48 protein-coding genes (1 of these 48 cut by a window edge) are annotated in these 57,133 nt (G+C 72.3%); 18 read left to right on the top strand and 30 right to left on the bottom strand.

What is annotated here, in order from left to right; translation table 11 throughout:
- The 18 genes from EU555_RS03505 to EU555_RS03420 all read right to left on the bottom strand — a co-directional run.
- Positions 1 to 675, bottom strand: the 5' portion of a protein-coding gene (locus EU555_RS03505) for a hypothetical protein (protein WP_135413065.1). The gene continues 300 nt to the left of window position 1, outside the view; the window shows 675 of its 975 coding nt (coding positions 1-675); its start codon is at positions 673 to 675; its stop codon lies beyond the left edge, outside the window.
- Between the two features lie 17 nt (positions 676 to 692).
- Positions 693 to 1,634 (bottom strand): hypothetical protein, encoded by a 942-nt coding sequence (locus EU555_RS03500; RefSeq protein ID WP_135413064.1) that lies wholly within the window; start codon positions 1,632 to 1,634, stop codon positions 693 to 695.
- A 53-nt stretch (positions 1,635 to 1,687) separates the two neighbouring features.
- Positions 1,688 to 2,527: an OmpA family protein gene (locus EU555_RS03495; protein ID WP_245524123.1), complete on the bottom strand. Its 840-nt coding sequence runs from the start codon at positions 2,525 to 2,527 to the stop codon at positions 1,688 to 1,690.
- Positions 2,528 to 2,633: 106 nt separating this feature from the next.
- On the bottom strand, positions 2,634 to 3,485 hold the full coding sequence (locus EU555_RS03490; RefSeq protein WP_245524122.1) for a trypsin-like serine peptidase: 852 nt from the start codon (positions 3,483 to 3,485) through the stop codon (positions 2,634 to 2,636).
- 231 nt (positions 3,486 to 3,716) lie between these two features.
- Positions 3,717 to 4,865: a hypothetical protein gene (locus EU555_RS03485; RefSeq protein ID WP_135413062.1), complete on the bottom strand. Its 1,149-nt coding sequence runs from the start codon at positions 4,863 to 4,865 to the stop codon at positions 3,717 to 3,719.
- Positions 4,866 to 5,307: 442 nt separating this feature from the next.
- A complete protein-coding gene (locus EU555_RS03480; RefSeq protein ID WP_135413061.1) occupies positions 5,308 to 5,826 on the bottom strand; it encodes a hypothetical protein in 519 nt (172 codons plus the stop codon).
- A complete protein-coding gene (locus tag EU555_RS03475) occupies positions 5,823 to 7,229 on the bottom strand; it encodes a hypothetical protein (RefSeq protein ID WP_135413060.1) in 1,407 nt (468 codons plus the stop codon). Before EU555_RS03475 ends, EU555_RS03480 begins: the two co-directional genes overlap by 4 nt.
- A gap of 80 nt (positions 7,230 to 7,309) precedes the next feature.
- Positions 7,310 to 8,662, bottom strand: a complete 1,353-nt coding sequence (locus EU555_RS03470; RefSeq protein WP_135413059.1) for a hypothetical protein — start codon at positions 8,660 to 8,662, stop codon at positions 7,310 to 7,312.
- Entirely contained in the window at positions 8,659 to 10,749 is a 2,091-nt protein-coding gene (locus EU555_RS03465) for a caspase family protein (protein ID WP_135413058.1), read from the bottom strand. The genes EU555_RS03470 and EU555_RS03465 overlap by 4 nt, the downstream gene beginning before the upstream one ends.
- A gap of 208 nt (positions 10,750 to 10,957) precedes the next feature.
- Positions 10,958 to 11,230: a hypothetical protein gene (locus tag EU555_RS03460; protein WP_245524121.1), complete on the bottom strand. Its 273-nt coding sequence runs from the start codon at positions 11,228 to 11,230 to the stop codon at positions 10,958 to 10,960.
- Positions 11,231 to 11,540: 310 nt separating this feature from the next.
- A complete protein-coding gene (locus EU555_RS03455; RefSeq protein WP_135413057.1) occupies positions 11,541 to 12,341 on the bottom strand; it encodes a helix-turn-helix domain-containing protein in 801 nt (266 codons plus the stop codon).
- A 90-nt stretch (positions 12,342 to 12,431) separates the two neighbouring features.
- Positions 12,432 to 13,004 carry a class GN sortase gene (locus EU555_RS03450; RefSeq protein ID WP_135413056.1) on the bottom strand — a complete coding sequence of 191 codons (573 nt, stop codon included), beginning with the start codon at positions 13,002 to 13,004 and terminating at the stop codon, positions 12,432 to 12,434.
- Positions 13,001 to 15,187 carry a marine proteobacterial sortase target protein gene (locus EU555_RS03445; RefSeq protein WP_245524120.1) on the bottom strand — a complete coding sequence of 729 codons (2,187 nt, stop codon included), beginning with the start codon at positions 15,185 to 15,187 and terminating at the stop codon, positions 13,001 to 13,003. The genes EU555_RS03450 and EU555_RS03445 overlap by 4 nt, the downstream gene beginning before the upstream one ends.
- A 375-nt stretch (positions 15,188 to 15,562) precedes the next feature.
- The gene (locus EU555_RS03440) at positions 15,563 to 17,728 is read right to left on the bottom strand and encodes a CHASE domain-containing protein (RefSeq protein WP_342636462.1); all 2,166 of its coding nucleotides are present in this window, start codon (positions 17,726 to 17,728) and stop codon (positions 15,563 to 15,565) included.
- Positions 17,729 to 18,169: 441 nt separating this feature from the next.
- Positions 18,170 to 21,268: an efflux RND transporter permease subunit gene (locus tag EU555_RS03435; protein ID WP_135413054.1), complete on the bottom strand. Its 3,099-nt coding sequence runs from the start codon at positions 21,266 to 21,268 to the stop codon at positions 18,170 to 18,172.
- 75 nt (positions 21,269 to 21,343) lie between these two features.
- Positions 21,344 to 22,426, bottom strand: a complete 1,083-nt coding sequence (locus EU555_RS03430) for an efflux RND transporter periplasmic adaptor subunit (protein WP_135413053.1) — start codon at positions 22,424 to 22,426, stop codon at positions 21,344 to 21,346.
- Complete coding sequence (locus EU555_RS03425) at positions 22,423 to 23,547, bottom strand: efflux RND transporter periplasmic adaptor subunit (protein WP_135413052.1); 1,125 nt, start codon at positions 23,545 to 23,547, stop codon at positions 22,423 to 22,425. Before EU555_RS03425 ends, EU555_RS03430 begins: the two co-directional genes overlap by 4 nt.
- A gap of 178 nt (positions 23,548 to 23,725) precedes the next feature.
- Positions 23,726 to 24,010 (bottom strand): hypothetical protein, encoded by a 285-nt coding sequence (locus tag EU555_RS03420; RefSeq protein ID WP_135413051.1) that lies wholly within the window; start codon positions 24,008 to 24,010, stop codon positions 23,726 to 23,728.
- Positions 24,011 to 24,078: 68 nt separating this feature from the next.
- Here EU555_RS03420 and EU555_RS03415 point away from each other — a divergent pair, with 68 nt between their 5' ends.
- On the top strand, positions 24,079 to 24,726 hold the full coding sequence (locus tag EU555_RS03415; RefSeq protein ID WP_135413050.1) for a TetR/AcrR family transcriptional regulator: 648 nt from the start codon (positions 24,079 to 24,081) through the stop codon (positions 24,724 to 24,726).
- Positions 24,727 to 24,772: 46 nt separating this feature from the next.
- Here the strand turns inward: EU555_RS03415 and EU555_RS03410 are convergent, their stop codons facing one another.
- The 3 genes from EU555_RS03410 to ubiG form a co-directional block, all read right to left on the bottom strand.
- Positions 24,773 to 25,747 (bottom strand): NADPH:quinone oxidoreductase family protein, encoded by a 975-nt coding sequence (locus tag EU555_RS03410; protein ID WP_135413049.1) that lies wholly within the window; start codon positions 25,745 to 25,747, stop codon positions 24,773 to 24,775.
- A gap of 111 nt (positions 25,748 to 25,858) precedes the next feature.
- The gene (locus EU555_RS03405; protein ID WP_135413048.1) at positions 25,859 to 26,431 is read right to left on the bottom strand and encodes a YbhB/YbcL family Raf kinase inhibitor-like protein; all 573 of its coding nucleotides are present in this window, start codon (positions 26,429 to 26,431) and stop codon (positions 25,859 to 25,861) included.
- A 79-nt stretch (positions 26,432 to 26,510) separates the two neighbouring features.
- Positions 26,511 to 27,260, bottom strand: coding sequence for a bifunctional 2-polyprenyl-6-hydroxyphenol methylase/3-demethylubiquinol 3-O-methyltransferase UbiG (gene ubiG, locus EU555_RS03400; RefSeq protein WP_135413047.1), 750 nt, complete (start codon positions 27,258 to 27,260; stop codon positions 26,511 to 26,513).
- A gap of 175 nt (positions 27,261 to 27,435) precedes the next feature.
- On the opposite strand from ubiG, the gene EU555_RS03395 reads away from it, so the two are divergent.
- The 6 genes from EU555_RS03395 (at position 27,436) to solA (ending at position 36,165) form a co-directional block, all read left to right on the top strand.
- On the top strand, positions 27,436 to 28,671 hold the full coding sequence (locus EU555_RS03395) for an aspartate kinase (RefSeq protein ID WP_135413046.1): 1,236 nt from the start codon (positions 27,436 to 27,438) through the stop codon (positions 28,669 to 28,671).
- 162 nt (positions 28,672 to 28,833) lie between these two features.
- Positions 28,834 to 31,095: a phosphoenolpyruvate--protein phosphotransferase gene (gene ptsP, locus EU555_RS03390; protein ID WP_135413045.1), complete on the top strand. Its 2,262-nt coding sequence runs from the start codon at positions 28,834 to 28,836 to the stop codon at positions 31,093 to 31,095.
- 489 nt (positions 31,096 to 31,584) lie between these two features.
- Positions 31,585 to 32,664 carry a peptide chain release factor 1 gene (gene prfA, locus EU555_RS03385; RefSeq protein ID WP_135413044.1) on the top strand — a complete coding sequence of 360 codons (1,080 nt, stop codon included), beginning with the start codon at positions 31,585 to 31,587 and terminating at the stop codon, positions 32,662 to 32,664.
- Complete coding sequence (gene prmC / locus EU555_RS03380; RefSeq protein WP_135413043.1) at positions 32,661 to 33,527, top strand: peptide chain release factor N(5)-glutamine methyltransferase; 867 nt, start codon at positions 32,661 to 32,663, stop codon at positions 33,525 to 33,527. The genes prfA and prmC overlap by 4 nt, the downstream gene beginning before the upstream one ends.
- Before the next feature lie 433 nt (positions 33,528 to 33,960).
- The gene (locus EU555_RS03375) at positions 33,961 to 34,980 is read left to right on the top strand and encodes a DUF4167 domain-containing protein (protein WP_135413042.1); all 1,020 of its coding nucleotides are present in this window, start codon (positions 33,961 to 33,963) and stop codon (positions 34,978 to 34,980) included.
- A 57-nt stretch (positions 34,981 to 35,037) separates the two neighbouring features.
- Entirely contained in the window at positions 35,038 to 36,165 is a 1,128-nt protein-coding gene (gene solA / locus EU555_RS03370) for an N-methyl-L-tryptophan oxidase (protein WP_135413041.1), read from the top strand.
- 374 nt (positions 36,166 to 36,539) lie between these two features.
- Here the strand turns inward: solA and EU555_RS03365 are convergent, their stop codons facing one another.
- From EU555_RS03365 to EU555_RS03345, 5 genes are all read right to left on the bottom strand, one after another.
- On the bottom strand, positions 36,540 to 37,172 hold the full coding sequence (locus EU555_RS03365) for a DUF2272 domain-containing protein (protein WP_135413040.1): 633 nt from the start codon (positions 37,170 to 37,172) through the stop codon (positions 36,540 to 36,542).
- 27 nt (positions 37,173 to 37,199) lie between these two features.
- Positions 37,200 to 38,030, bottom strand: coding sequence for a hypothetical protein (locus tag EU555_RS03360; protein ID WP_135413039.1), 831 nt, complete (start codon positions 38,028 to 38,030; stop codon positions 37,200 to 37,202).
- 366 nt (positions 38,031 to 38,396) lie between these two features.
- Positions 38,397 to 39,287: a sulfurtransferase gene (locus EU555_RS03355; RefSeq protein ID WP_135413038.1), complete on the bottom strand. Its 891-nt coding sequence runs from the start codon at positions 39,285 to 39,287 to the stop codon at positions 38,397 to 38,399.
- Positions 39,288 to 39,446: 159 nt separating this feature from the next.
- Positions 39,447 to 40,586: an acyl-CoA dehydrogenase family protein gene (locus tag EU555_RS03350; RefSeq protein ID WP_135413037.1), complete on the bottom strand. Its 1,140-nt coding sequence runs from the start codon at positions 40,584 to 40,586 to the stop codon at positions 39,447 to 39,449.
- Positions 40,587 to 40,622: 36 nt separating this feature from the next.
- On the bottom strand, positions 40,623 to 41,180 hold the full coding sequence (locus EU555_RS03345; protein ID WP_135413036.1) for an OsmC family protein: 558 nt from the start codon (positions 41,178 to 41,180) through the stop codon (positions 40,623 to 40,625).
- A gap of 289 nt (positions 41,181 to 41,469) precedes the next feature.
- Between EU555_RS03345 and EU555_RS03340 the strand changes: the two genes are divergently transcribed.
- The 5 genes from EU555_RS03340 to EU555_RS03320 all read left to right on the top strand — a co-directional run bounded on the left by EU555_RS03340 (position 41,470) and on the right by EU555_RS03320 (position 45,979).
- Positions 41,470 to 42,138, top strand: coding sequence for a TetR/AcrR family transcriptional regulator (locus tag EU555_RS03340; RefSeq protein ID WP_245524118.1), 669 nt, complete (start codon positions 41,470 to 41,472; stop codon positions 42,136 to 42,138).
- Positions 42,139 to 42,230: 92 nt separating this feature from the next.
- Positions 42,231 to 43,148, top strand: a complete 918-nt coding sequence (locus EU555_RS03335) for an SDR family NAD(P)-dependent oxidoreductase (protein ID WP_135413034.1) — start codon at positions 42,231 to 42,233, stop codon at positions 43,146 to 43,148.
- Positions 43,149 to 43,312: 164 nt separating this feature from the next.
- On the top strand, positions 43,313 to 44,788 hold the full coding sequence (gene zwf, locus EU555_RS03330) for a glucose-6-phosphate dehydrogenase (protein WP_135413033.1): 1,476 nt from the start codon (positions 43,313 to 43,315) through the stop codon (positions 44,786 to 44,788).
- 257 nt (positions 44,789 to 45,045) lie between these two features.
- A complete protein-coding gene (locus EU555_RS03325) occupies positions 45,046 to 45,723 on the top strand; it encodes an invasion associated locus B family protein (protein WP_135413032.1) in 678 nt (225 codons plus the stop codon).
- 61 nt (positions 45,724 to 45,784) lie between these two features.
- Positions 45,785 to 45,979, top strand: a complete 195-nt coding sequence (locus EU555_RS03320) for a hypothetical protein (RefSeq protein WP_135413031.1) — start codon at positions 45,785 to 45,787, stop codon at positions 45,977 to 45,979.
- A gap of 226 nt (positions 45,980 to 46,205) precedes the next feature.
- On the opposite strand, the gene purH is transcribed toward EU555_RS03320, so the two are convergent.
- The gene (gene purH, locus EU555_RS03315; RefSeq protein ID WP_135413030.1) at positions 46,206 to 47,807 is read right to left on the bottom strand and encodes a bifunctional phosphoribosylaminoimidazolecarboxamide formyltransferase/IMP cyclohydrolase; all 1,602 of its coding nucleotides are present in this window, start codon (positions 47,805 to 47,807) and stop codon (positions 46,206 to 46,208) included.
- Between the two features lie 267 nt (positions 47,808 to 48,074).
- Between purH and EU555_RS03310 the strand changes: the two genes are divergently transcribed.
- On the top strand, positions 48,075 to 49,397 hold the full coding sequence (locus EU555_RS03310) for a hemolysin family protein (protein ID WP_135413029.1): 1,323 nt from the start codon (positions 48,075 to 48,077) through the stop codon (positions 49,395 to 49,397).
- A 140-nt stretch (positions 49,398 to 49,537) separates the two neighbouring features.
- The gene (lanM, locus tag EU555_RS03305; protein WP_135413028.1) at positions 49,538 to 49,960 is read left to right on the top strand and encodes a lanmodulin LanM; all 423 of its coding nucleotides are present in this window, start codon (positions 49,538 to 49,540) and stop codon (positions 49,958 to 49,960) included.
- Between the two features lie 65 nt (positions 49,961 to 50,025).
- Here lanM and EU555_RS03300 read toward each other — a convergent pair whose 3' ends face one another.
- Entirely contained in the window at positions 50,026 to 50,259 is a 234-nt protein-coding gene (locus EU555_RS03300) for a hypothetical protein (RefSeq protein WP_135413027.1), read from the bottom strand.
- 363 nt (positions 50,260 to 50,622) lie between these two features.
- Between EU555_RS03300 and EU555_RS03295 the strand changes: the two genes are divergently transcribed.
- The gene (locus tag EU555_RS03295; protein WP_205820771.1) at positions 50,623 to 51,663 is read left to right on the top strand and encodes an adenylate/guanylate cyclase domain-containing protein; all 1,041 of its coding nucleotides are present in this window, start codon (positions 50,623 to 50,625) and stop codon (positions 51,661 to 51,663) included.
- A 662-nt stretch (positions 51,664 to 52,325) separates the two neighbouring features.
- Positions 52,326 to 52,757, top strand: a complete 432-nt coding sequence (locus tag EU555_RS03290) for a Ros/MucR family transcriptional regulator (protein ID WP_135413026.1) — start codon at positions 52,326 to 52,328, stop codon at positions 52,755 to 52,757.
- A gap of 87 nt (positions 52,758 to 52,844) precedes the next feature.
- On the opposite strand, the gene EU555_RS03285 is transcribed toward EU555_RS03290, so the two are convergent.
- Positions 52,845 to 53,639 (bottom strand): DUF1194 domain-containing protein, encoded by a 795-nt coding sequence (locus tag EU555_RS03285; RefSeq protein WP_135413025.1) that lies wholly within the window; start codon positions 53,637 to 53,639, stop codon positions 52,845 to 52,847.
- Between the two features lie 240 nt (positions 53,640 to 53,879).
- On the opposite strand from EU555_RS03285, the gene EU555_RS03280 reads away from it, so the two are divergent.
- Together EU555_RS03280 and EU555_RS03275 are read left to right on the top strand one after the other, a co-directional pair.
- Complete coding sequence (locus EU555_RS03280) at positions 53,880 to 54,644, top strand: restriction endonuclease (RefSeq protein ID WP_135413024.1); 765 nt, start codon at positions 53,880 to 53,882, stop codon at positions 54,642 to 54,644.
- A 65-nt stretch (positions 54,645 to 54,709) separates the two neighbouring features.
- Complete coding sequence (locus tag EU555_RS03275; RefSeq protein WP_135413023.1) at positions 54,710 to 55,528, top strand: ComF family protein; 819 nt, start codon at positions 54,710 to 54,712, stop codon at positions 55,526 to 55,528.
- Between the two features lie 5 nt (positions 55,529 to 55,533).
- On the opposite strand, the gene EU555_RS03270 is transcribed toward EU555_RS03275, so the two are convergent.
- The gene (locus tag EU555_RS03270; protein WP_135413022.1) at positions 55,534 to 56,793 is read right to left on the bottom strand and encodes an MFS transporter; all 1,260 of its coding nucleotides are present in this window, start codon (positions 56,791 to 56,793) and stop codon (positions 55,534 to 55,536) included.
- Between the last annotated feature and the right edge of the window lie 340 nt (positions 56,794 to 57,133).

The raw sequence follows: 57,133 nt of genomic DNA, 5'->3' as shown, positions 1-57,133 counted from the left end.
CATCGAGGGCGCGACGACGACCATCGGCTGCGTGCCGTCCGGATCGACATCCTTGGGGCCGTCGGTGAGCATCAGGGCGTTGCCCATCAGCGTGCGCACCGGGCGGAAGCCCGCGAGGTCGCCCACCGTGTAGGGCAGGGCCGCGAGCTGGTCGGCGAGGCTGCCGGGGGCCCGGAAAGCGATCGTGGCGAGCGCCGCCTCGACCGCCGCGTCCGGCACCTGGCCGCGCGCCGTCTCCGGCACCTGCACGGTGACGAGGCCGGTGCCGGTCCCGCCCCGCACCACCGCCACCCACTTGGCGTAGGTGACGCCGTTCGCCGCCTGGCTGCCGCGCAGCACCCGTCCCTCGCCGCCGGCAACTGCCAGCGCCTCGCCGGCGCGCTGCGCCGAGAAACCCGACGCGCGCAGGGCCTCGGGGGTGAATTTTTCGACCAGCAGGCCGTAGGCCTCGGCCGGCATCTCGGTGATGAGGATCGAGGCGCCGGAGCGGTGCTCGAACCCGGCAAACGCCTTCGACGGGGTCATGCCGGCGGGCGGCACGAGGCCGACCGAGCCGGCCGGCGGGAAGACCGCGTCGGCCGCGAGCGCCGGGGCGGAGAACAGGCCGAGGACGGCCACCACGCGGCCCACGGCGCGGAGGGAGAGGCCGGCGGGGCGGCGGAGGAGGTGAGGCATCGGGGATCTCCGGGAGGTCAGCGCGTGGCGACGCGGCTCAGCACGAAGGTGTTGCCGGAGAACTGGACCTGGCCCGGCGCGCTCATGTGCTCGAGCATCAGCCGCAGGTTGCGCCCGAGCCGGCCGGAATCGGCGCGGGTCTCGTACCAGTACTCGGCGGCGGAAGCCCCCGTCCGGACCGGGCGGTGGTGCTCGTAGCAACGGAACGCCGCCATGTACTCCTCGACCGCCTGGACCTCCTGGGCCGAGAAGCCGTTCAGCCGCACCACGTAGGCGGTGGGGAAGCCGCCGCAGGCCTCCCCGCCGGGCGCCGCGGCGCCCGAGGCCGCCCCTGCGCCGGCCGCCGTCGCGCCGGGCTCGCGGCGCGGCGCCATCACGCCGTCGAGCTTCGCCGTCAGCGCCGCCGCGACGTCGCCGGCGATCGTCCTCGCCTCGGCCCCGACCCGCTCGAGCAGGCATTCGCGGTCGCACCCCTGCGGCAGCGGCGGCAGCTGCACGCCCGTCACCTCGAACGACCCGAGGGACTGGCCGGTGCGTACGTTGAGGAGCCGGCCCGGGATGCGCACCTCGGGCCGCACGATGTCCGAATAGGCCGATTTGGAGGCCGAGGCGTAGATCTGGAACACCGCCACGACGTCGAGGGGCGGGTTCTGCACCGCGCGGGCGACCTCGATCAGCTCGGCGTCGCGCCGGCGCACCCGGTTGGGTTGGGTAAAGCCCATCGCCACCGCGGTCTCGTCGTAGACGTTGTAGCCGCGCAGGTTCATCGTCTCGGACAGCTCGGCGATCACCCGCTGGAAGATGCGGTTGCCGCGCGGCACCGAATCCTCGTCGGCATCCTCGCCCATCACCACGATGGTGGGCTTCGGCTGGGCGAGCGCCGGGCCCGCGAGGAGCGCGAGGCCGAGCGAGACGACGGCGAGGGCGGCGCCGCGCGCGGCGGCACGAAGGGGCAGCATCGTGTTCTCCTTGCTGGGAGTCTCGGGGGCGTTGTCCCGGGCCGGGGCCCGGTTCACTCGGCGCAGGGGCGCAGGCTCGGCGCCGCCGCGAAGTCGTCGAGGTCGAGGGCGACGCGCAGGCGCGGATCGGCCAGCGGTTCGCCGAGGGCGTCGTCGCAGGCCGCCTCGGCCGCCGGCGCGAGGAAGCGGAGCGCGCCCTGGCGGGCGGGGGCGATGAGGCTGACCTCGACCCGGCGGTTGACCCGCGACAGGGGCGCGGCCGGGTCCCTCGGGCGGCTCGGGCCCCAGCCGTGCACGCGCAAGCGGTCCGGGTCGATGCCGTAGGCCTCGACGAGGTGGGCCCGCACCGCCCGGGCGCGGGCCAGCGACAGGCGCCGGTTATGGGCGGGCGCTCCTGCCGCATCGGTGTGGCCGGCGATGAGGAAGCCGTGGCCGGCAAGGGCGCGGGAGGCGAGGGCCTGGCCGAGCGGCGCGAGCTGGATGCGCGCCTCCGGCGTGAGGCGGGCGCTGTCATAGGCGAAGAAGACCGTGAGATCGACCGAGCGGGCCGGATCGATGCGGAGCGCCGGCCCGCCATCGTCGGGGGACAGCGCCCGGGCCGGGGCGCCCGGATGACCGTCCGCGAAGGGGGCGAGCGAGCGGATGATCGCGGTGGCGGAGGGGCTGCGGATGTCGGCCTCCGCCGGGCCGGCCTCGTCCGGCCGCTCTCCGGCACCCGGCACGGCGGTCAGCGGGTTCGCGCGCGCCGCGCCCGTGAGGGCGACCACGAGGCCGACCGCCACGGCGAGGCAGGAGCGGCCGAGACGTCGCCGCGCCGTGCGCCGGATGGCGGCTGATGGCGTGACGGCTGGCCGCGCGGGCGCGCCGTCGATCCGCATGGATCGGCTCTCCATGGGTCCGCTCTCCTCTCTCGCGGGCCTTGCTTCGGCCCCCACACCCCGTGCCTGGACAGGCCAGAGCGGCTTTCGCCGCGCCGGCAGGAGATTTTCTTCGATGCGGTCAGCGCCCGCGCAGGATCGCGTTCATCCGGGCCGGATCGAGGGGGCCGCCGGGCGCGGGCGCCGCGGGTCCGGATGGCGACGCGGCCGGTGGCGGCGCCGGGTCCGCCGCCGCCGTAGCGGCGGGCGGGCGGCCCTGGCGCGCGGCGATCTCGGACAGCACGCGGCTGCGGCCGAGGATCGCCGAGAGGCGCGTCGCGCTGTTGAAGCTCGACGGATCCTTCGGGTCGAGGCCGCCCTCCTTGTGCAGGGCGACGCCGGCCACCGAGGCGTCGAACATCAGCGAGCCGGAGGAGCCGCCGAGCGTGTCGCAGCGATGGCGCAGGTCCGGCCCCTCGCCCTGCTCCTTGAGGGCGAAGCAGCGGAACCGGCTCATCACCTTCGGCCGCCCGAGGGGGTGGTGGATGACGAGCATCGAGCGGTTGCCCGGCACCGCCTCGCCGGAGAGCCGGGCCGCGCCGTAGGTGGCGGTCGGGCTGCCGGCGGCGCGGGCGAGCGCGTAGTCGAGGCGCGCGTCGAACTCGACCGGCTTGGGGTCGATCTCGAACCGCCGCGCGCCCTGCCCGTCGAGGGTCAGGTAATCCATCAGGATCGAGGCCTTGACCGGTGTCAGGTCGCCCGATTGCGGCAGGCAATGGTGGTTGGTGAGCACGTAGTCGCCGGGCAGGAGCGCGCCGGTGCAGGAGGCGCCGACCATCTGGCCGGTGCGGGCGTTCCTCAGGACGATGTCGACCCGGCCGATCGGGCGGGCGAGAGCGGCGAGGCCGTCCCGCGGGTCGAGCTCGGCGATGGGCTCGAACGCGCCCTTGTTGCGGTCGATGACGGCAGCCGCGTCGCCGGTGGTCTGACGCAACGGCAGCTGCGCGCGACCGTAATCGGCCGGGTCGAAGCCGACGCTCTGGGCGCGCGCAGCGTCAGCGGCCCCGAGTCCCAGGATCAGGCAAGATATTCGCCAGGTCCCCCCTGTGGTCGAGCGGCGTGTCCGGTGGCTTATGGCCATCGCTGTCCTCCTCTCGGCGGCGGCGTTATGCCGTCTGCTGCGTCGCAAGTCAAAGAAAGTCGTTTCCGGTCCGGACCAAGTCCTTCAGGGGGTGAGGGCGTGGGTGAGCCGCTCGCCGGCAGGGGATGCATCCGCCTCCGGCTTGGCGGGGTCCGGAATGGCCTGGACCGCGTAGACGAGGTGTCGCCGGCCGTTCTCGCGCAGGAAGTAGGCCTCGGCGCCGTCGGGCAGCCGCGTCGGCGGCAGGGCGGCTCCGGTCAGTTCGGGACCGACCGCGATGCGGGGGCCCGGCGAGGCGGGGCGGATGGCAACGCCGCACAGGTCCGGGGCGAGGCGGCTTGCCCGCAGCCGGCCCTGCGCCTCACGCGGCACCAGGCGCCGCACGGGCGCCTCGGCCCCGAAGGCGACCCGCCGGCAGGACGAGCCGGCCGGGGCGATCAGTTCCTCGACCACGACGGCGCTCGCCGGGGCGGGCGCGACGGCCGGACGGGGCTCGACCGACGCGGTGCCCGCGTCGTCGACGGCCGGCCGCTCCGCCTCCGGGCGTGGGCGGAGCGCCGCGGCTCCCCCGGCGAGGATCGACGCGGCGGCGAGCACGGCGAGGCCAGCGAGCATGCGGGGGTGCCGTCGGGCCGTCGGGACGGCGGGAGGCACCGGCCGCAGCAGCGTCGCGAGCGCGCCCGGCACGTCCGCGCCCGGCAGCAGGACCGGCGGGCGCGCCCGCCCGAGGGCGCCGAAGGCCCGCTCGGCCTCTTCCGTCTCCGGTCCCTCCGGCAGCAGCACCGCGAGGTCCGCCCGCTCCGCCGTCGCCAGGAGGTCGCGGGAGCGCGCGACCTTGTCGAGGAGCGCGTAATCGCCCGGCAGCACCGCGAGGTCGAGGTCGACCGCGCCGGTCGCCCACAGGACGAGGTCGGCCGCCTCGGGCTCGGTCGTGAGCGCGTACCCGCGCGCCACGAGGCCGTGGGCGAGGCAGACCGGCACCTCCCACGAGCGCCCGGCATCGAAGGAGCCGGAGAGGCGCAATTCGTAAGGTCCCGCGTCGACATCCGCGAGGCGCGACAGCGGCCCGCCGGCGGCGGCGAGCCGCGCGTAATCGCCCGACCAGGGCAGGGGCCGATAATCGCCCGCCGCGAAGGCGGCGGAGGCCGGCAGCCCGGGGCGGGATCTCAGGCTGCGCAGCACCACCGGCCCGCCGGTCGTCGGCACCACGACCAGGACCGAGGTCGGGGTCATGCGGCGTCCGGGCGGTGCATGCCAGGAACAGCCCCGCCACGCGACGTGGCGGAATACCGTCCCCTGCATGGATCACCACATCCCCACATTGCCGGATGACGCGCGGGGGATGAAGCCAGCGCAGGCTCAGCCGGAGCGGGGGTGAGGGGGTGTCCAGGGATGTGGCTCTTCCGGCACCACCCCCTCACCCTCGCGGCGAACCTGCGGTTCGCCGCTCCTTTCGTCCCCCACGAGGGGAACGAGAGCCGCTGCCCGCCCGCCCGGAGAGGAGGAAACCGCGCCTCGTCTTTCCCCATACGGATCTGCCTCTTGCGGGGACTGGCGATCGGCACGGCAGGACGTGAAACCACCTGGACAGGCGGAGGATCCTTCGATCCATGGAAGACGCCGCACGAGCCGGTTCGCGCGCGATCAACCACCGGCGAAGGCCAGACACCCCTCATCACAGCAGGAACACCGCGCAAGCCGGCTCCCGCAGCATCGCGCCCAGCCGCGCCGCCTCCGGCACCGCCGGGTCCAAGGCGACGAGGATCGCGTCGTCGAGCGCCGGCGGGAGCGCCAGCCGCACGGTCTCGTCGCCGAGACTCGCCTCGATCGACCGTGGCGCCCGCGCCCCGACGCCGCGCAGGACCAGGAGCGGCGGCGCGTCCTCGGTCGCCGGCAGGATCTCCAGGGTGAAGGCGCCGACGCGCCGCGCCGTGACCTGGCCGTCGGAGGCCGCGACCGCATGGGGGGCGTGCGCGATCGCCTGCCCGGCGAGCAGCGCGCGGTAGCGCCGCGCCGTCTCGGGATCGTCGCGGATCGCCCGCATCATCGCGAGGTCGACCGGCGCGCCCGGCGCGCGGGTGGCGTGGGCCCAGAGCGCTCCGACGCCCGGACGCCGGACGGCGTCGCGCGTGCCCGCCCGCATCAGGGTGCGGGCCGCGTGGATTTCCGCGAGCAGGCGGGCCTCGTCGCTCACGCGGTCGCTTCCGCCGCGTAGGCCTGCGCGAAGGTCTGGGCGAAGACCTGCCGGTCCGCCGCGAAGGCTGCCTCCAGCGGCCGGTGCCGGGCGAGGCCGGCGATCGCGCGGGCGAGCCGGCCGGTCTCCTCGGCGAGACGGAGCAGCGCGGCATCCGCCGCGGCGAAGCCCGCCGCGAGCCGGTCGGGATCGTCGAAGCCGGCACGCCGCACCCGCCGGATGTCGGCGAGCGCCGCCGCGAGGGCGCGGCCTACCTCCGGGGACAGGCCCTCGGCCTCAGCCGGCACCCGCAGGGCGGCGGCGATCCGCAGCATCCGGTCGAGATGGGCGCTCAGGGCCGCCGCCCGCTCGGCGAGCGCCGGGTAGGGCTCGGCCTCGGCGCAGGCGCTGCGCTCGGCGATGCCCGCGCCGCCGCCGCCGCGGCGCAGCCGGTTGGCGAGGCCGGATTGCACCCGCCCGAAGCTCGCGGCCCGCAGCGTCGTGAGCGGGCGGGTGCGGTGGAACGGCTCGAGACGGAAGAACTCGGCGAGCTCGTCGCGCTCCGCGCCGGTGAGGATCTTGGGCCCGTCCGGCAGGCCGGCGAGCAGGTCCGCCAGGGGTTCGGCCGGCTCGGCCGCCGCGAGGTCCGCCAGCGAGGCGTCGAGGCGATCCTCCCAGCCGTCCTGCGCGTCGAGGGAGGCCGGGGCGGCGAGTTCCAGAAGGCCGCCGAGCAGCGCGGACGCGACCTCGAAGGTCACGAAATGCTCGGCCACCGTGCGGAAGCCCGGCCGGTCGTCGTGGCGCATCTGCCCGCGCCAGAAATCGAGGATGTCGTCGTCCGTGAAGGTGCGGCGCCCGCCCAGGAAGGCGAGGATCGCCCGGAAGCGCCGCTCCAGCGGCGCCAGCGGCAGGTGCGCCTGACGGTAGGCGCCGAGATGGCGCGCCAGCCGCCGGCTCAAGGCGGCGGCGCCCTCCCGGTCGGGCGAGGCGGCGAGAGCGTCGAGCCAGCCGGTGACGGTGGCGAACTGCGCCAGCTCCTCCGCCGTCAGCACGAACTCGGCGAGCGCCAGGAGCCGTGCGAGGCCGGACCAAGTCGTGCGCCAGCTCCGCTCCCCGTCCGGCAGGACGAGGCCGCGGGCATCGACGGCGCCACCCGAGCCGGAGAAGCTGGCTTCGAGCCGGTCGGCCCGCGCCAGTCCCGGATCGAGGGCGAGGGTGACGAGGTCGCGCCCGTCGCGGGCGCCGGTGAGCGCCGCCAGGGCGGCCAGCGCGTGGGCGAGGTCCCAGAGCGGCTTGTCGCGGTTCGGCCGCACCGCGCCGGCGACGACCCGGGCGAGCCAGGCGCGGTCCTCGCGGGAGAGGCCGCGGCCCTCGGCCACCGCGGCGAGATCGGCCGCGCAACGCTCGTCGTACCCGCCGGTCATGCGCCTGCCTTGGTCCCGCGCTCGTCCGTCATCGGTCGATACCCCTGTCCTGCAGGCCCGTCATCCCCGGACCGTCGGCGTCATCGCACCACGATCCTGGCCGTCGCCTCGGTCACGCCCGGCACCGCCCGGATCCTCTCCACGAGGTCGAGCACCTCGGGCGGCCGCAGCAGCCGCGCCTCGCCCTCGGTGCCGGGCGCGGCGGAAAGCCAGCGCTCGGAGAGGTCCGGCGGCAGGCCGCCGGCGACGCCGAAGCAGGCAAACAGGTTCTCGAAGGCGGCGCCGGCCACGACCTCCTCGAGCCCGTAACCCCCGGGGTAGCGTCGCACGTCGCCGGGAGCGAGCGGCTGCAGCGAGGCGGGGTTGCCGCGCACCGGCAGCGCCACGAAGGCGGTCTCGTCCGGGGCGACCACCCAGCAATACAGGCTCTGGCGCGCCTTCGCGTCGATGCGCAGCTCGATCCGCTGGCCGGGGGCGAACGGCGTGGCGGTGGCGGCGACGGCGAGGCGGCCGCCATCGGTACGCGCCGTCGCCGCCAGGTGGTCGAGGAAGGGGCGGGGTGTCGGGTCGCAGCCCAGGCCCTCGATGCCGATGCGCCGCCGCCCGGTCGGCGCCAGCACCGCGCCGTCGCGCTGGAACTCCACCTCCATCCAGGAGCGGCGCTCGCGGTCGGTGAGGAAGCGGCCCCGCGCCGTGACCGGTCCGGTGCAGGCCGTGCCGGGCGGGCGGCGGCGCACCTCGAACCGCGCGCCCTTGAGGATGCGGTTGGCGGACCGCGCCTCCGCGTCGAGGGCGATCAGCAGACGGTCGGTCAGCACCCCGGCGCAGGTCGAGTGCCCGCCCTCGGCCTCGAACGGGCAGACCTCGACCGCGGACACGGCCGGCGCCGCCTGCCCGAAGGCCTTGACCGCCCGCTCCATCTCGGCATCGACGTCGGCGACGCCGGCGCCGACGCGGATCGGCACCGTCACGGGCTCGCTCGTCGCCTTGCAGGAGGCAGCACGGGTGATCGCCTGGAGCCGGAACGCCGCGGTCTCGCCGGCGCGGCGCGGCTCGACCAGGAAGACGCTGGCGTCGCCCGAGAAGGCCGCCCGGATCTGCGCCTCGGCTTCCGGTCCGGACAGACCGGTCGTGCCCTCGCGCAGGGCCTTGACCCGCACCACGTCGGCGGCCGCGGCGAGCCGCACCCGGCCGGTTCCCTGCAGCCGGCTCTCGACCGCGAGGCGCACCTCCTCGGCCTGCTCGCGCGACCATGCGGTCTGACCGGGCTCGGGCCCGATCACCGCGAGCGACAAGTCGGCCCGCCCGGCGCAGGCCGCGACCGCGTCGAGGAAGGGCGCGAGGGCGTCGGTGCCGGGATCGGCGCGGGCAGGCCGAGGGACGGGGAGCGCCGCGACGAGCCCGGCGAGCGATGCGGCGAGGAGGCGTCTCATTCCGCCTCGTTCGCCTTGGCGTATTGGTCGAGGGCACGCACGAAGACCGGGTTGAAGCGCCCGTCGAGCGCCCCCGGATAGTAGTCCGCCTGCTTGATCGCGCGCTGCACGGTGCGGATCGTCTCGGGCTTGAGCTTCTGGGCCGCGGTGTCGGTGGCCGAGACCGAGGCCGCGCCGAGCTCGCCGCGCTTGAGCGCCTGCAGCACCATGTCGGCGGCGCTCACCCCCGGGAAGTAGCGGGAGAAGCCGTTGTCGATCAGGGTCGCCATGGTCGCCATCGCGACGGGGTCGCCCCTCTCGGCCGCCTTGCGGAAGAGGTCGAAGCCCTGGCGCAGGTCCTTCGGGAAGCCGTAGGCCCCGGTGGCGTAGTGCGGCACCAGCTTGCTGATCGAGGGCACGTCGCCGCCCTCCGCGGCGCGTTTATAGAGCTCCGCCGCCTCGGCCTCGTTCTTCGGGATGCCGTTGCCGTATTCGAGCATGCGCGCGGCGTTGGCGAGGGCCACCACGTTGCCGGCCTCGCCGGCCTGGCGGTAGAGGCGGAAAGCCTCGGCTTGCGAGCGCTTCACGCCCTGGCCGTTCTCGTAGAGCGTGGCGAGGTTGTTCATCGCCGCCACGCTGCCGGCCTTGGCGGCCCTGTCGTAGGCCGCGAAGGCGTCCCTCGACCGGTCGGCCCGGTCGTAGGCGCGGCCGAGCTGGTAGGCGAGGCGGCGCAGGGACGGATAGGCGGCCGACGCCCCGCGGCAGGCCTCGATCGCGGTCCCGGCCTCGATCCGCCCGAACTTCACCCCCGCGACCCCCTTGGGCCGGTCGGGATCGTCGCTGCCGGCGGCGAGCGCGTCGCACGCTCTCACCCGCGGGTCGCCGTTCGGGTCCGAGCCGCCGAGATAGCCCTCCGCCAGGCTTCGGTAGGCGCAAGGCCCGGTGCAGGAATCGAGATAGGCCTGGTACTGCCGCGCCGCGCCGAACTTCGCCCAGTTCTCCTGGTCGATCGCCGCCGCGTCGCGCTGCCGGCCGGCGAGCAGCCGGTCCATCGCCCGGGGACGGTAGGCGCAGACCTCGCCGCAGGTGCCGATATAGGCCTCGAACGCCTCCCGCGTCCCGAGCCCTTCCGCCCGCCGCCACGCCGCCTCGTCGCGCAGGGCCGCGACGCCCCTCGCCACCGCCGCGACGGGCAGCGAGGCCTTGAGCACGATCGGCGCGTCGTCGATCTCCGGCACCTGCTCGCGGCCGGAGGCGCGGCGGGCCGCCTCCTCGACCTCGCGCCGCAGGTAGCGCTTCAGTTCCGCCCAGGCGACCTGCCCGTCGCCGTCCCCCTGCTGCTCCCTGGCGTCGGCGAGGCCCGAGACGCCCATCAGGAAGCGGCTGGTGAGGAGGCCGAGGCGGTTCACCTCGTCCCAGTTCGCCGGTGTCGCGCCCGAGGTCGCCACGACGCGCACGATCCCGCTCTCGGCCTTCGGCCGGGACGGGGCGAAGCCGGGAGCCGAGACCGCGAGCAGGCTCTCCCCTTTTCGCCCGGTCTCGCCGGTGAAGCAGGCATCGACCATCACCACGAGCTGGCGCTCGGGCCCGATCTTGCGCTTCACGAGGTCGAGGTTGCGGTAGAGCGTCTCGAGGGCGTAGCCGCTCTCGCCCTGGTTGGGGTTGCCGTCCTCCGGCAGCAGGAAAGGCTGGCGGCTGGCGAGGTCCGGCACGCCGTGCCCCGAGTAGTAGACGAAGACGTTCGAGCGCCCCTCGCGCACGCTGCGCCACAGGCGGCCGGATTGCGGGTTCTTCTCGGTGCCGAAGACCTGGTTGAACTCGTTGAGCGTCGCGTCCTTGAGGACGAAGACGTTGGCGTCGCGGTAGCCGAGCCGCTCCACCAGGTAGGCGCGCATCGCCTCGGCGTCGTTGTGGGCGTAATCGACCGGCACCGTCTGCTTGTAGCGGCCGTTGCCGATCACCACGGCGACCGAGTCGCCGTTGTCGGAGAAGGCCGGCGCCTCGGGCGCGGCCCGGGCCGCGCCGCAACAGAGGATCGCGGCGGCCTGTACCAGGAGCGCGAGCCCGACGCGGGCGGCGCGGCCCCGCAACGTCATGCCTGTCGTCATGCGCGGTCTCCCTTCCCCGAGGCGGGGGAGCGCCCCCCGATGACCGGTCGATCCGGTCCGAGCGGCCGGAGCCTGGACACGAAAACCGGCCGTTGCATGGCGTAGCGATTTTCTACCCGGCGATGAGCGCCAAGTTGAGACCTAGGAGGGCGAGGCTGAGGAGGGCGAGGCGGAGCGGCGAGAGGCGGGAGATCATCCGGCGCTCCCTTCAGCGCAGGGTGAGGCCGCGGCCGCACCGGCGCACCCGCCGCGGCTCGATGACGCCGGTGAGGCGGTTGAACACCTCGATCGTGCGGTAGAGGCAGTAGTGCCCGGAATCCCGGCCGTCGTAATAGATGCCGCCGGTGTCGAGATCGATGCCGATGAATTCCTGGTCGCCGCGGCGCTCGTTGCCGCCGTCCTGCTGCGCGAGGGCCGGGGCCGTGCCGCAGAGCAGGCCGAGAAGGGTGAGGAGCGAGATCGGTCGCGAATTCATTGCCATGGCGCATCTCCGGTCGGGCGCTGTCCGCCCTCGCCGGGGCCCTGGGACGACCAGACCGGTTTTTGCGGGATCGGGAATGGCTGGTCGTGCGATGGCCGGCGTTTTTCTCGGTCGCGTGCCGGCGGCGTGCGGAGCGGGCCATCCGCGGCGCCTCCCGCTCGGCGACGGGACGAAAGGCGCACGAGACCTCGCCATTCGTCACCCTGGCTGCCCGACCGGCCCCCGTCTCAGGCGTGGCGGCGCCAGGCCGAAGGGCGGCCGGCCGTCGCCGTGACGGAGGCGACGTGATCGGGGAGGGCGGTCGTCACCCTCACGCCCCCGGGAGCGCGCCGGGCGGCAGGCAGCCGGGAAAGACCGCGAAGCCGTCCCGCACCCGGTCGAGGATCGCCCGGTAGGCCGGCTCGCAGGGCGCACCGGCGGTGACGCGTCCGTAGCACGCGCCGTCCGGGGCGCTGCGTTCCGGCACCAGGGCGAGGGGCGTGGCGGCGGGCGTGAGCTGCGCGCCTCGTCCTGACACCAGCGTCGTCAGGATGCCGAACAGCTCGCCCTGGATGGTCGGAAGGCCGAGCATGGCGAGCCGGTACTGCCCCTGGAACTCGGTGACGAGGTAGATGTGGCCCGACTGGTTCGGCACCGAGACGGTCCCGGTCTGGGCGAAGGGCGCGTCCAGCCGCTCGGCCTCGCGGAAGACCAGCCGGGCGCTCTCGACGTCCCAGGCGATCTCGGTCCGGTAGGCGAAGATCGCCCCGGGCTGCCCGAAGGACGGCCGGAGCGTGAGGAAGCGCCCTTCGAGGAAGGCCACCGCCGCGCGGGTGTAGGAGCCGAAGGCCGCAGGCGCCTGGCGGGGCGCCGCCTCCCGGCGCGGCGGCGGCTGCCGGAGCGGCAGCCCCAGCGCCTCCTCGAGACGGATCGTCGTGGCCAGCGTGAACGGCCGGCGGCCCGACAGGGCCTTCTCGAGCGTCGAGATGCTGATGCGCGCGGCATCCGCCAGCGCCTGGCGCGACATGCGGCGCCGGGCGAGCGCCTCGCGCACCGCGTCGGCGACCGCCCGGCTCTGCCCCTCGGGCAGGTCGGCCTCGTCGGGCTCGGGCGCGGTTTCGAAGGGCGGCATCCTGCGGGTCCCAAGGGGACCCGTGCGGGTCCCGGTCGGACCCGTGCGGGCCCGGACGGATCCGCACGAAACCGCACAGCTCACCGGGCGTCAAGGCTCGGCCGTGGGCGGCGCCTCGGCGACCGCCTCCACCAGCAGGCGCTCGGGCCCCGGAGCGAGGGCGTCGAGGGGCCAGCAGGTGGCGAGGACGAGGTGCCGCCCCGGCGCATCCGGATCGAGCCCGGACCGGTCCCAGCGCACGACCCGGGATCCGGTGACGCGGAAGCGCACGAGCCGCCCGTCCCGGCGCCGCACCTCCACGGGGTCGCCGGGGCGGAGCCGGCCGAGGCTGCGGAACTGGGTGTCGCGGTGGGCCGCAAAGACCGCCGTTCCGGGCTCCCCCGCCTCCCGCGTGCCCTCGACCTGGCCCGGCCCGAAGGCCAGTGCCTGCCCGCTCGCGCCCGAGAGGACCAGGTACGCCTCCCCGAGGCTCGGGAAGGCGATGCGGGCGACCGGCACGGTGTCGGCCCAGGGCCAGGGGCGGACGGGGCCGCCCTCCGCGAGGGTGCGGGCGAAGGCGCGGGCGAGGAGCGCCTGCGCCAGGGCGGCCTTGGCGGGAACCCACGCCCCCTGCGCCGCGAGGCCGAGGCCGCAGGCGGCCAGGAGGGCGGGGAGCGCCCTCACGGCGCCACCCGGCGACTGGCGGCCCGCATGAGCAGGGCGAGGCCGATCAGCGCCGCCCCGATGAGCAGCCGAAGCTCCGAATCCGTGCCGGTCTGCGGCAGGGCGATAGTGCCGGTCGTGGCCGGGATCAGCTCGGCCCGGCGTCCGGGCTCTGCCGGACGTCCGGGCTCGGCCGGACGCCCGGGCGCAGCCCGGCCTGGGACGTGCGGGAGATCCTGGCCGAACACCGCCTCGAAGTCCCAGCCGGCCGGCAGGTTGAGGGGCAGGTCGGTCCGCGCGAGGCGGGCGGCCTTGGGCCGGCGCGGCGTGGCGTCGACGGCGACGAGGGAGGTCAGGCGCGTCGTCAGCCCGTGGTCGAGGGCGAGCCGCAGGATCGCGGCGTCGGCGGCCTCGGGGGTCATCCGCCCGGTGATCCGCGCGGTCTCGGCCTCGCCGATCCGGGCCCGGGCCCAGACCTTGCCGATGCCGGCGCCGTCCTGTGCCTCGTCGAGGCGCAGCACCGTGCGCCAGGGCGCGCCGCCGATCCGGCCGGTGAGGGTCAGGGTCCCCTTGGCCTCCCGCATCCGCGCCGCGATCGTCACCGGCTCGCCGCGGTAGAGGTCCGGGAGCAGCGACGGGGTCGCCTCGGCCTCCTCCGAGAAGGTCGCGGCGAGATCCGTGACGACCGGGCTCTCGAGCTTGACCAGGAGCTCGCGCATGCGGTCGGCGACCTCGCCGACCGTGCTGATCTGCGTGAAGGTGCCGCGGCCGAGTTCGGCGGCGTGGCGCATCAGGTGGCCGTTCGGGGCCGAGCCGATCCCGACCATGAACAGCCGCGTGCGCCCACGCGCCTCCGCGATGGCCGAGAAGATCCGCGCCTCGTCGCCGATCGCGCCGTCGGTCAGGAACACGACCTGGCGCACCCGCCCGATCTCCTCGGGGCGGGCGTCCCTCAGGGCCGCCTGGAGCGGGGCCAGCATCTCGGTGCCGCCGCGCGCCTCGAGCCCGGCGACGAAGCGCCGGGCCGCGTCGAGATGCGTCGCGTCCGCCGCCACGAGGTCGGGGAAGACGGTCTCCATCGTGTCGTCGAAGCGGATCACGTTGAAGCGGTCGCCCGGGCGCAGCCGGTCGAGGCCGACGAGGAGGCTCGCCTTGGCCTGGCGGATCGAGGTGCCGCCCATCGAGCCGGAATTGTCGATGACGAAGATCACGTCCCGGGGCATCGGGGCGGCGGGGAGCGCCGTCGCGGGCGGGGTCACGACGGCGAGCACGGCCTCCGCGCCTGCGACCCGCTCGCGAAACAGGCCGACCCCGGGGCTCGCCCCGGGAGCGGGCGTCCAGGTCAGCTCGAAATCCCGGTCGGCCGCCGTGGCGCCGTCGCGCAGGCCGATGCGGCGCTCACGATCGGACGGGGCCTCGACGGTGATCGCGTGGGTGGCGCTCGCGACCGAGCCGAGGGCGAACCCGGCCTTGAGGTCGACCGAGAGCGTCAGCGGGTTGACCGGTCCGTGGCGGGCCGGATCGAGCACGGGTGCCGCGATCGCGTGGCGGTCGGGCACGGGGTCGGGTGCCTCGCGGCCCTCCGCGGCCTGCTGCACCGCCGGCGGGGCCGGGCTGTAGCGCGGGGCCGCGACGGTCGGCAGGCGCAGGGAGTAGGTGTCGCCGGAGCGCCGCACGCTCTGCTGGTACTGGATCTGGACCAGCACGGTCTCGCCCGGGGCGATGTTGGCGACCGCGTTGGTGAACAGGTTGGGCCGCTGCTGCTCGGTCAGGGCGGCGGCCTTGCCCTCGGCCCGGGCGGCCTCGTAGTCGCGCCGCGCCGCCTGCCGCTCGCGGATGTCGGCGACGATCACCCGGTCGCCGACCACGAGCCGCATCGCATCGACGGCGGCGTCCTCCGGCAGGGGGAACAGGTAGGTGCCCTCGACCCACTCCGCGGTGGTGTTGCGGAAGGCCTGGGTGATCGTCGCCCGGGCGGTCGGCCCGCTCACCGCGATGGCGGCGTCGGCGGCCAGTCGCGGCGCCGCGACCGGCGCGGCCCCCCCGTGGCGCAGGAGAAGGGTGCCGCCGCCCGCCTCGGCCGCGGCGGCGCCCGCCGGCTGGGCCCGGGCCGGCGGCCCGCCGAAGGCCGCCAGTAGGGCCGCGACGAGCGGGCCGATGAGGAGGTTGCGGGGCAGCGGTTCGGCGATGGCGCGTCGGGTCACGGGAAGCCTCCGGAAGGTCTGCACCGGCAGGGGCCGGTCGATCGAAGGCTCGCGCGGGCCGGGACGCGCCGCCACGGGACGCTTCGCCAACCTTCCGGCCGCGCCCGGACCGGCCTGTCCGCAGGACGGCCGAACGCGGCGCGGGCGCGGCGGTGCGGTGCGGAACGGTGCGGGTCCGTCAGCCGCCGGATGGCGGTCCGGGACACGGGGAGGCGGCGCAGGCCGCCGCCTCTCGCGCACGGGCCGGCGTCGGCACGCACCGCGTTGGCGGGCGCGCGGGACCGCCCCGGCTCCGGGGTCGCGCCCTGTGAGAAGGCGACGGCGAAGCCGGCGCGGGCTGCCCGCGAGGGGCCGCCGCCACGGCATCGAGGCCGGTCAGGAAACGATCATCTCACGGATGCGGGACGCCAGGGCGTCGACGGCGAACGGCTTGGTCATCACCGCCATGCCGGGTTCGAGCTGGCCGTTGCCGAGCAGGGCCGTCTCCGCGTAGCCGGTGATGAACAGGACCTTCAGGCCCGGACGGCCGACCCGGGCGGCGTCCGCCAGCTGGCGCCCGTTCATGCCGCCGGGCAGGCCCACATCCGTCACCAGCAGGTCGATGCGCGCGTCCGACTGCAGCACCCGCAAGCCCCCGGCTCCGTCCGCGGCCTCGACCGCGGTGTAGCCGAGGTCGCTCAGCACGTCGGTCACGAGCATGCGCACGGTCGGCTCGTCGTCCACGACCAGCACGGTCTCGCCGGCCCCGGCATGGGCCATCGGACGCCTCTCGGGGTCCGGCACCTCCGCGTCCACCGCGCCCCGATGTCGCGGCAGATACAGGCACACCGTCGTGCCCACGCCCACTTCGGAGGTGATCCGCACCTGCCCGCCCGACTGCTTGGCGAAGCCGTAGATCATCGACAGGCCGAGGCCCGTGCCCGCGCCCATCGGCTTGGTGGTGAAGAACGGGTCGAACGCCCGGGCGACGACCTCGGGCGGCATCCCGCTGCCGGTATCGGTCACGCACAGCGACAGGTACTGGCCCTCCGGCATGTCCTGCGCCTCCGCCTGCCGGCGGTCGAGCCAGCGATTGCCCGTCTCGATGACGATCCGGCCGCCGTCCGGCATCGCGTCCCGCGCGTTGATGCACAGGTTCAGGAGCGAGTTCTCGAGCTGCGAGGGATCGACCAGCGCGGGCCAGAGATCGTCGGCACCGACGTGCTGCACGTCGATGGCCGGGCCGACGGTGCGCTGGATCAGGTCGAGCATCCCCTCGACCAGCCTGTTCGTGTCGAGGGCCCGGGGTGCCAGCGTCTGGCGCCGCGAGAAGGCGAGAAGGCGGTGCGTCAGCGCCGCGGCCCGCTTCGACGCGCCCTGGGCCGCGACGATGTACTTCGCGACGTCCTTGGACCGGCCCTGGCCGATGCGGGCCTCGATCAGCTCCAGCGACCCGGAGATGCCTGCGAGCAGGTTGTTGAAATCATGCGCCAGGCCGCCGGTGAGCTGGCCCACCGCCTCCATCTTCTGCGACTGGCGCAGCACCTCTTCCATGCGGGCGCGGTCCTCACCGGCCTGCCGCAGGCGGTCGGCCGCATCCCGCAAGGCGCGCGTCCGTTCCTCGACCCGGGCTTCCAGGGAGGCGTTGAGCCGGCGGATCTCGTCCTGCGTGCGACGCTGCCGGAACGCGGCAAAGCCCAGCAAGGCCGTGGCGAGAAGGCCTCCGCCGCAGACGAGCCCGACCTCCAGCAGCGCCGAGCCGCGCCGCGGGGAGACGCGTTGCTCGAACCGCACGGTCCAGATGCGGCCACCCAGTTCGAGCGTCGTCTCGCGGGTGAGCCGGCCGGCGGCGGCGCTCGAACCCCGCGCGGACCGGTGCAGCAGCGTCGCCTCGCTGGGGAGCCCGTCGTAGATCGCGAAGGCGGCGTCCTCCTCGGCTTCGGCCGCCACGATGCTGTTGAACAGGTCGTCGGCCCGGAAGGCGCCGAAGATGAAGCCCAGGAACCGCCGTCGCCGCTCGTCGAGGTCGGGGGGTACGGGGCCGCCGGCATAGATCGGCATGGCGACGAGGAAGCCGGCCTGCTTGTTCGCGTCGATCTCCTGCACCAGCTGGATGCGCGCCGAGGCGGCCGGCAGGCCGGTGTCGCGCGCGCGCTCGACCATGTCGCGCCGGACCGGGTCGGACATCACGTCGTAGCCGATCGCGGCCTGGTTGCGCGGGTTGGGCGGCTCGGCGAACAGGACCGGACTGATCAGGGGATTGTCGGTCGCCGGGCGCACGCGGAAGCCGGGCACGCCCAGCGCCTCGGCCCGCGCGGCGAACCGCTCGCGTTCCGCGGCCGGCATGGTCGGCGTGAAGCCGATGCCGAGGAAGCCGGGATAGAGGCTCTGGAACTCGATGCGCTCCACGTAGGCCCGGAACTCCGCCAGCGTGACGGCATCGTCGTTGGCCGCGAACAGGCCGGCGGCCCCGCGCAGGAGGGCCGTGTAGGTGCGGAACTGGTCCTCGACCGTGCGCAGCTCGATCTCGGTGGCGTGGAGGAAGACCAGCCGGTCGCGCATCTCGGCCGAGCGCCAGATCAGGGCGGTGCTCAGCCCCGTCGCGAGCAGTCCCGCGATCAGGATCGCGCGTGGGATCCATCGCGCCGCCCGCGGCGCCGGGGGGATCGGGGTGGCCGTGGTCTCGAGCCGGGCCTGCGGCGGGGGAGGGTCGAGCAAGGGGAGACCGGACGGAGTGGCGGCGCGTCGTGCCGGACGGGCGGTGGCATGCCCGCCCATGATGGCGTCATCGGCGCGGTTTAGCGAGCCGTCGCGGACGGCCCCCCGGGTTCACCGACGAGCGCGCCCGGCCGGCGACCCGCACGCATCGCTCTCCGCGAACGGCTCTGCCGGCACCTCGCCTCCCCGCACCGACGCGATCGATCCGGACGCCCTCGCCTGGTCCGTCCGCGCCGTGGCGCGGCGCGGTGCGCGCCGGCCTCGCCGCGAGCGGGCGGCGGTCCCTCACGCCTCCGCCGGAGCGTGGGCCCGCGCGACCGGATGCCCGTCCGTCCGATGCCCGTCCTTCTTCTGCGGCCGGATCCGGTACCAGCCGACATAGAGCGCCGGCAGGAAGAACAGCGTCAGGAAGGTCGCCGCGATGATGCCGCCGATCATCGCGTAGGCCATCGGTCCCCAGAACACCTCGCGGGCGATCGGCACCATGCCGAGGCTCGCGGCCGCGGCGGTGAGCAGGATCGGGCGCATGCGGTGGCAGGTCGCCTCCACCACGGCGTTCCAGGGATCCATGCCCTCGGCCTCGAACTCGTCGATCTGGGTCACCAGGATCACGGCGTTGCGGATGATGATGCCGATCAGCGCCAGGATGCCGAGGATCGCCACGAAGCCCATCGGCGCGCCCGACGGCAGCAGGGCCGCCACGACGCCGATGAGGCCGAGCGGCGCCACGCTCGAGACAAGGAAGAGCTTCTGGATGCTCTGGAGCTGCACCATCAGGAAGAACGCCATGACGAGCAGCATCACCGGCACCACGGCGGCGATCGGTCCCTGGCCCTTGGCGCTCTCCTCGACCGCGCCGCCGGTCGCGAGGTCGTAGCCGTCCGGCAATTCGGCGCGGAACTGCGTCATGGCGGGTTCGAGGGCCGCCACCACGGTGGGCGGCTGGGTCGCGTCGGTGATCGAGGCGCGCACCGTGATGGTCGGCATCCGGTCGCGGCGCCAGACGATCGGCTGCTCGAGGTCGTAGTGGATCCGCGCGAAGGCGAGGAGCGGCACCGTCGCGCCGCCCGACGTCGCGATCTGCAGGCTCTCGAGGGTGTCGACCGAGCGGCGCTCCGCTCCTTGCGCCCGGCCGACCACGTCGACGAGGTAGATCGCGTCCCGGACCTGGGTGATCGAGGTGCCGCCGACCACCCCGTTGAGGATGCCGGCGATGTCCTGCGAGGTCACGCCGAGCTGGCGCGCCTTGTCCTGCAGGATCTCGACCCGCAGCACCTTGCCGGGCTCGTTCCAGTCGAAGGTCGGCAGGCCGACATGCGGGTTCTGCCCCACGAGACCGGCGAGCTTCAGCGCCTGCTGGCGCACCACCTGCAGGTCGGGGCCGCTGATGCGGTACTGGATCGGCCGGCCGACCGGCGGGCCGAGATCGAGGGTGTGGATGAAGGCGTCGATGCCGACGAAGTCGCGGCGCGCCAGCGCGGTGAGCCGCGCGATGGTCCGCTCGCGGGCCTCGAGCGAGCCGGTCTCGATCACGATCTGGCCGAAGAACGCATTCTGCAATTGCTGGTCGAGCGGCAGGTAGAAGCGGATCGCCCCCTGGCCGACATAGGAGCTCCACCGCTTGATGTCGGGATCGCCCTTCAGCGCCGCCTCGAACCGGTCCATCTGCGCCTTGGTCTCGGCGATGCTGGCATTCTGCGGCAGGGTCAGGTCGACCAGCACCTCGGGCCGGTCGGAGGAGGGGAAGAACTGCTGCTGCACGCGCCCCATGCCGACGATCGCGAGCCCCAGCATCCCGATGCAGACCGCGACCGTGATCCAGCGGAAGCGCATCGCCGGCAGGAGCAGGGCCCTGAACCCGGCGAGGAGCCGGCTGGGCTTGTCGTGGTGGCCCTTCATGGTCTTGGGCAGGATCTTCACGCCGATCAGGGGTGCGAACAGCACCGCCACCACCCAGGAGACGAGGAGCGAGGCCGCGATCACCACGAACAGCGAGTAGGTGTACTCGCCGGCGGCCGAGCCGTTGAAGCCGATCGGCAGGAAGCCCGCCACGGTGACGAGCGTGCCGGTGAGCATCGGGAAGGCGGTCGAGGTATAGGCGAAGGTCGCGGCCTTGTGCAGGCTGTCGCCGGCCTCGAGCCGTGCCACCATCATCTCGACCGTGATCATCGCGTCGTCGACGAGGAGGCCGAGCGCGATGATCAGCGCGCCGAGCGAGATGCGCTGCAGCGTCACCCCCATGATCTCCATGATCACGAACACGATGGCGAGCACGAGCGGGATCGAGAACGAGACCACGAGGCCGGCCCGCACCCCGAGGCTCAGGAACGAGACCACGAGCACGATCACCACCGCCTCGACGAGCGCCTTGGTGAAGCCGCCGACCGCCTCCTCGACGATGCGCGGCTGGTCCGACACGAGATGGATGCCCACCCCCACGGGCAGCTCGGCCTCGACCTGCCGCATCCGGCCCTTCAGCGCCTCGCCGAATTCCAGCAGGTTGCCGCTCTGCTGCATGGCGATGGCGAGCCCGATCGCAGGCTGGCCGTTGTAGCGGAAGAGCGCCTGGGGCGGGTCGGCGTAGCCGCGCTCGATCTCGGCCACGTCCGAGAGGCGGAAGAAGCGGTCGTTGACCCGCAGGTTGATGGCCTTCAGGCTGTTCTCGTCGGCGAACTGGCCGCCGACCCGCACCGAGACCCGCTCCGGCCCGGCCTGGATCACGCCCGAGGGCGCCACCGCGTTCTGGGCCTGCAGCGTCCTGATCACCGACTGCACGTCGATGCCGAGCCCGGCGAGCTTGCGGGTCGAGAAGTCGAGGGAGATCACCTCGTCCTGGGCGCCGAGGATCTGGGTCTTGCCGATGCTCGGCACCTTGATGATCCGGGTGCGGACCGTCTCGACGTAGTCGCGCAGCTGGCGCATCGAGAGCCCGTCGGCCGTGAAGGCGTAGACGTTGCCGTAGACGTCGCCGAACTCGTCGTTGAAGAACGGGCCCTGCATCCCCGACGGGAAGGTGCCCTTGATGTCGCCCAGCCGCTTGCGGACCTGGTAGAACAGCCACGGGATCGTCTTCGGCGGCGTGGTGTCGCGCAGCTGGACGAACACCGTCGCCTGGCCGGGCGTGGTGTAGCTCTTGGTGTAGTCCACCGCGCTGATCTGCTGCACCTCCTTCTCGATCCGGTCGGTGACCTGGTCGAGGGTGTCGCCGATGGTGGCGCCGGGCCAGGTCGCCTGCACGATCATGGTCTTGATCGCGAAGGCCGGGTCCTCCTCGCGGCCGAGCTTGCGGTAGGACATCGCGCCGGCGACGATCGCCACGATCATCAGGAACCAGACGAAGGAGCGGTGCGACAGCGCCCATTCGGAGAGGTTGAACGACTTCATCGGGCGCGGCCTCGCGCTGGAACGGCGTGGAGCGCCGGCCGCCGGGCCATGCGCTGCGGGATTGTCAGGACGGGCTCAGAGCCGCGCGGCGGCGAGGCGCACCGCCTGGCCGTCCTTCAGGCTGTGGATGCCCGCCACCACCACGGTCTCGCCGGCCTGAAGGCCGCCCTCGAGCGTCACCGCGTCGTCGTCGCGGCGGACGACCGCGACGTCGCGGCGCGAGACCGACCGGCCGTCGGGTGCGACCACCCAGACGCTGGTGCGGTTCTCCGCCTCCAGCAGGGCCGTCGCCGGCAGGGTGATGCGCGGCTTGGTGGCGCGCTCGAGGGCCACCGTGATGGTGGTGCCGAGGCGGAAGGCCACCGGCGGGTCGACGAGCGTCATGCGCACCCGGCGGGTGCGGGTGGCCGGATCGGCGAGCGGCCCGATCTCGCGCACCTTGCCCGTGGTGGTGATGGTCGGGGCAGCCTGCAGGGTCACGGTGAACGCGGTGCCGGCCTTGATGCCGGCCATCAGCCCGTCCGGGATGTCGACCACCGCCTCGCGGATGTCGGGGCGCGCCAGGGTCACCACCGACTGGCCGGCGCTCACCACCTGGCCGATCTCGGCGTTCCAGGCCGTTACCACCCCGTCGACATCGGCCTTCAGGGTGGCATAGCCGAGCTCGTCGGTCGCCTTCTGCAGCGCGGCCTTGGCCTGCGCGAGGCGGGCCGCCGCGGTGTCGCGGCTCGCCACCGCGCTGTCGAGGGCGGCCTGGGTGACGTTGCCGCCCTCGAACAGGGTGCGCTGGCGGGCCTCGACCGCGCTGGCATTGGCGAGCTGCGCCTCGGCATCGGTGACGTCGGCCCGGGCCCGGGTGACGGCGAATTGCAGCACGGTGGGATCGAGGGCGGCCAGCCGCGCGCCCTTCGGCACGAGGTCGCCGACATAGACGTCGCGGGCGACCATCCGGCCCGGCACCCGGAAGCCGGCCTGCGTCTGGTAGCGCGGCTCGACCGTGCCGGCGAAGGGCCCGAAGGTCTCGGCGGTGCGGGCCACGGCGGTGGTGGTGAGCACCGGGCGCACCGGCGGCGGCGCCTCGGCTTCCTTCGCCTGGCAGCCCGCGAGGGCCAGGACCGTGACGGCCAGAAGAGGGACGGGGGCGGATGCGCGCCTCATCGTGCGTCCTCCCCGACCACCGCCACCTTCTGGCCCGGGCGCAGGAGCTGGATCCCGGCTGTGACCACCCGCTCGCCCGGCGCGATGCCGCCGGCAAGCACGATGGCCGAGCCGGCATAGCGGTCGATCGCGACGGTCTTGGGCGCGACGGTGCCGTTCGCCGGATCGACCACCCAGACCGCCGGCCGGTCCTGCCAGCGAAACAGCGCGCTCCAGGGCAGCGAGATCGCCTGACGGGTCCGGAACCGGCCAAGCCCCGCCACCGCGGTGCCGAGCGACATCTCCGGCGGGACCTTCGTGAGGCCGATCTTCACCCGCACGCCGCCCGACGACGGATCGACCGCCGGCGAGATCTCCCGCACCGTGCCGGTGGTGCGCACCCGCGGATCGGACAGGAGGATGATGTCGATGGTCCCACCCTCCGGCCGCTCGGTGAGCAGCGTCTCGGGGACGATGAACACCGCGTCGCGCGGCCCGTCCTGGGCCAGGGTGAACACGGTCTGGCCGGACTGCACCACCTGGCCGGCCTCGGCGTTGCGGGCCGTGATGATGCCGGCGACCCCGGTCGTCAGCTCGGTGTAGGAGAACTGCTCGCGGGCATTGCCGAGATTGGCCTTGGCCGAATCGACCGAGGCCTGCGTGGTGCGCAGGGTCTGCTCGGCCTGGTCGTAGGCGGTCCGGGTCGTGTAGCCGCTGCGCATCAGCGATTGCTGGCGCTCGAAGCTGACCTTGGCCTGGGTCAGCAGGGCCTCGGCCGAGGCGAGGGCGGCCTGCGCGGTGTCGACGTTGACCTGCTGCTCCTGCGGCTCGAGGCGCGCGAGCACCTGGTCGGCGGTGACGTGCTCGCCGACCTCGACCAGGCGCTCCTGGATCTTGCCGCTGACCCGGAACGCGACGTTGGTCAGGAACTTGGCCTGGATGTCGCCGGTCACGACGGCCTGGGACGAGACCGGCGTGAGCCCGGCGGTGACCACCCGGACCTCGGCGAGCGCGCCAGTGCGGGCTGCCGCGGTCGCCTCGTCCTTGGCCGGGAAGGCGGGCGCGTCGGCGCGGGCCGCGCTCGCGGCCGCCAGGAGCAGGGCCAGCAGGGTAGCGCCCCGTGGGATCGGGCTTCGTCTCATGATCGTCGCGAGTGCCGGGTCGGTTGAGGCGGGGAAGGGCGTGAAGGAGCGGCCGCGAGGGGGCGGATGCGGCCGCTCCTTCCAGATGCGGGACGATCCCCGGGGGGAGAGCGCCCCGCATCTGTGGGGGGACATCCCGGCTCCCATGCCGGGACGAATCCGGGCGGCGGTGGACGGCTCAGAGCCGGCCAGGCTCGATCGTGCAGGCGGCGCAGGGCGCCGCGGGATCGAGGCAGGCGGCGCAGGGCGCCGCGGGATCGAGGCGGGTCCAGGCCAGAAGGCCGGCCCAGCCCACGAGGGCGAACAGAACGAGCGCCAGGGCCGAGGGCGAGAGGCGCCGGGGCAGGAGCGGCCGGCCGGCAGCCACCGGCGGGGCGTGCAGGTCGAGGCCGTTCGGCAGGCGGGTGAACCCGGGCCGGTTCGGCGCGGTTGGGTGGGACGGGCAAGCCACCGGGCGGGGCATGGCGCGCTCCTTGAAGGCGACGCCCGCTTCGTACTAATAACTGACCAGACAGTCAATAAGGGTGCGAGATGGCAGCGGCGGAACGGCGACGGCGGCGCAAGGAGGAGCGGCCCGGGGAGATCCTGGAAGCCGCATTCGAGGAATTCGCGCGGTCGGGCTTCGCCGCCACCAAGCTGGACGACGTCGCGGCCCGGGCCGGCATCACCAAGGGGACGATCTACCTGTACTTCCCGAGCAAGGAGGACCTCTTCCTCGCGACCGTGCGGGAGATGAACAGGCCGTCGCAGGAGAACCTGGCGGCGCTCACCGCCGCCCCGCAGGGTTCCGCGATGGCGATCCTGCGCAGCCATTTCGCGTTCGTGTACGCGCACATGGTCGAGGACCGGCGCGCCCGCGAGATCCTCCGGATGCTGATGGCCGAGGTGAGCCGGTTTCCCGACCTCGCCGACCGCTGGCGCGCCGAGGTGATCGGGCCGGCGGTGGAAGCCCTGCGGCGGGTGGTGCGCTACGGAATCGCGCGGGGCGAGTTCCGCGCTTCCGCGGCGGAGGAGTTTCCCCACCTCCTGTTCGCCCCCGTCATCATGGCCTGCACCTGGCGGCTGATGTTCGGGGACGATCACGCCCTCGACGGCGCGGCCTACCTGGAGGGCCATCTCGACCTGATGGCGAGGGGACTGGCCTGCCTGCCCGAGGAGGCGCGGTCGGCCGGGGAGTGAGGGCAGGGTCCGTCACCTCCGCCCCCCTCCGGATGGACACCGCCCGTCAGGGCCGCAGCAGCACCTTCCCCATCGCCTCCCGGCGCGCCAGGATGCCGAGGGCGGCGGCCGCCTCCTCCAGCGGGTAGACGCCGTGCACCTTCGCGGAGAGCCGCCCCTCCTTGACCAGCGACAGCAGGCGGGCCTGGTTGGCGGTGTGGCCCTCGGGCTCGCGCCGCAGGAAGGCGCCCCAGAACACGCCCTGGATGTCGATGCCCTTCAGGAGCGCGAGGTTCAGCGGGATCTTGGGGATCTCGCCGGCCGCGAAGCCGACGACCAGGAACCGGCCCTTCCAGTTGAGCGAGCGCAGGGCCGGCTCGGAATAGGCGCCGCCGACGGGATCGTACACGACGTCGATGCCGGCCTCGCCCCCGACCCGCTTCAGCCCGTCGCGGAGCGGTTCCTGGCTGTAGTCGAGGGTGAGGTCGGCGCCGTGGGCCTTCGCGAGGTCGAGCTTCTCGGCCGAGGAGGCGCAGGCGATCACCCGCGCGCCCATCGCGTGGCCGAGCTCCACCGCCGCGAGGCCGACGCCGCCGGTGGCGCCGAGCACCGCCAGGGTCTCGCCGGGCTTCAGGTTGGCCCGGTCCTGCAGCGCGTGCAGCGAGGTGCCGTAGGTGACGGTGAGACCCGCCGCCTGCTCGTCGCTGACGCCCTCCGGCACCGCGGTCAGACCGGAGACCGGCGCCACCACCCGCTCGCGGCAGGCGCCGTAGCCGAGATGGACGATGACCCGCTCGCCGACGCCGAAACCCTCCGCGCCCGGCCCCAGCGCCTCGATGATCCCGCAGGCCTCGGCGCCGGGCGAGAACGGCAGCTCCGGCTTCACCTGGTAGCGGCCGGCGATGATCAGCGTGTCGAAGAAGTTGAGCGCCGCGACCGTCACCCGCACCAGGGCCTCGCCCGGGCCGGGCACCGGATCCGGCACCTCCTCGATCACCAGGTCCTCCGGGCCGCCGAGCGCCTTGCACAGCAGTGCCTTCATCGCCACCGATCCTCCCCGCCGCGCGTCCGGCGGCTCAGGCGTCGAGTCGTGGGCCAGGCCGCGCCCGCTGGCAAGCGGGACCGTCGGCAAGGAGCACCGCTGCAGGCGGAGTCAGGGCCGCTCGTAGGTGCCGGTCAGCACGCCCTTGGCCAGGACGTGGCCGTGCATGGCCGCCAGGAGCGCGCCGCGGCCGGGGGTCCCGTCGAGCCCGAGATGGCGGTCCAGCGCGTAGACCTGGAACAGGTAGCGGTGCGGGCCGTGGCCGGTCGGCGGGTCGGGCGGCAGGTAGCCGGGCTTCAGGAAGGTGTTCCGGCCGACCTCCTTGATCGTGCCGTCGGAGCCCGGGCTCGCCAGCGCGCCCTCGGGCAGGTCGCCGTCGCCGGCCGGAAGGTCCCACGCGATGGCATGGACGATCGGCTTCGGCGTCGGGCTGTCGGCATCCTCCACCAGCAGGACCAGGGCGGTGGCGCCGGCCGGGATCCCGCTCCAGGCGAGCGGCGGCGAGAGCTTGGCCCCGTCCTGGGTGAAGCGGGCCGGCAGGGCGGCGCCGTCGGCGAAGGCCGGGCTCGTCACCCGGATGGCGGCGGGGGCGGCCTCGAACGCGGCGTGGTAGGCGGTCTTCGCGATGCCGGCCTTGAGGCCCGACAGGGCCTCGCCCAGGGCGTGCGGAATTGTCTCCAGCATGAACAAGTCTCCTCGCGTCGCCGAGGCGACGATGGTCGTTGCGGCGACAACCGGAGGAGAGGGGCGGGGGTTGCCCGGGTCAGGCCGACGGCCTCCCGGCTGCGATCATGTAGTTCACCGCCGTGTCGCGGGCGGTGCCCCAGCGGCCGGTGAGCGGGTTGAAGACGACGCCGGTCGTGTCGGTGAGCGAGAGCCCGCCCGATTCGACGGCGTTGCGCAGCTCGTCCGGGGTGACGAACTTCTCCCAGTCGTGGGTGCCCTTCGGCAGCCAGCCGAGGACGTATTCCGCCCCGACGATGGCGAGCGCGAAGGAGCGCATCGTCCGGTTGATGGTCGCGGCGAAGAGCAGGCCGCCGGGCTTCACCGCCGCGCAGGCCGTGCGCACGAAGGCCGGCATGTCGGTGACGTGCTCGACCACCTCCATGGCGCAGACCACGTCGAACCGCTCGCCCGCCGCCACCACCGCCTCGATCGTCTCGGCCCGGTAGCGCACCGGTACCCCGGCCGCGTCGGCATGGGCCTGCGCGATCGTCACGTTGCTCACGGCGGGGTCGAGGCCGGTGACCTCGGCGCCAAGGCGCGCCAGCGGCTCCGACAGCACGCCGCCGCCGCACCCGACATCGACGAGGGTGAGGCCCGACAGGGGCGCCGGCGCCAGCGGGTCGCGGCCGAGATGGCGGCAGACCGTGTCGCGGATGTAGGTCAGGCGGACCGGGTTGAACCGGTGCAGCACCCGCATCGGCCCGGCCTCGTCCCACCAGGTCGCGGCGAGGCGATCGAAGCGGGCGACCTCGTCGCGGTCGATCGAGGGTCCGGTCGGTTCGCTCATCGGCGCCAGGCCTTCCTGCGGGGACAACGTCGTCTCCGGCCGAGGTAGCGCAGGCGACGCCTCCGGCCAACCGCCGCGATGGCCCGCGGCGTTGACACCGCCCCGGCCCGCTTGTACCCGCCGAGCGCCCGCGGCCCGGCGCCGCGGCCAGACGAGATTGTTCGATCGGATCCCCATGCCCCGCCTGGTGATGAAATTCGGCGGCACCTCCGTCGCCACGGTCGACCGCATCCGCAACGTCGCCCGCCACGTCGCCCGCGAGGTGCGGGCCGGCTACGAGGTCGCGGTCGTCGTCTCGGCGATGTCCGGCAAGACCAACGAGCTGGTGGCCTGGTGCAAGGAGGCCTCGCCCCTCTACGCCCAGTCCGAGTACGACGCGGTGGTCGCCTCCGGCGAGCAGGTCACCTCGGGGCTGCTCGCCGTCGTGCTGAACGAGATGGGCCTCAAGGCCCGCTCCTGGCAGGGCTGGCAGATCCCGATCGAGACCTCCGACCAGCACGGCTCTGCCAGGATCCAGCACATCGACGGCGCCAGGCTCGATGCCGGCTTCAAGCGCGGCGAAGTCGCGGTGATCGCCGGCTTCCAGGGCATCCATCCCGAGACCGGCCGGGTGACGACGCTCGGCCGCGGCGGCTCCGACACCAGCGCGGTCGCGGTCGCGGCGGCGATCGGCGCCGAGCGCTGCGACATCTACACCGACGTCGACGGCGTCTACACCACCGACCCGCGGGTGGTGCCGCGGGCCAAGCGCCTCGAGCGGGTCGCCTTCGAGGAGATGCTCGAGATGGCGTCGCTCGGCGCCAAGGTGCTCCAGGTGCGCTCGGTCGAGCTCGCCATGGTGCACCGGGTGCCGACCACCGTGCGCTCCTCCTTCGACGACCCCGACGACGCCCGCCCCGGCACCCTCATCTGCGACGAGGACGATATCGTGGAACAGCAGATCATCACGGGCATCGCCTTCTCGAAGGACGAGGCCCAGATCACGCTTCGCCGGGTGAAGGACAAGCCCGGCATCGCGGCCGCCATCTTCGGCCCGCTCGCCGATGCCAACATCAACGTCGACATGATCATCCAGGTCGTGTCGGGCGACGGGGCGGCCACCGACATGACCTTCACGGTGCCGGCGGCGGAATACGAGCGCTCGCGCGCGATCCTCGACGCGCAGCGCCATGCGGTCGAGTTCGAGCGGATCGAGGGCGCCACCGACGTGGTCAAGGTCTCGGCGATCGGCGTCGGCATGCGCAGCCACGCCGGCGTTGCCGCCAAGGCGTTCCGGGCGCTGGCCGAGAAGGGCATCAACATCCGGGCGATCACCACCTCCGAGATCAAGTTCTCGGTGCTGATCGACGCGGCCTATACCGAGTTGGCGGTGCGCACGCTCCACTCGCTCTACGGCCTCGACAAGGCCTGACCGGAGCAGGGCATCGCCCCGCTCCCCCGGAAGGATGCTTGCCGGCCGGGCGCCTGACTCGCTATACGGCGATGACGGGGCCGATGCGTCAGGCCCGCGCGAGCCAAGCCTCACGGTTGCGCCGCGCCGGGTCCGGCTCGCCACAGGGTGGAACACGACACGATGCCCGCAGCGCCTGGAGGCCCGCGCCTGCTACTGCGCCGCCTTCGCGAGGCCATGGCGGAGCCGGTCGGCCCGCAGGCGCGCCTCGACCGCATCGTCGTGCTCATCGCGTCCAACATGGTCGCGGAGGTCTGCTCCGTCTACGTCCTGCGGGACGACGGCATGCTGGAGCTGTTCGCCACGGAAGGCCTCAACCGCGAGGCGGTGCACCTCACCACCATGCGGGCCGGCGAGGGCCTGGTCGGCCTGATCGCCGCCACCGCCGAGCCGCTCTCCCTCTCCGACGCCCAGGCGCATCCCGCCTTCTCCTACCGCCCGGAGACCGGCGAGGAGGTCTACCACGCCTTCCTGGGCGTGCCGCTCCTGCGGGCCGGCAACACGCTCGGCGTGCTGGTGGTGCAGAACCGCACCTACCGGGTCTATTCCGAGGAGGAGATCGAGGCGCTCCAGACCACCGCGATGGTGCTCGCCGAGATGATCGCCTCGGGCGAGCTCCAGGCGCTGTCGCCCGGCACCGTCAGCGCCTCGCGCCGGGCGCTCTCCCAGAGCGGCGTGGCGCTCGCCGACGGCGTGGGCCTCGGCCACGTCGTGCTGCACGAGCCGCGCATCGTGGTGCGCAACCTGATCGCCGAGAACGTCGAGCGCGAGGCCTCGCGCCTCGACACGGCCATCGCCGAGGTGCGGGCGGCCATCGACGACCTCGTCGAGCGCGGCGACGTCGCGGGCGCCGGCGAGCACCGGGAGGTGCTCGAGACCGTCCGGATGTTCGCCCACGACCAGGGCTGGCTGCGGCGGATGCGCGAGGCGGTGCTGTCGGGCCTCACCGCGGAGGCCGCGGTGGAGCGGGTGCAGTCCGACAACCGCGCCCGCATGCTGCGCCAGAGCGATCCCTACCTGCGCGAGCGCCTGCACGACCTCGACGACCTTGCCAACCGGCTGCTGCGCCAGCTCGTCGGCCGCGAGGGGATCGGCCCCTCGGCGATGCCCGAGAACGCCATCCTGGTGGCCCGCTCGATGGGGCCGGCAGCCCTCCTCGACTACGACCGTGCCCGCCTGCGCGGGGTGGTGCTGGAGGAGGGCGGGCCGACGAGCCACATCGCCATCGTGGCGCGCGCCCTCGGCATCCCGGCGGTGGGCGAGGTGGCCAACGCCACCGCCCTCGTCGAATCCGGCGACGCCATCATCGTCGACGGCGGGGCCGGCGAGATCCAGATCCGCCCCGGGCCGGAGATCGAGGCGGCCTATGCCGAGAAGGCGCGCCTGCGGGCGCGGCGCCAGGAGCAGTACCGCTCGTTGCGCGACCTGCCCTCGGTCACCCGCGACGGCGTGCCGGTCACGCTCCAGCTCAATGCCGGCCTGATCGTCGACCTCTCGCACCTCGCCGAGACCGGGGCCGAGGGCGTCGGGCTGTTCCGCACCGAGTTGCAGTTCATGGTGGCCGAGCGGATGCCGACGGCGGCCGAGCAGCAGGTTCTGTACGAGACGGTGTTCGACGCCGTCGGCGACCGGCCGGTGACGATCCGGACCCTCGACATCGGCGGCGACAAGGTGCTGCCCTACATGAAGGCCCTCGAGGAGGAGAACCCGGCGCTCGGCTGGCGGGCGATCCGCATCGGGCTCGACCGGCCGGGCCTCCTGCGCATGCAGTTGCGCGCGCTGCTCAAGGCCGCGCGGGGGCGTCCGCTCAAGATCATGTTCCCGATGGTCGCGACCGTGGAGGAGTTCGTCCGCGCCCGGGCGATCGTCGAGCGCGAGAAGGCGCACCTTGCCCGCCATGGCTATCCGCTGCCGGTGGATTGCCGCCTCGGCGTCATGGTCGAGGTGCCCTCGCTGCTGTTCCAGATGGACGAGATCGCGGCGGAGGCCGATTTCCTGTCGGTCGGATCGAACGACCTGATGCAGTTCCTGTTCGCGGTCGACCGCGAGAACCGCCAGGTCGCCAACCGCTTCGACCCCTTGAGCGCCGCCGCGCTCCGGGCCTTCCGGCTCATCGCCGAACGGGCCGCGGCCGCCGGCACCCCGGCCACGGTCTGCGGCGAGATCGGCGGCCGGCCGCTCGAGGCGATGGCGCTGATCGGCCTCGGCTTCCGGGCCCTCTCGATGTCCCCGGCCTCGCTCGGCCCGGTGAAGGCGATGGTGCTGGGGCTCGACGCCGCGGCGGTCTCGGCCTTCCTGGAGCAGGAGCTGGCGCGGACCCGCGACGGCGCCTCGCTACGCCCGGCGCTCGCCGCCTTCGCCGAGGCGCACGGCGTTCCGGTCTGACGGGCCCGACGCGGGAAGCGGTTCGGTAACCCCCGGCGCGCGATAAATCTGACGTTGGGAAAGAGACCTTCTCCGGCCGCGAAGGCCCCGTGGCATGCGGGGCTTGCGGCGGAATCGCCGGCCGCCGCCTTTCGAGCTGGCGCTGACTGGAGAGGGGGTGAAAGATGTGAACGGCTGGCCGTTCGTGACGATCACCGTCATGAAATGCCCGACCGGATGGGTTGTCACCATCACGATCGGGCTGATCTAACGAGGTCTACCCAACAAGAGGGGTCGCGGGCTGCCACCCGCGGCTCCTCGCCTTGAAGATAGGCCGAGAGGCGCGCATCCGCAAAGGGGCTCGCGCGCCCGCTGCGGGCCAGACCGGCCTTTGTCCACCGTTGCGCCGACTCCCCAACCCCCGCAGACCTGCTATACGCGGCACCACTCCGGCGCCGGGCGCGGGCCGCCCCGGCTGAACCGGCCGCTGCCAATGGCCATATCTCCTGCATGATCGCGATCCCGTCCGACCGTCTCGACGCCATCCTGGCCCGCCACGACATCGTCACCGCCACCTTGAGCGCCGGCGAGGCCGACGCGGAGAGCTTCGTGCAGCTCTCGCGCGAGCTGTCCGACCTCGACGGCGTGGTCGAGGCGATCCGCGCCTTTCGGGCCGCCGACGAGGCCTTGCGCGGCGTCGAGGAGATGATCGAGGAGGGCGACCCGGAGATGCGGGCCCTCGCCGCCGAGGAGAAGCCCGACGCCGAGGCGGCCCGCGACGCCGCCGCCCGGGCGCTCCAGCTCCTGCTCCTGCCCAAGGACGCCGCCGACGAGAAGAGCGCCATCCTGGAGGTGCGCGCCGGCACCGGCGGCGACGAGGCGGCGCTCTTCGCCGGCGATCTCTTCCGGATGTATTCCCGCTACGCCGACCTGAAGGGCTGGAAGGTCGAGGTGATCTCCGAGAGCCCCGGCACGATGGGCGGCTACCGCGAGGTCGTGGCCGAGGTGAAGGGGCGGGGCGTCTTCGCGCGGCTGAAGTTCGAGAGCGGCGCCCACCGGGTCCAGCGCGTGCCCGACACCGAGACGCAGGGACGCATCCACACCTCGGCCGCCACCGTGGCGGTTCTGCCGGAGGCGGAGGAGGTCGATGTCCAGGTCAACGAGGCCGACCTGAAGATCGACACGATGCGGGCGCAGGGGGCGGGCGGCCAGCACGTCAACAAGACCGAATCGGCGATCCGCATCACCCACGTGCCGAGCGGCATCGTGATCTTCGTCCAGGAGGAGCGCTCGCAGCACAAGAACCGCGCCCGCGCCATGGCGCTGCTGCGGGCCAAGCTCTACGAGCAGGAGCGCAGCCAGAAGGATGCCGCCCGCGCCGCCGACCGCCGGGCCCAGGTCGGCAGCGGCGACCGCTCGGAGCGCATCCGCACCTACAACTTCCCGCAAGGCCGGGTGACCGACCACCGCATCAACCTGACGCTCTACCGGCTCGAGGAGGTGATGGCCGGCACCGCCCTCGACGAGGTGGTGGACGCGCTGATCACCGAGCACCAGGCGGCTCTGCTCGCCGCCGAGGGGATGGCGTGACGGCGATCACCGCGGAGACGAGCCGGATCGCCGCCCGGGCCCGCGCCGCGGACGCCCTCGCCGCCCACGGCATCGAGACCGCCGCCCTCGACGCCCGCATCCTGGTCGAGGAGGCGCTGGGCGTCACGGCCACCGATCTGGCCCTGCGCGGGAGCGATCCGGTCGGGCGGGACGGCGCGGAGCGCCTCTCCGCCTACCTGGCCCGACGCGCGGCCGGCGAGCCGGTGGCCCGGATCATCGGCGCCTGGGAGTTCTGGGGCCTGACCTTCGGGCTCTCGCCCGAGACCCTGGTGCCGCGCCCCGACACCGAGACCCTGGTCGAGGCGGCCCTCGCCCTTGGCCTGGCCGTGGACGGTCCGCACCGGGTCGTCGATCTCGGCACCGGCTCGGGCTGTCTTCTGGTGGCATTGCTCACCGAATGGCCGCAGGCGCGCGGTCTCGGCCTCGACCGGTCGCACGGTGCGCTCCGCACCGCCCAGGCCAATGCAGCGCGCAACGGTGTCTCCGATCGCGCCGCCTTCGCGGCCGGGGACTGGGCCGCGGCGCTCGCCGGGCCGGTCGACGTCGTCGTGGCGAACCCGCCCTACATCGCGAGCGGGGTCATTGCGGGCCTGTCCGGGGAGGTGCGCGACCACGATCCGCGTCTGGCCCTCGACGGCGGGCCCGACGGGCTCGACGCCTACCGCGCCATCCTGGCGCAGGTGCCTCCCCTCCTGGCGCCGGGGGGCCATCTCCTCGTCGAGATCGGCTACGACCAGGAGAGGGCCCTGCTGCGGCTCGCCGCCGCGCACGGGCTGTCGGCGCGGGTGCGGCGGGATCTGTCCGGCCACCCGCGGGTGGTCGCGATGGCGGTGCCGGCATAGTGCTGACGGGGAATATCCAGGTTCCCGTGGCCTTTGTGCACGGAATCCGTGCGAAAACACCGCGAAGACACTTGGCGGGACCAGCCGAACCCGCTAACGTCCCGGGGTAGATCGTGAACGGTCCGGATCCCACAGCCAGGCTCAGTTCTCGGGCGCGACATTGAGCGCGGACCTTTGGACGATCTTCCACCACCGGGCAGACCAATCAGCGCGTAGGCGGTCCGGTGACCCGCATCTGTGGATCGACGGTGGCCGGACCGTGAGACGGACCGCGGTCGCACAGGGCACGGCGGACATCGCTGCGGAGACGGACATGGCCCGGCAGAGGCCCCCCGGCTCCACGGACGAAGGACCGCCACGCGCGTGAAGTCCCGCCCTTCAAGTCGTCGAAGAGGGTCAGTCGAGACCGATGAGACCGAACCAGAACAGGCGTATGCGTGGCCGTAACCGCAGCAACAAGGGACCGAACCCGCTCACCCGGGCCTACGAATCGAACGGTCCTGATGTGAAAATCCGCGGCACGGCCCAGCACATCGCCGAGAAGTACGCCCAGCTCGCCCGTGACGCCCAGGCGAGCGGCGATCCGGTGATGGCCGAGAACTACTTCCAGCACGGCGAGCATTATTACCGTATCATCTCGGCCGCGAACGAGCAGTATCGTCAGCAATACGGCGGCAATTTCGGTCGCCAGGGCTACGACGACGACGAGGAGGGCGACGACGAGGGCGCGCCGACGAACGGCTACGCGCCGCAGGAGCGCGGCGTCAACGGCTACGCCGCCTCCGGCTACGGCGCCCCGGACGATTACGGCGATCCCGGCCAGCAGCCCCAGCCCTACGACAGCCGCGACGACCGCCCGTCCCGCTTCGACCGGCAGGATCGGCAAGAGCGCCAGGACCAGCGGCAGGACCGGCCCGACCGCCAGGAGCGCCGCGAGCGGTTCCAGAACCGGCAGGAGCGCCAGCAGCGCGACCGCCAGGATCGCCCTGAGCGCCAGGGCGGCGATCGGCAGGACCTCTCCCGTGCCGAGCAGCCGCGTCCGGAACCCGGGCGGCAGGAGGGTCCGAGGCAGGACAGCCCCAGGCCGGAAAATCTGCGCCAGGATGGTCCGCGCCAGGACGGCCCCCGGCAGGACGGCTACCGCGAGGGCGGCCGGTCCGAATTCCGCCGCGAGCGCCGCCGCGAGGAGCCCCGCTCCGAGCCGGTCCTGGCCGCCGACGAGCCGACCGGGCTGCCGGCCTTCCTGACAACCCCGGTGCGCCCGGTCTCTCCCGCGCCCGCCCCGGTCGAGGACGCGCCGCCGCCGCCCCCCGCCGCACCTGTCGAGGCCCAGGACGACGCGCCCGCGCCGCGCCCCCGCCGCCGCCGCCGCACCCGGTTCGAGGGCATCGAGGGCGGGGCCGAGCCGTCGGGCGAGCTGTTCCCGAAGCCCGCCGAACCGTCGGGCGAGTGAGGTCTCGGGCCCGGCCTCCCGAGAGGGGGCCGGGCGCGACGCGAGAGGAATCGGCGCGTGTCACGCCCCTACGATGTCATCGTGCTCGGGATCGGCGGCATGGGGTCCGCCGCCTGCTGGCACCTCGCCCGCCGCGGCCAGCGGGTGCTCGGGCTCGAGCGCTTCGACATCCCGCACGCCATGGGCTCGTCCCACGGCGTCAACCGCATCATCCGCCTCGCCTATTTCGAGGATCCGTCCTACGTGCCGCTGCTGCGGCGCGCCTACGAGAACTGGCGCGAGGCGCAGACGCGGTTCGGCGAGCAACTCCTGTACGTCACCGGCTCGATCGATGCCGGGCCGGAGGACAGCCGGGTGGTGCAGGGGGCGCTCACCGCCTGCCGCCTCCACGACCTGCCGCACGAGACCCTCGATGCGCGGGCGCTGAACGCGCGCTTCCCCGGCTACACGCTGCCTCACGGGCACGCGGCGGTGCTGCAGGCCGAGGGCGGCTTCGTCGCCTCGGAGCGCGCCATCGTGGCCCATGTCGCCCTGGCGCAGGAGGAGGGGGCGGACATCCGGGCCCGCGAGCGCGCCCTGTCCTGGGAGCCGGCGGGCGACGGGGTGCGGGTGCGAACCGAGCGCGGCACCTACGAGGCCGGCCGCCTCGTCCTCGCGGCCGGCGCCTGGATGCAGGACATCGTGCCGGCGCTCGCCGGCCGCGCGGTTCCGGAGCGCCAGGTGCTCGGCTGGTTCCAGCCCCGCGACCCCGGCGCCTTCACGCTCCGGAATTTCCCGGTCTTCAACGCCCTGTTCGAGGAAGGCCATTTCTACGGCTTCCCCGCCTGGGGCCAGCCCGGCTTCAAGCTCGGGCGCTACCACCACCTCAACGAGACCGGCCCGGCCGAGACCATCGACCGCGAGGTCCACGCTCATGACGAGGCGGCCCTGCGGGTCGCGCTCGCCCGCTACTTCCCGAAGGCGGACGGGCCGACCATGGCGTTGCGCTCCTGCCTGTTCACCAACACGCCGGACGAGCACTTCGTCCTCGACACCCTGCCGGACCTGCCGCAGGTGGTGGTCGCCTCCCCGTGCTCGGGCCATGGCTACAAGTTCTGCAGCGTGATCGGCGAGATCCTGGCGGATCTGGCGATCGACGGCGAGACGCGGTTCGAGATCGGCTTGCACCGGATCGGGCGTTTGTGACGCCATCGCCGGCTGCGGGACCCGTGCGATCTCCGGCCGATGCATGATGTGCTCGACGAGCGCCGTCCCGTCCCGCTCTCACGACGATCCTGGCGCCTCGGCCTGGGTCGATCACGGCACCGCGTGAGTCTGCGGGAGGACATCACGGGACGGTATGGCCATACGGCCTTCCGACCTCGTCACGATGTGACTGCCGGTTCATCCAGTCCGATCCGACAGGCGCCCGCTCGCGCCGCCGTGACAGAGAGACGATGCGCGCGCGGGATGTCGCAACGGGCCGACCTGAGGCGGTACGACAGTCGATGAGATCGTCGGCGTCGCCATGCGCGCCGGCGATCTGCATGAAAAGACGGATCGCTGTGAGTGATTCGGTCTCAAAGCGTGCATTCAATGATGCAAATCAGGTCATTTTTGTCATCGAGCGTGCCGTCAGGTTTGAGTTTCCACGTCTTCTGGCCGACTGTGTCGACTGAGACGTTGCCGCCGATGGTCGTCAGCGAGCCGGCATCGACGGACACGACGATGTCGGAATGGCTGGGAATGAAGTTCCCTTTCGGAACGATCTTGCTGCCATAATGCTTGAAGAAGTTCGAATATCGGACATTGCTGCCGGATCCGCGACCTGCATTGATCAGGTCGCCGACCTTGGGTACGTAATGCGCGGGGTCGCGACCGAGGAACTTCGCAGTCGCGCTGGGGCCTTGAGCATCCCGGAGCGCCTTCGCGACATAATGGCAATGGCCTTCGTGGTAGTAAAATTCAGCGCCGGCGCCGCTTCTCCTCATGATGTAGGAAATGAAGGCCGATGACCAGGCAGGGCGGAAAGGATCTCCGTTTTTATCCTGGTAGACCGTTCGGCCGTCGATATGGGCATTCTTGAGTCCATAGCTCCAATACTCGCCGACATAGCGATAGTAGGGATCGTTGGTCTCACGTCCCGTGCCGTTTTTCCAGCGGGTGAGTTGCTTCCGGCATTCATTGGCAACTGCCGTCGTAAATTGTGACATGATCTCCCCCTTCCAAATATTCAAATTCTATTTTACATATGTGTAGAGAACGACCGGCCTTCGCATGTATCCCCACCGCCTTTTATGGTCCTTCTTGGATCCAGGGCAGCCGCTGACATAGCTGGTGAGCTGGACCTCGATGGGATCAGCTGCGCCCCTGGACCTCTGAAGCGCGCAATCGGCCGTGGCCGAACTGGAGTTGCGGATCCGCGCGTTGACGATCGCCTCGGTGATGTCGCGCTTGTCCTGGCGTACCGCGGTGACGCTCGGCATCCAGTAACGGTTGAGCCACCGGTTGATCACCCACTCCTGTGCGGCGAAACTACCCAGAGCCGTTTCCGCCACCATCGTGAAGTCGCGCCAGATCTCTCCGCCCTCGCTCGTTTGATTCTGTGCTTCAAAAACTGCGAAAGCGACGCCATTCTTGAGACGCTGAATTGTATTCGTGATAGTCTTGTAATGTCCTGCCGGATCGACGGCGGGCGCAAATTTTTCCAGGAACCGGCCGAGATAGGTACGATCCATGTGCGGCAGACCGACACCGCCGGCCGTCACGCCCATCAGATGCTTTCCGCGTCCGGCAGGCGGACCTTTCCATTGGTCCTTCTCCGGATCGATCAGGTCTGCCGGTGCACCGTGAACGCCCCAATGGGCGACGCCGCAGGCCAGCACGAGCAGCCCGAGATGCGCTTGACTCGTCGGGTCGTCGGGATCGTTCTTGTGGTCTGCAATGATGTCCTTGATGAAGCTGAAATCAAGCTGCTCTCTCAATTGCAAATTTTCTTTCGCGCCCTCCTCCCAATGTCCCTGTTTGAGGAAAGCGAGCAGAACCGTCTTGTCAACGGTGACCACCGACATGCTCGCCTCTCATCTATGCAAAGATTTCTTGTCTGATTCTTTTCTATTCCGTTACAATGAAGCACGGCGGAAGGCTTTGCGCAATAGAGAAAATCCGGCTGTCGATATTTTACTGATTTTCAATAACTGCAAAATTTTTGAAAAATCCAAAAGCAGATTTCATGATTGCACTTGCTCATAAATAGGATGTAAAAAATCGAATTGATAATAATTCTGATATAATATCTGTTTGCGCCAGCGTTGATGGCTCCCTATATCGGGCGCCAGCCGACCAAAACAGGAAGCCGGACCGGGTGATATTCTCACCTGGTCCGGCTCTTCACTTCTTCGCTGTGCCTTCGCAGGCGTGAGGTCGGCGCTCCGCCGCTACTCCGCCGCCATCGCGACCGGCCCTGCCTTCGCGGCGATCGGCAATCCCTCCTCGATCGGCAGCGCCGGATCGCGCGACCACTCGTTCCAGGAGCCGAAATACAGCTTCACGTCCTGGATGCCGGCCTCCTTCAGGGCCACCAGGGTGTTGGAGGCGCGCGCACCCTTGAAGCAGTAGAGCACCACTGGGGTCTCGGGCGTGATGCCGACCGTGGCGCACTCGGCCAGGATCTCGTTCTTCGACTTCATCATCGGGCCGGCGGCGGTCGGCTTCATCATCCGGTACCACTCGATCCAGCGGGCGCCCGGGATGCGGCCCTTGCGCGGGCAGAAATCCTTGCCGTAGGGCGAGGAGCTCTCGCCGATCCACTCGTCGACGTCGCGGGTGTCGAGCTTGACGACCCCGGCGTCGTCCACGGCCGCCTTCATGGCGTCGAGGTCGACGAAGAGCGCCGCCGCATCCGGGTCGACCGGGAACGATTTGGGCTCGGGCGTCGCCGCCTCGGTCGAGACCGGCAGGTTCTCGGCCGTCCAGGCGGCGTAGCCGCCATGCAGGATCTTCACCTTCGGATAGCCGAGATAGGACAGCAGCGTGTAGCCGCGGCAGGACTGGCCGAAGCCGGACGCCATCGAGGCCTCGTAGACCACCGCGGTCTCGCTCCCCGACAGGCCCGCCGCCCCGAAGGTCTCGGCGAACTTCTCGCGCATCGCCGCGACGCCCTCCGGCGTCGAGGTGGCGAGGTAGGTGAAGATGTCGTGGACGTTGACGGCGCCCGGGATATGCCCGGCGGCGTAAGCCTCCGGGTTGCGGGTGTCGATGACGACCGTGCCGCCGGCCTCCATCATCCGCGTCAGGGTGGCGGGGGTGATCAGGACGGACTCGCTCATGGGATGGGCTCCTCTGGTGCCGGTCGATGAGGGGTGTCTCGTGATCGGGCGGCGACCCGCCTCTTTGGCGCCGTGACCGGCGCGATTGGGCGCCGTGACCGGCGCGAACGGGCGCTCGGAGGCGCAGGAGGTCCGGACCGAGGGAGGTCCGGCGCGAAATCAGGCATCCATGTCGGCCAGCATCTTCTTGAGCTGCTTGACCGCCGGGGTGACGATGGCGACGAAGTACGCCTCGCGCAGGCGGCGCTGGGCCGCGCCGGTCTGGACGTAGCCCCGCGCCCCGCAATGCAGCATCGCGTGGTGGGCGGCCGCGACCGCGAGCTCGCTCGCCGCGAGCCGCGCGGTGACGACCCGGCGCCAATAGGCCGGGTCCGGGTCGAAGGGCGTCGCGCTCAGGGCCGCGACCTCGGCCTCGAGGGCGGCGAGCTGCCCGGCGACGTCGTCGGGCTGCACGTCGAGGTAGCGGTTGACGTGGCCGAGCGGGCGCTCGACCTCGCGCATCAGCGCGATGCAGGCCCGCACGACGCCGATCCCCATGCCGGTCTGCATCAGCACGAAGCCGGCCCGGATCCGCTTGAGGTAACCGTCGATCGGGTCGGCGAGCAGGTCCTCGTCGGGCACGAACACATTGCGGAGCTGCACCCCGTAGGTGCCTGAGCCGTCGAGCGCCAGGAACCGGCCGCCGTCGACGAGCGAGACGCCCTCCTGGCCCGCGCGGACGATCGCCATGGCGTAGCGCCCCTCGGGCCGGGCGAACACGATGGCGAAGCAGTGCCCGTCGCCGAGATTCGACACCCACGGCAGGGCGCCCGTCACCCGGTAGCCGCCCGCCACCCGCTCGCCCTTCAGCCGGATCTGCTCGATGCCGAAGAAGGTCTTCATCGGGTTCGACAGGCCGGTGCCGCCGAGCACCGTCCCGGCGGCGACCTCGCGTCCAAGGCCGTTGCGCAGGCCGGCATTGTCCGAGCAGCCGAGGTACCAGGCGAGCGCATCCTGGCACCACATGCAGAAGGCGGTGGACAGGCAGTGCTCGCCCGCCGCCGCCGAGGCCTGGATCGCCCCCCAGAGGTCGGCCCGGTCGCCCTCCGGCAAGTGCGAGCGGTAGGCGCCGGCGGCCCCGAAGGCGCGCAAGGCCGCCTCCGGGTAGAAGCCCTCGGCATCGACCTTCGCGACCACGGGCCTGAGGTCGCGGGCGGCGGCCTCTCGCACCGCCTCCAGCATGCCCGCGACGCGGGTGGACTCCGACATGCCCGCGACGCGGGCGGGCCCCGGTTCGGGCCTCGACAGAACCTGCAGCATGGCCTGACGCGTCCGTGGAGGGGAGGGAGGGGGCTTTCAGGCCAGCGCCATCTCGAGGTTGACCGGCCGGGTGAAGGTGTTGGCGACCGGCGACCACACCCGCGCATGGGCGATCAGCGCCTCCAGCTCCTCGCGCGGGCGGTCGGCCTCGAGGGTCACGGCGGCGCGCACGTCGGTGAAGCCCACCGGCTTCTCCGAGAGGTCGCCGGTGCCCCAGACCGCCGTGATGTTGAGGTCGCCCTCGAGCGCGATCTCGAGCTTGAAGATCGTGATGCCCTGCGCCACCGCGTTGGCGTGGATGCCGACCGCGAGGCAGGAGCCCAGCGCCGCCAGCGCCGCCTCGGACGGGTTCGGGGCGGTGTCGTCGCCCAGCAGCCCCGGGGGCTCGTCCACCACGTAGGCCGGCAGGGTGCGGATGAAGTTGAGGTGGCGGAAGCGCCCCTTGGCCACCGTCCGGCACTTCAGGGTCTTGATGACGGTCGGGTCCTCCTTGCCCTTCGCGCTGAGCGCGGCCAGCGCGTCCTTGTCGATCGGCTGCAGGCAGCCGGTCAGGGCCGGTGCGGTCACGGTGGTCTTGAGGGCGGAGCTGCTCATGGTCTCGTTCCCTTCTGGCGGCCCTGGCCTCGGTCGCGGGCCCGGCGTCGTTCTCGGGCCGGTTCGTCGCTCGCGCGGAGACCGACCGGTCTGTCTTCTGCACGGGTCGTGCCAACCCCGTGCCGGGGCAATCTCCCGGGGGATCGGCACTGCCCCGCGCTCCGGATGTCTGGTGCGGCGCAGGACCTTGCTGCAAAACAGATCAGTCTTGCCCGCGCAGCGGGCGCATCGTCTTTGCGGGAGTGACCGGGTTGGACGCACGCGACGGGGCCGGAACGGGGAGAGCGGCGTGACGGCGCAGGCGCAGCCCCTGCCCGCCGTCCTGCCGGGCGAGGATCCCGTGCGCGGCGAGGCGTCGGCGCGGAGCGACGCTCCGCCGCGGGAGCGGCTGTTGCGCGCGGCGACCGAGCTGTTCTGCCGGCACGGCATCCACGCGGTCGGGGTCGACGCGGTGGTGGCGGCGGCCGGCACCGCCAAGGCGACGCTCTACAAGCTGTTCGGGTCGAAGGAGCGCCTGGTCGAGACGGTGCTGGAGGCCGAGGGCCAGGCCTGGCGCGACTGGTTCCTGGGCGGGCTCGAGGCCGGCGAGGCGAGCCCTCGCGAGCGGCTCGACCGCATCTTCCCCCTGCTGGCGGAGTGGTTCCGGGACGAGCGGTTCTACGGCTGCCCCTTCATCAACGCGGTCGGCGAGCACGACAAGCGCGACGACCGCGTGCGCAACCTGACCCTCGCCCACAAGCGCCAGGTGGCGGCGCGCCTGCGCGCGCTGCTCGCCGAGGCCGGCGCTCCCGATCCCGACGCCCTGGTGCACGAGGTCGGCCTGCTCATCGACGGGGCAATCGTCACCGCCCTGGTGACCCGCGACCCGGAGGTCGGCGCGGTCGGCGCCCGGGCGCTCGCGAGCCTCCTGGACAACGCCCTGCCGGGTGCCGCGCCGCGCCGGCGGAAACGGGCCTGACGACGATTTTTCGCGCCGCCGCATGTGGCGTTTCCCGCGAGGGTGCCTACCTGCCGGCCAGGAACCGGCTCACATGTCAGGCGGAGCGCAGCATGACCCACCACCCCGCACTCGCGAAGGGCCGCGTCGCGGTCGTCACCGGCGCGGCGAGCGGCATCGGTCTATCGGCCGCCACGGCCTTCGCGCAGGCCGGGATGCGGGTGGTGCTGGCCGACTTGGCCGGCGAGGCCCTGACCCGGGCGGCCGCGGAAGTCGGCAGTGCCGCGCCAGGGGCGGGGGCCGACGTGCGGGCGGTGCCGACGGACGTGACGAAGCCGGAGGCGCTGGCGGCCCTGCGCCGCGAGGCCGAGTCCCTCGGGCCCGTCTCGCTGCTGATGGCCAATGCCGGCATCGAGGCCGGCGGACGCTTCTTCTCGGATGCCGCAACCTGGCACCGCATCATCGACACCAACCTGTGGGGCGTGATCAACGCCATCCAGGCCTTCGTGCCGGCGATGATCGAGTCGGGGCAACCCGGGGCGGTGATCGTCACCGGCTCCAAGCAGGGCATCACCACGCCGCCCGGCAACACGCCCTACAACGTCAGCAAGGCGGGCGTGAAGGTGACGACCGAGGCGCTCGCCCACGAGCTTCGCGAGAGGAATTCCCCCGTCACCGCCCACCTGCTGATCCCGGGCTTCGTCTATACCGGCCTCACCCGCGCCCGCGGGGTGACCGAGAAGCCGGCCGGCGCCTGGACGCCGGAGGAGACCGTCGCCTTCATGCTGGAGAAAATGGCGGCGGGCGACTTCTACATCCTGTGCCCGGACAACGAGACCACCCGGGAGATGGACGAGAAGCGGATGCGCTGGTCCTCCGACGACGTGGTCCGCAACCGCCCGGCCCTGTCCCGCTGGCACCCCGACCACAAGGCGGCCTTCGCGGCCCACATGGAGGCGCCGCTGGAGGGCGGCAGCACCGGGGCCGATGGCGGGGTGAAGGCGGCCGCGGCGACGCCGGCCTCGTTCTGAGAGGAGGGGCGCCCGGCCTACTCCTCTCGTCCCGCCGCGCCCTCATCCCGAGGTGAGCGGGACGAGCCGCGCGACGCAGCCGGGCGCATGCCGCGCCCGCCTGAGACATGAGCTGGCCGCAGCCTTGCAGGGGAGGCCGGCGAGAGCGGGAGACCCGTCACCCGATGCCCAAGATCATTCCCGTCGCCCCCTTCGACGCCGTCGTGTTCGGCGCCACCGGCGACCTGACGATGCGCAAGCTCCTGCCGGCACTCTATTACCGGTTCCGCGACCGGCAGATCCCGGAGGAGAGCCGCATCATCGCGGCGGCGCGCAGCCATTACGGCACCGGCGAGTACCGGGATCTCGCCGCCGCCGCGCTCGAGCGCCACGTCCCGGCGGCCGACCGCGATCCCGAGGCGGTGACGCGCTTCCTCGACCACCTGGCCTACGTCTCGGTCGATGGGGCGGGCGAGGCGGGCTGGGAGGATCTGGCGAACCTGCTTGCCGAGCATCCCGACCACGTGCGGCCCTACTACCTGGCCACCTCGCCGAGCCTCTACGGCGCGATCTGCCGCAACCTCAGCGCCCACGGGCTGATCGGCGAGCGCTCCCGCGTGGTGCTGGAGAAGCCGATCGGCCACGATCTCGCCTCGGCCCGCGCCATCAACGACCAGGTCGGCAAGGTCTTTCCCGAAAGCCAGATCTTCCGCATCGACCACTATCTCGGCAAGGAGACGGTGCAGAACCTCCTGGCCCTGCGCTTCGCCAACACGATCTTCGAGCGGCTGTGGAACGCCGACGTGATCGACCACGTGCAGATCACCGTGGCGGAGACGGTCGGGGTCGAGGGCCGCGGCGGCTACTACGACACGTCGGGCGCGCTGCGCGACATGCTGCAGAACCACATGCTGCAGCTCCTCTGCCTGCTCGGCATGGAGAGCCCGCTCTCCCTCGACGCCGACGCGGTGCGCGACGAGAAGCTGAAGGTGCTCCGCGCGTTGAAGCCGATTCCGGCCCACGAGGTGCCGCACCGCACGGTCCGCGGCCAGTACGTCGCCGGCGCGGTGAACGGCCAGCCGGTGCCCGGCTACATCGCCGATCTCGCCGAGAACCGCTCGAGCCTCACCGAGACCTTCGTGGCCCTGAAGCTCGAATTGATGACGCCGCGCTGGGCCGGGGTGCCGTTCTACCTGCGCACCGGCAAGCGGCTGCCGCAGAAGGTGTCCGAGATCGTCGTCCAGTTCCGCTCCTCGCCGTTCAGCATCTTCTCGGACGAGTTCGCTCGCGAGCCGAACCGCCTGGTGATCCGGCTGCAGCCGCAGGAGGGCATCAAGCTCGAGGTGATGACCAAGGAGCCGGGCCCCGGCGGCATGCGCCTGCGGGCGACCGGCCTCGACATCTCGTTCGAGGAGACCTTCAACCAGCGCTACCCGGACGCCTACGAGCGCCTGCTGATGGACGTGGTGCGGGGCAACGCCACCCTGTTCATGCGCCGCGACGAGGTCGAGGCGGCCTGGGCCTGGGCCGACACCCTGCTCAACGCCTGGGCCGACCGCCCGGAACCGCCGCGCCCGTACCCGGCCGGAACCTGGGGGCCGACGGCCGCCATCGCCCTGATCGAGCGCGACGGGCGCACATGGCACGAGGATATCGGCTGACGCCGATATCCCGGCACGAGGCTCTCGGCTGACGCCGTTATCCCGGCACGAGGCTCTCGGCGGGCGCCGGTTCCGGCACGAGGACACCGGACGGCAAGGGGACGTTCCTTGGAATAATCCCAAGATATCTCAATGGCATGGCGGTGGGCACGGGCTTCCGGCGGCTTTCCTTCCGGCCCGCGTGGCTCTAGAGGAGCCGCGAGACAAAAGAGCCCGATTCGCCGCTCCGGCGCGGACGGGTGCCGAGGATTTTCGTCATGCCGCCCTGCCGCCGGTCGCTCGCCCGCCTCCTCGTCCTCTCCTGGCTCCTGATCGGGCCGGCCCACGCCCAGGAGGAGCCGGCCGGCGACGCGCCCGCGGCCGAGGCCCCGCACAGGGCCGCCCCGAAGCCGGCGCACCGCCGCCCGCCGGCGCCGAAGCCCGCGCCTGCGCCCGCCCGTGCCGAGGCGGCGCCGGCTCCCGCGGCGGTGGCGGCCCCGACCGGCGCCTGGCCGAACGGCGCGAGCGCGGTGAGCGAGGTCTACGGCGACTGGACCATCAGCTGCAGCCGCGAGAACGACAAGCGCCAGTGCCAGCTCTCGCAGGCGCAAGGTGTGGCCCAGACCGGGCAGCGCCGCTTCAGCATCGAGCTCAGCCCGCCCCAGGACGGGCGCAGCAACGGCCTGCTGCTGATGCCGCTCGGCCTCGCGATCGATCCCGGGGTGACCTTCAAGCTCGACGACGCGACCCTCGGCAAGGGCGCGCCCTACACCGCCTGCGTCCAGGCCGGCTGCCTCGTGCCGATCAGCTTCCCCACCGTCGCCACCGACGCGATGAAGACCGCCGTGAACCTGCGCGTCACCGGCACCAAGCCCAACGGCGAGTCCGAGACCATCACGGTGCCGCTCGCCGGCTTCGCCGCGGCGCTCGCCCGGATGGGTCAGCTCCTGGGTTAGCGATGCCGGGGCCGAGGACCGTCTTTACGAACCGCTCAGGCTTTTCGGCGAGGCTGTCGTCATGACCGCCCTCGACACCGCCTCCCTCGCCGCCGGCGCCGCGACGCTCCAGGGCGCCGCCTTCAGCCAGCAGATCGCGACCCTTGCGGTCCGCCGCCAGCTCGATGCCGAGCGCGACGTCGCCGGGCTGGTGGCCCAGGCCGCGACCGCCCCGGCCCCGCCGGGGCAGGGGCAGGTGCTCGACATCAGGGTGTGACGGAACGCGCGCCTGACCGAGCAACGCCATCGGGCGTTGCTGTCGAAGCGCCAAACCCTCGGATGACCCGAATTCCGCCTGGTCTGCTCCAGTGAGATTAGACCACGGGAGAGGGGAGGAGCGCTTTATTCTTATTTTTATACGAGTGGATCAGGGGTAAGCCGCACGAGAAATCGGCGTGAGAACAGGCCACAGCTGAACGGCCCATCCTACGCCGCCGGGCTCTTTAGTGCCGGAAGTGGCGGTGGCCGGTGAGCACCATGGCGAGGCCGGCCTCGTCGGCGGCGCGGATCACCTCGTCGTCGCGCATCGAGCCGCCGGGCTGGATCACCGCGGTCGCACCGGCCTCGGCCGCCGCGAGCAGGCCATCGGCGAAGGGGAAGAATGCGTCCGAGGCCACCACCGCGCCGCGGGCGAGGCTCTCGGGCAGCCCTGCGGCCTTCGCGGCTTCGGCCGCCTTCCAGGCGGCGATGCGCGAGGAATCGACCCGCGACATCTGACCGGCGCCGATGCCGACCGTGGCGCCGTCCTTGGCGTACACGATCGCGTTCGACTTCACGTGCTTGGCGACCCGGAAGGCGAAGCGCAGGTCCGACAATTCGGCCTCGGTCGGAGCGCGCTTGGTCACGACCTTGAGCGGCATGTCGTCGACCACGGCGTTGTCCCGGTCCTGCACCAGGAAGCCGCCCGCCACCGTACGGAAGGCCTGGCCCGGCGCACGGGGATCGGCGATCCCGCCGGCGGTGAGGAGGCGCAGGTTCTTCTTCCCCGCCACGATCGCGACCGCCTCCTCGGTGGCGTCCGGCGCGATGATCACCTCCGTGAAGATCTCCACGATCTTCCGGGCCGCCTCGGCGTCGAGCGTCCGGTTGAGCGCCACGATGCCGCCGAAGGCCGAGACCGGGTCGCAGCGCAAAGCCCGCTCGTAGGCGGCGAGCAGGCTTGATCCTTCCGCGACGCCGCAGGGGTTGGCGTGCTTGACGATGACCACGGCGGCCGTGCGGGCGGGGTCGAACTCGCTCACCGCCTCGTAGGCGGCGTCCGTGTCGTTGAGGTTGTTGTAGGACAGCTCCTTGCCCTGGAGCTGGCGCGCGGTCGCGACGCCCGGCCGGGCGGCGCCGGCGGTGCGGTAGAACGCGGCCTTCATGTGCGGGTTCTCGCCGTAGCGCAGCCCCTGGGCCAGCGTTCCTCCCAACGCCTGGAAGGTCTGGGCCTCGGGCGCCGCCTCGATCTCGCCGGCGAGCCAGGTCGCGATGGCGGCGTCGTACGAGGCGGTGCGGGCATAGGCCTTCTGGGCCAGGCGCCGGCGGGTCGCCCGGGTCACGGCGCCGTCATGGGCGTCGAGGTCGGCGAGCACCGTCGCGTAGTCGGCGACGTCGACCACCACCGCGACGTCCTCGTGGTTCTTGGCCGCCGCCCGGATCATCGCCGGCCCGCCGATGTCGATGTTCTCGATGCAGTCGTCCGCCGGCTTGCCGGCCGCCAGCGTCGCCTCGAAGGGATAGAGGTTGACGACGAGGAGGTCGATCGCCGCGATGCCGTGGGCGAGCATCGCCGCCTGGTGCTCGGGGTTGTCGCGGATGGCGAGGAGCCCTCCGTGCACGCCGGGATGCAGCGTCTTGACCCGCCCGTCCATCATCTCGGGGAAGCCCGTGAGATCGGAGACCTCGGTCACCGCCAGCCCCGCCTCGGTGAGCGCCCGGTGTGTGCCGCCGGTGGAGACCAGCGTCACGCCGCGGGCCGCGAGGGCACGCGCGAACTCCACCAGCCCGGTCTTGTCGGAGACGGAGAGGAGCGCGCGGGAGATGCGGGAGAGGTCGCTCGCCATGATGATCGTCGGGTCTTTCGGTCGTGGGGCGCCATTCGGCAAAACGCGAGCCGGCGCAGGATTTTCCGGCGCGCCTAGCATGAAACCGCCGGACGAGGCCAGATGTTGCAATGCGGGAGAGCCGTGCCCTGCCGTCTGACCCGGCGGCATCGGCCGTGGAGGACCGGCCGGGCGGGCGTCTGGCGGATAGGCTCCGGGGGGCAGACTTGCTATGAGGGAGCCGGCCGCGCCCCGCCCCGGGAGCGGCCGGTCGCGCCACGGGAGGCGGTGATTTTCTCCGACAGTCCTTGGGGGACGGGCCTCGGCCTGTTCGCCATCGTGTTCCTGGTCTTCGCGAACGGGTTCTTCGTCGCGGCCGAATTCGCCCTCGTGGCGGTGCGGCGCAGCCGGGTCCAGGAGCTCGTGGCCGAGAAGCGGGCCAATGCCGGCGCGTTGCAGCGCGCGGTCGAGAGCCTGGATTCGCATCTCGCGGCGACGCAGCTCGGCATCACCATCTCGTCCCTGGCGCTCGGCTGGGTCGGCGAGCCGGCCCTGGCCCACCTGATCGAGCCGGTCCTGTCGTGGCTGCCGCAGGGCGTGGGCAATCTCGGCGCCCACGCCATCGCGGTGGTGCTCTCCTTCGTGATCATCACCGCGCTGCACATCGTGCTGGGCGAACTGGCGCCCAAGAGCCTGGCGCTCCAGCGCAGCGAGCGCACGGCGCTCGCCATCGTGCGGCCGCTGCGCCTGTTCCTGCTGGTCTTCCGCCCGGCGATCTCCTTCCTCAACGGCCTCGGCAACGGCGTGCTGCGCCTGTGCGGCCTGCAGCCCGGCTCGGGCGAGGGCGCGCTGCACTCCACCGCCGAACTCTCGCTCCTGGTGGCGGCGAGCCAGGAGGCCGGCCTGATCCAGGAGGCCCAGCAGGAGGCGGTGCAGCGCATCTTCGGCATCGGCGAGCGCCGGGTGCGGGACATCATGACCCCGCGCCACGAGGTCGACTGGATCGACGTCGAGGACCCGCGCGAGGCGGTGCTGGAGACGATCCGCGCCTGCCGGCACGAGCAACTGGTGGCGAGCCGGGGCGAGATCCACGAGATCGTCGGCGTGCTGCGCAAGCAGGACGTGCTCAACCAGCTCCTCGATGGGGCACCGATCAGCGTCGACGCGATCATCCGCGAGCCGATCGTCGTCCACGAGGCGATGCCGATCCTGCGGGTGCTCGAGACCTTCAAGGCCAAGCCCGTCCGGATGGCGATCGTCGTCGACGAGTATGGCAGCCTGGAGGGCATCGTCACCCAGACCGACCTCCTCGAGGCGATCGCCGGCGACATCCCGGAGACCGACGACGAGGAGCCGATGGTGGTCGAGCGCCAGGACGGCTCGCTGCTGATCGACGGGATGATGCCGGCGGTCGACGCCTTCGAGCGCCTCGGCTTCACCGAGCGGCCCGACACCGACGACTTCTCGACGCTGGCCGGCTTCGTGATCTACCAGCTCGGCCGCATCCCCACCGCCGGCGACGGATTCGAGCGCAGCGGCTGGCGCTTCGAGGTCGTCGACATGGATGGCCGCCGGGTCGACAAGATCCTTGCCGAGCGGGTCGAGGCCTGAGGCCGCGAGGCCTCACGCCTCCCCTGCGTCAGACAGGGTTGCAAAGCTTCGGCGCCCGGCTAGGTATCCGGCCGACGGATCATCCCGGGTCGCCCCCCGCCAGGGTCGGGCGCCCCTGTCGCGCACCGGAGACTTCACGCATGAGCCCGACACCCAAGAGCCCGACCCGGACCCTCCTCATCGCCGCCCTGGCGGCGGCACCTCTGGCGCTGCCGGCGTCGGCCGAGGCCAAGCCGAGAGGCGACCGGACCATCGCGGCGGTCGATACCGACTCGGACGGCACCGTCGACCTCGCCGAGGCCAAGGCCGCGGCCGGTGCGGTGTTCGACAGGCTCGAGAAGGATGCCGACGGCACCCTGGACACCAAGGAGCTTCAGGGCCGCGTCAGCCGCAAGGACATGAAGCAGGCCGATCCGGACAACGACGGCACCCTCACCAAGGACGAGTACCTCGCCCTGGTCGAGGCCCGCTTCAAGCTCGCCGATCCGGACAACGATGGCACCCTCGACGCCAAGGAGATGCGCAGTCCGGCCGGCAAGGCCCTGGCGCGGCTGCTGAAGTGAGGAGGCTGTCTGTGTAGCGATGGTGGAGGGGCGGCCCTCGCCGGGCCGCCCCGTTGAGCGTCAGGTCAGTCGCAGCGCTCGCTGCGGACCGTCTTGCTGTCACCGTACTCGTTGGTCTTCTTGACCGTCTTGGTCTCGCAGCCGCCGACCGAGCCGGTCGACTCGACCGAGCGCTTCTCGATCACGGTGCTGCGCTCGACCGGGGCGGAATCGCGCCGGATCACCGTCACATCCTCGGCGAGGGCCGGGACCGTCACGAGAGCCGCCAGGGTGGCGAGGGTGGCGAGGCGGACAGACATGGTCGTCTCCAGTCTTGAGCATTCAATCGTGCTGAAGAACGCCATGGTCAAGCCGAGGGTTCCGCAGGCGCCGGCAAGTCGACCGCCGGCAAGTCGAGCGGCGACGGGTCGGGTGCCGCCGTTCCGCTGGCGGCTCGTCCGGCCGAGGCGTCGCAGGCCGGCCCGCACCGGTCGCCCGATGCCCTCAAAACGGCGTGAATCGCGGCTGAACTGACCGGCGCGCCGCGAGCCGGGACCCGAGCCGTGCCGGCCCAGGAGACCACCACCGTGCCCGCAGCCGGCCCCGTCGACCGCAGCGCTCCGGCGGAGCCGGCACGGGCCGGCCTGCCGGCGCGCCTCGCCGCGTCCTGGCGGACGATCCGGCTGCCGCTGCCCCAGCACGCCTGGTTCTGGATCGGCATCCTGCTCCTGAGCGCCGGGGCCGGGCTGCTCTACGACGCGCTGTTCCAGAACGGCATCCCGCTGGTGGCGGCGATCCACGGCTTCTTCATCGGCGCCTGCGCGCTGCTGATGGAGCGCGGCACCCTGCTGCCGCGCCTGCAGGCGCGCCTGCGCCGCCTGCCGACCTTCCTGTACGTGCCGATCGCCGAACTGGCCTATGTCGGGATGATCACCCTCGGGCACGCCACCGGGGGCGTCATCGTCTGGAGCACCGGCTTGAGCCCGGAGCCCTTCGCCGAGGCGGTGGTGCCCTCGCTGCGGGTTCTGGTCTACGCGCTGGCGGTCTCGGCGCTTCTCGTGTTCGTGGTGCGGATGCGCGACCTCATCGGCGCCGAGGTCTTCGTCAACCTGCTAATCGGCCGCTACCATCGCCCAGTCGAGGAGGAGCGCATCTTCCTGTTCGTCGACGTCGTCGGCTCGACCGCCTACGCGGAGACGCACGGCGCCCTCAGGACGCAGGCCTTCCTCGGCGCCGTCTTCGCGACGCTCGCCGAGCCGGTGCGGCGCTGGCAGGGATCGACCGACGACTTCATCGGCGACATGGCGATGATCACCTGGCCGATGGCCCGCGGCCTCCAGGACGCCCGCTGCGTCGCCTGCGTGCTGGCGATCCAGGAGAGCCTGGCGCGGGACGCGGCGGCCTGGCAGGAGCGGTTCGGCGCCGTGCCGCGCATCCGTGCCGCCCTGCATGGCGGGCCGGTCGTCACCGCCGAGGTCGGGGTCGACCGGCACAAGATCGCGTATTTCGGCGATGCGGTGAACGTCACGGCGCGGCTCGAAGCCCTGTGCCGCACCCTCGACGCGCCGCTGCTGATCTCCGGCGACCTACTCGCCAAGCTCCCGCGGCTGCCGGACGGCGTGCGGGCGCGCCCCCTCGGCGAGCACGCCGTGCGCGGGCGCGACCAGGTCCTGGCGGTCGCCGCCCTCGAGCAGGCCCCGCGCGCCGCCCGCGCGGCCGCCTGACCGGGCCGCAAACCGGCCACGAGGCGGGATGGCCCTCCCATCTCTCCTAGGTCCGACGGCCGGCTGCCGCTGTGTCTCCGCGCCGGGTATCAGAAGAAGGCCTGGGTCATTGGCGGGAACCGCCTCCAGGATAACATTTGTTACTCTCCGAGCAGGCCGGGAGCTGTCTGTCCACGAACTCCTTGCCACCAGAATGCCGGTTGTGGTCAATGGGTTGGCGCGTGATGGAATTGGAGCGTGGTTTATGTATCGATAACCATCGTCAGGCGTTTCACTATCTAACGGTTGCTGCCGCACCAACATTTCCTGCTACCGGGCATCGGGCCCGGACGGCATATGTTCTTGGGCTTGTCCGAAAGGTGCTGCCCCCTCCATGAGCCATAAGCCAAAGAGGATAGGGTGCGCGGCTCCGGGGCGTCCGAGTTCGGCGGTCCCGGCGCCAACGGTGAACTCAGCACAACCACACCGACAGCCGGCTTCAACAAGAGTTTCGGCCGGCGATTGACGGAGGGTGGCGGCCGCTTCTTTTTCCTCTTGCGAGATCGGCCCCGACATCATAGTTGCGTCCGGAAGCAAAGACAGACCGGCCCTGCGGCATGCGAGTCCTGAGGCCGGAATGTCTAAGCGTCTTGCGGATCTACCCTGAGCAGAGGGCCGGCGTGATGAGTGAGAGTGGAGCGTCGACGGACCATATCGGGCTTGCCGCCGACATCGTGGCGGCTTTCGTGAGCAACAACTCGGTGCCGGTCACCGAGCTGCCGGGCCTGATCGCCTCGGTCCATTCGGCTTTGGGCGGGCTCGGCAACGGCGCGGCTGCGGAGCCGGCCGAGCCGCTCACCCCGGCAGTCCCGATCAAGAAATCGATCATGCCGGACTACCTCGTCTGCCTCGAGGACGGCAAGAAGTTCAAGTCGCTGAAGCGGCACCTGCGCACCCGCTACGGCCTGTCGCCCGAGGAGTACCGGGCGCGCTGGAACCTGTCGCCCGACTACCCGATGGTGGCGCCGAACTACGCCGCCGCCCGCTCGGAACTGGCCAAGACCATGGGGCTGGGGCAGCAGCGGCGTAAATCCCAGCGCGGCGGCGAGGGCTGACGGGCCCGCCTCGCGGGCGGAGCCGGGTCGGCCCCGAGCCGAACGACCTCCGCACGATGCACGTTGAAGTAGAAAGCGCGAGAGGCCCTAATCCCAGTCCGGGTTGGGGCGCTCGCCGATGAAGCAGTTGGCCCGGGGCTCGCCCTGGGTCCGGCGCAGCAGCGGGCCGGTCTCCAGGCCCGCCACCTCGCGGATGATCTTGGTGCGAATCGCTGCGGCGAACTGGTCGCGCTCGCGCACCGGCACCATGAAGCTGCCGCTGCCGCCGATGACGCAGTCGCGGTAGTAGAGGTCGAGGTCCTTGATGTCCCAGGGCCCGCTCGGCTCGCGGATCATGAGCGGCAGCCCGTTGATGACGATGCCCTGCCGGACGGCGTCGTCCCGCGCCTTGGTGACGGAGCGGCCCTGGTTGTTCGGGCCGTCGCCCGAGACGTCGATCACCCGCCGCGTCGCCTCGAAGCCGCTGCCGGCGAGGAGCCCGGCCGAGAAGTCGATGGCGCTGGCGATCGAGGTCCAGGTCGAGCGCCGCGGCGGGCTCTGGTCCAGCTTGTCGGCGAAGCCGGCCGCCTCGCCGGGCCCGGAGATCACCGTCCAGGGCACCACGATCCGCTGGTTGCCCACCCCCGCCCATTCGACGTAGGTGACGGCGATGCGGCCGACCATGCCCTGGCGGATCGCCTGATGCACCGCCGGGTTGCGGAAGGCCGCGACGTAGCCCTCGCGCTGCACCGCCTGCTCGTCGCCGGTCATCGACAGGGAGACGTCGACGGCGAGGACCAGCGCGACGTCGACCTCGACCGGGGCGTCGCCGGCCCGGACGGGCGGCCCGGCCGCTCCCGCGGCGAACAGGCAGGCGAGAAGCGCGACGAAGCGTGATCTCATCCGGGGACTCTCCTGCGCCGGCCCGCACGAGGCCCCTGCGAACGGCCAGGATCGGCCGAGGAGATGCCCGAACGCAAGCGCCGCGAAGGCCTTGCCTCGACACGCTCCCGTGAGCCGCGCGAGCGCGTTCTGCTGTGGATGGCCTCCGGGTCCCGCGGAGCCTTAGGCCGGGGGCAAGGGCGGGTCCGCGAGAGTCGCCGGCATCCGGCCGCCCGGGAAGCGGCGCAGAGTTCTCGTCCGATGGCCCGCCCCTCCAGCCTCGCCGATCGCCTGTTCTGGCCCGTGGTGGCCGGGGGCCTGGCGAGCCTGTGGGTCGGCCCGGCTGCGCTCGCCGCCGCCGGCCTCGTGGCGCTGGTGCTCGTCGTGCACCGCCTCGGGCGCGGCGGCCGCTTCCGGCGCCGGGTGCGGGCGCTTGCCCACCGCCACCGCGAGACCCTGGCCCTGCGCCGCCGGCAGGAGAGCTACGTCGATCCCTACGGCAACGAGATCCTCGACGGCTGGCTGCGCGAGCGCAGCTACTTCGCCGAGCGCACGGTTCTGCCGCGGCTCGAGGCCGAGGGCTACGGCGACCTGATCGAGCCGCGCTGGGACGAGATCCTCGCCATCGTCGAGGCGGCGTCCCTGAGCGTCGCGCCGCCCGACGAGGCCGAGGCGCTGCCGGAGGACGGCCTCGCCTACGAGCGCTACTGTGCCGCCCTGCTCGAACGGGCCGGCTGGGAGGCGCGCACCACCAAAGCGGCGGGCGACCAGGGCGCCGACGTCGTGGCGGAGCGCGACGGGCTGCGGCTGGTGGTGCAGTGCAAGCGCTACGCGAAGCCGGTCGGCAACGGCGCGGTGCAGGAGGTGGTGGCGGCCCGCAGCTACTGGAGCGCCGATTGCGCGGCGGTGGTGTCGAATGCCGGCTTCACCCCCGCGGCCCGCAAGCTGGCGGCGGCGACCGATGTGATGCTGCTGCACCACGACGCGCTCCTCGATCTCGGGACACGGCGCAGCCTGCCGCGCTGACGGCTTGCCGCTAGGGCAGGTCCGTTGTTGTCTGGGGCATCCCTCGGCGAGCGGGACCGCCGGTCATGCCGCAACGGAGCAGCGATCCTCCGGAGACCGCCCGGCGCCTGTCGGGGGCGATCCTGCCACGCCTCGCCGGGCTGCCGGGGCTCGTCGCCCGCGGCCTCGTCGGGCTCGTCTACCCGCCGAGCTGCATCGCCTGCGGGACGGCGACGGCGGTGCCGCACGCCCTCTGCGCCGGCTGCTGGAGCGGGGTGCGCTTCATCGAGCGGCCCTATTGCGAGCGGCTCGGCACGCCGTTCTCGGTCGATCTCGGGGCGCCCGGCCTGCTCTCGCCGGCGGCGCTCGCGGATCCGCCGGTCTATGCCCGCGCCCGGGCGGTCGCGCGCTACGACGACACGGCGCGACGGCTGGTGCAGCGGCTCAAATACGAGGACCGTCTCGACCTCGCCGGTGCCCTGGGGGCGATGATGGCGCGGGCCGGCGCCGAGCTCCTGACGGAGGCCGACGTGGCGGTGCCGGTGCCGCTGTGGCGCTGGCGGCTGTGGTGGCGGCGCTTCAACCAGGCCGCCCTGCTCGCGCGCACGGCCACGCGCGGCAGCGCCGTGCCGGTGGCGCCTGGCCTTCTCGCCCGGGTGCGGCGCACGCAGCCGCAGGTGGGCCTGAGCCGCGCCGCCCGGGCCGAGAACCTGCAGGGCGCCTTCCGGGTGCCGGAGGCGGCGCGGCCGCGCCTCCAGGGAAAGCGCGTGCTGCTGGTCGACGACGTGCTGACGACGGGGGCCACGGCGAATGCCGCCGCCCGGGCGCTCCTGCGCGGCGGGGCGGCGGCGGTCGACGTGCTGGTCTTCGCCCGCGTGGTCAGCGACGGGCGCGACGGGCTGTGAGCCGGTCAGGCGCGCTGCACGCCGCCGATGACGCTCGCAGGTGCGGCGGGCGCCGCCTCCACGGCCAGGACCTTGCCGCGGGGCCCGACCCAGGTGCCGACCCACTTGCGCGACCAAAGGGCGAGGCAGCCGAGCACCACTGCCGTGAAGGCGGCGTAGAACAGGAAGCCGGTCGCGAAGCCGCCGGTATACTGCTTCGACAGGCCCATGGCGTTCGGCAGGATGGCGCCGCCGAGCGCCCCGACCTCGCCGATCATCGAGCCCGCGACCGCCGTGTTGGTCGGCCAGCGCAGGGGCACGAGCTGGAACAGGGCGCCGTTGCCGGCCCCCAGGGCCGCGAAGCAGAACATGAACAGCAGCGTGGTGACGAACAGCGTCGGCGCCGCGGTGAGCATCAGGAACGAGCCGACGGCCGCGAGCAGCACCACGGTCAGCACCAGGATGCCGCCGATCCGGTCGGCGAAGTAGCCGCCGAGGATGCGGATGCCGGAGCCCATCAGGGCGGCCAGCATGGTCAGGCGCCCGGCCTCGACCTTGGTGACGGCGAACTGCTCGTAGAAGAAGGTCGGCAGGAAGTTCGACAGGCCGATGAAGCCCCCGAAGGTGATGACGTAGATCAGGTTGAAGGCCCAGCCGTCCTTCTCGAACAGGCAGGAGACGTGCTCCTTGAAGCTCTGGTGCTCGCGGTCCGGCGGCTCCTTGGCCAGCACGATCATCACCACGAGGGGGATCAGCATGAACACCCCGGCGAAGCCATAAACGGCCTGCCAGCCATAGGCCTGGGCGAGCGGCGGCGCGAACAGCACGGCGAGCACGGTGCCCGAGTTGCCGGCACCCGCGATGCCCATCGCCAGACCCTTGTGCTGGGGCGGGAACCAGCCCGAGCCGAGCGAGAGCGCCACGCCGAACGAGGCGCCGGCGATGCCGAGCAGCACGCCCATGGCGAGCACGTCGTTGAACGAGTGTACCAGGAAGAAGCCGTAGGCCATCGCCAGGATGATCAGCGACATCTCGGTGATCGCCGCGTTCTTGCGCCCGATATATTGGGCGAGCACGCCGAGCGGGAAGCGCATGATCGCGCCGGCGAGAATCGGCAGCGAGATCATGAAGCCGGTCTGGGCCGGCGTCAACTTGTAGGTCTCGGTGATGAACGGGCCCATGGCACCGTTGAGCACCCAGATGGCGAAGCAGAAATCGAAGTACAGGAACGCGGCGAACAGCGTCGAGGGATGACCCGACTTCATGACGGTCTTGAAACTGGCCATGGTTGGAGCCTCACGCACAGCCCCCGCGGGGGGTCTTCATCGCGCTTCAGGGGATGGGAGCCGCGTCCCGGTGCATCCCGGTCACGAACCCCCAGTCTGTCGGACATCCCTGTCCAAGGCTCGGGCGTCTTTGCCCCGCGGGCCGTGCGGCCAGCCTGCGGGGGAGTTTGCAGCTTTCGTGCCAGGTGATCAGAGAGGGCGCGAGAAGATCTTGCGCCTACGGCCTGCCACTCAGGAAGGCACGCGCTGCCGCGTGGGGCGGCAATGCGAGGCCCTGCTTGGGTGGAGGCCGTGATCGTCGACTCTGGCGCGCCTATCGAGGGTGCACGTCTCGCCTACG

The organism is Methylobacterium nonmethylotrophicum (assembly GCF_004745635.1).
Lineage (GTDB): Bacteria > Pseudomonadota > Alphaproteobacteria > Rhizobiales > Beijerinckiaceae > Methylobacterium > Methylobacterium nonmethylotrophicum.
Note: the sequence above shows the minus strand (reverse complement) of the source record. Positions and strands in the feature narration are given on the sequence as shown.

Bases quoted from the DNA above. Each gene is read 5' to 3' on its own strand.
- EU555_RS03500 (WP_135413064.1), bottom strand. From the start codon at position 1,634: ATGCTGCCCCTTCGTGCCGCCGCGCGCGGCGCCGCCCTCGCCGTCGTC.
- EU555_RS03495 (WP_245524123.1), bottom strand. From the start codon at position 2,527: ATGGAGAGCCGATCCATGCGGATCGACGGCGCGCCCGCGCGGCCAGCC.
- EU555_RS03485 (WP_135413062.1), bottom strand. From the start codon at position 4,865: ATGACCCCGACCTCGGTCCTGGTCGTGGTGCCGACGACCGGCGGGCCG.
- EU555_RS03475 (WP_135413060.1), bottom strand. From the start codon at position 7,229: ATGACCGGCGGGTACGACGAGCGTTGCGCGGCCGATCTCGCCGCGGTG.
- EU555_RS03470 (WP_135413059.1), bottom strand. From the start codon at position 8,662: ATGAGACGCCTCCTCGCCGCATCGCTCGCCGGGCTCGTCGCGGCGCTC.
- EU555_RS03465 (WP_135413058.1), bottom strand. From the start codon at position 10,749: ATGACGACAGGCATGACGTTGCGGGGCCGCGCCGCCCGCGTCGGGCTC.
- EU555_RS03460 (WP_245524121.1), bottom strand. From the start codon at position 11,230: ATGGCAATGAATTCGCGACCGATCTCGCTCCTCACCCTTCTCGGCCTG.
- EU555_RS03455 (WP_135413057.1), bottom strand. From the start codon at position 12,341: ATGCCGCCCTTCGAAACCGCGCCCGAGCCCGACGAGGCCGACCTGCCC.
- EU555_RS03440 (WP_342636462.1), bottom strand. From the start codon at position 17,728: ATGCGCGACCGGCTGGTCTTCCTCCACGCCACCGAGATCGAGCTGCGC.
- EU555_RS03435 (WP_135413054.1), bottom strand. From the start codon at position 21,268: ATGAAGTCGTTCAACCTCTCCGAATGGGCGCTGTCGCACCGCTCCTTC.
- EU555_RS03430 (WP_135413053.1), bottom strand. From the start codon at position 22,426: ATGAGGCGCGCATCCGCCCCCGTCCCTCTTCTGGCCGTCACGGTCCTG.
- EU555_RS03425 (WP_135413052.1), bottom strand. From the start codon at position 23,547: ATGAGACGAAGCCCGATCCCACGGGGCGCTACCCTGCTGGCCCTGCTC.
- EU555_RS03420 (WP_135413051.1), bottom strand. From the start codon at position 24,010: ATGCCCCGCCCGGTGGCTTGCCCGTCCCACCCAACCGCGCCGAACCGG.
- EU555_RS03415 (WP_135413050.1), top strand. From the start codon at position 24,079: ATGGCAGCGGCGGAACGGCGACGGCGGCGCAAGGAGGAGCGGCCCGGG.
- EU555_RS03410 (WP_135413049.1), bottom strand. From the start codon at position 25,747: ATGAAGGCACTGCTGTGCAAGGCGCTCGGCGGCCCGGAGGACCTGGTG.
- EU555_RS03405 (WP_135413048.1), bottom strand. From the start codon at position 26,431: ATGCTGGAGACAATTCCGCACGCCCTGGGCGAGGCCCTGTCGGGCCTC.
- ubiG (WP_135413047.1), bottom strand. From the start codon at position 27,260: ATGAGCGAACCGACCGGACCCTCGATCGACCGCGACGAGGTCGCCCGC.
- EU555_RS03395 (WP_135413046.1), top strand. From the start codon at position 27,436: ATGCCCCGCCTGGTGATGAAATTCGGCGGCACCTCCGTCGCCACGGTC.
- ptsP (WP_135413045.1), top strand. From the start codon at position 28,834: ATGCCCGCAGCGCCTGGAGGCCCGCGCCTGCTACTGCGCCGCCTTCGC.
- prfA (WP_135413044.1), top strand. From the start codon at position 31,585: ATGATCGCGATCCCGTCCGACCGTCTCGACGCCATCCTGGCCCGCCAC.
- EU555_RS03375 (WP_135413042.1), top strand. From the start codon at position 33,961: ATGCGTGGCCGTAACCGCAGCAACAAGGGACCGAACCCGCTCACCCGG.
- EU555_RS03365 (WP_135413040.1), bottom strand. From the start codon at position 37,172: ATGTCACAATTTACGACGGCAGTTGCCAATGAATGCCGGAAGCAACTC.
- EU555_RS03360 (WP_135413039.1), bottom strand. From the start codon at position 38,030: ATGTCGGTGGTCACCGTTGACAAGACGGTTCTGCTCGCTTTCCTCAAA.
- EU555_RS03355 (WP_135413038.1), bottom strand. From the start codon at position 39,287: ATGAGCGAGTCCGTCCTGATCACCCCCGCCACCCTGACGCGGATGATG.
- EU555_RS03350 (WP_135413037.1), bottom strand. From the start codon at position 40,586: ATGCTGCAGGTTCTGTCGAGGCCCGAACCGGGGCCCGCCCGCGTCGCG.
- EU555_RS03345 (WP_135413036.1), bottom strand. From the start codon at position 41,180: ATGAGCAGCTCCGCCCTCAAGACCACCGTGACCGCACCGGCCCTGACC.
- EU555_RS03335 (WP_135413034.1), top strand. From the start codon at position 42,231: ATGACCCACCACCCCGCACTCGCGAAGGGCCGCGTCGCGGTCGTCACC.
- zwf (WP_135413033.1), top strand. From the start codon at position 43,313: ATGCCCAAGATCATTCCCGTCGCCCCCTTCGACGCCGTCGTGTTCGGC.
- EU555_RS03325 (WP_135413032.1), top strand. From the start codon at position 45,046: ATGCCGCCCTGCCGCCGGTCGCTCGCCCGCCTCCTCGTCCTCTCCTGG.
- EU555_RS03320 (WP_135413031.1), top strand. From the start codon at position 45,785: ATGACCGCCCTCGACACCGCCTCCCTCGCCGCCGGCGCCGCGACGCTC.
- purH (WP_135413030.1), bottom strand. From the start codon at position 47,807: ATGGCGAGCGACCTCTCCCGCATCTCCCGCGCGCTCCTCTCCGTCTCC.
- lanM (WP_135413028.1), top strand. From the start codon at position 49,538: ATGAGCCCGACACCCAAGAGCCCGACCCGGACCCTCCTCATCGCCGCC.
- EU555_RS03300 (WP_135413027.1), bottom strand. From the start codon at position 50,259: ATGTCTGTCCGCCTCGCCACCCTCGCCACCCTGGCGGCTCTCGTGACG.
- EU555_RS03290 (WP_135413026.1), top strand. From the start codon at position 52,326: ATGAGTGAGAGTGGAGCGTCGACGGACCATATCGGGCTTGCCGCCGAC.
- EU555_RS03285 (WP_135413025.1), bottom strand. From the start codon at position 53,639: ATGAGATCACGCTTCGTCGCGCTTCTCGCCTGCCTGTTCGCCGCGGGA.
- EU555_RS03280 (WP_135413024.1), top strand. From the start codon at position 53,880: ATGGCCCGCCCCTCCAGCCTCGCCGATCGCCTGTTCTGGCCCGTGGTG.
- EU555_RS03275 (WP_135413023.1), top strand. From the start codon at position 54,710: ATGCCGCAACGGAGCAGCGATCCTCCGGAGACCGCCCGGCGCCTGTCG.
- EU555_RS03270 (WP_135413022.1), bottom strand. From the start codon at position 56,793: ATGGCCAGTTTCAAGACCGTCATGAAGTCGGGTCATCCCTCGACGCTG.